Raw genomic sequence first — 57,671 nt, 5'->3', positions numbered from 1 at the left:
TTGATCCGTGCAAAAAAATACGGGAAAATAGAAAGTCTGGGAATTGATACCTGGGGGGTGGATTTCGGACTGGTGGATGAGCAGGGAAGGCTTCTGGAGAACCCTGTTCATTACCGGGATGTGCGTACCGCCGGCATGATCGAAAAGAGCTTCCGGAAGATAGATAAGGAACGCTTTTACCGGATCACCGGAAACCAGTTTATGGAATTAAATACGGCGTTTCAACTGCTGTCCCTGACAGAAGAGAGAAAAGAACTGCTGGAGAGGGCGGACCAGATGCTTTTAATGCCGGACCTGTTTAATTTCTTCCTGACGGGAGAAAAAAAAGCAGAGTATTCCATCGTATCCACCACGCAGCTGATGGATGCAAAGGAAGGATGCTGGTCGAAGGAAGTGATTGAAGCCTTAGGGATCCCGGAACATATTTTTCCGGAGATCATTCCCAGCGGCACCAGGGTAGGAGAGCTGTCCGACGCCGTCTGTCAGGAATTGGAGCTGGACAAGATGGATGTGATCGCGGTGGCGGGACACGATACCCAGAGCGCCATGATCTCTGTTCCGGCGAAGGAGAAGGATTTCATCTTCTTAAGCTGCGGAACATGGTCGCTTCTGGGAACGGAGCTGGATGCGCCCATTATCAGCGAAAAATCCAGAAACTACAACATCACCAATGAGGGAGGCTATGAAAAGAAAGTCTCTTTCCTGAAAAATATCATTGGCCTTTGGTGTATCCAGGAAAGCCGCAGACAGTGGATGCGGGAAGGCAAGGAATATGGTTTCGGAGAGCTGGAAGAACTGGCAAGAAAAGCCCAACCTCTGAAATGCTTTATCGATCCGGATGCACCGGAATTTACACCGGCAGGAAACATCCCCAGACGAATCCGGGAGTTCTGCCAGAGGACAGGACAGGAAATTCCTGAGACGGTAGGAGAGATCGTCAGATGTATCGACGAAAGTCTGGCTATGAAATATCGTTATGTCAAGGAAGAGATCCAGGAATGTACAGGAAAGACCTACGAAACCCTCTATATGGTAGGCGGCGGGACACAAAGCAGGTTGCTTTGTGAATGCACGGCAAATGCCTGCGGCTGCACCGTCAGCGCAGGTCCCATAGAAGCTACCGTACTGGGCAATATTGCCCTCCAGCTTCTGGCGCAGAAGGAAATCTCCACACTGGAAGAGGCGAGACAGATCATTGCACGCTCCCAGGAGATCAGGCAGTTTGAGCCGGAGAACGAAAGAGACTGGGATGAGGCTTACGAAAGATTTCAGAAGGTCATAGGAAAATAGGACCAGATACAGAAAAAAAGCTCAATCGGAAGGCTGCAGGCAGCAGGGATACCGGTTGGGCTTTTCATTGTCACAAAACAGAAATCATGATAAAATCTGCCTATGTGACCAGGGAAACAGAGGACGCCAGAGGCGGGCAGACTCTGTCGGGAAACGGGAAGAGAAAGTGGAGGCAAGGATGTACAAGGCAATATTAGTAGACGATGAGATTCTGATCCGGGAGGCCATCCGTGACAACATAGACTGGGAAAGTCTCGGATTTGTACTGAAAAGAACCTGTGAAAATGGAAAGCAAGCCATAGAAGCCATTGAGGAAGAGCAGCCGGATCTGGTGCTCACAGATATCTGTATGCCTTTTGCAGATGGACTGGAGGTGTCCCGGTATGTCTATGAGCACTGTCCCCACTGCAAGGTGGTCATTATCAGTGGGTATGATAACTTTGATTATGCACAGCAGGCCATCCGCTATCAGGTCATGAAATACGTGTTGAAGCCGGTGACGGCCCAGGAACTGAAGAAGCTTCTGACGGAGACGAAGGAGGAGCTGGATAAGGAAAAAGAGCAGGAAGAGCAGCTGGAGAAGATCCGGGCCGTATATGAACGAAATAAGCCATATTTCAGGGAGCGGCTCCTGAACCAGATGATACGGGGGAAAAAGCTGGGGAAGGCGGGAAAGCGACAGCAGAAGGAGTACGGCATAGCATTTTCCGGAGAATATTTCAGTGTGATTCAGATCTGCTTTGCCCATCCGGAAGACTGCGACGACCTGAAACTGTTTATTTTATTCAATATTACGGAGGAACTGGTGCAGCAGGAGACAGGCTGTATTTCCTTCCTAGATATGGGAAATACGGCGACCCTGATCCTGAGCGGGGAAAGCGAGTACCATCTGGAAAAAAGAGTCCAGGAGGTGGGAAATCATATTCTGTCGGTGTTGACCAGCCATATCCGGCAGCCGCTTCTGATGGTGGTGGGCAAAAGCGTGACGGATCCGGAAGATCTCTCGGTATCCTACGATAACGTGCAGAAGGCAAAGGAATACGGCTTTTTATTTGAAGACAATTCCATCGTGTTTGGCAAAGAGCTGACGGGTTTTTACAGGCAGAGGATCTCCGGAGAAAATGACTGGGCGGCGCAGCTGATCCCGATCATCAAACGAAATGAAAAGGCGGAGCTGCAAAAAGAGGTTCGATCCTGCTTTGACGATATCCGAACAGAAATGATGACCAGAACCAGGGCGGCCATCTACCTTCAGAGTATCCTGATGAAGCTTCTGTTTTTTGTGGAAGAAGCGGGAATACGCCCGGAAGTGAGAGGCGACTGGGAAAAGAAATGTCTGGAAGAAGCTTTTTACCGGGGAAATTTAGACGAGATGGAAGGCTTTCTCTATACCTTTTGTGAGGAGATCGCACAGGAGCTGTCTGCGGAAAGAGACGACCTGGGAAGGAACATGGCGGTCTGTGCAATGGAGTTTATCCAGAAAAATTATAAGGATTCCAGTCTGTCTTTGCAGCAGGTCTGTAAGTTTCTGGCGATCAGTACCAGCTATTTCAGTACCCTGTTCAAAAATCAAACGGGGAAAACCTTCGTGGAAGCTTTGACAGATTGCCGGATCGAGGCGGCGAAGGAGCTGCTTTCAACGACACAGATGAAAAGCTACGAAGTGGCGGAGGCTGTCGGATACAGTGATGCGCATTACTTCAGCAGTATTTTCAAGAAAAATGTGGGAATGACGCCGAAAGAATATGCGAGAAAACGGAGTAAAGTATGAAAAAGATTCTGGCAAGCTACAAACAGTTTTTGCAGAGACAGAAGATCCAGACGGCTCTGATGATGTACTTTGTGGTACTGCTTCTGGCGTCGTCCATGCTGTTTTTCTTTTTAACATTCCGGTATACCCAGAAAAGTATGGTGAACAATTCCAGGGAATATACGACACAGCTGATCCACCAGGTCAACAATGAGATAGACACCTATATGAACCACATGAAAGACATTTCTTCCATGGTGTTTGACAGTCAGGATATCCAGAACTTCCTGTTTCGGGAGCCAAAGTGGGAGGAAGGAGAAAAAGAACGGGTGCTGGCACAGTTTGGAACGATCATGGATACCAGGAAGGACATCCGCAATATTGCGGTGATCGGAGACGACGGAAGGATTGCCCTGAACAAAGGAACCTCCCTGCTGAATCCCTATGCCGCTTTGTCAGAACAGGGGTGGTATACCCAGGCAAAAGAAAGAGGTGGGGCAGTGGTGCTGTCCAGGCCGCATATTCAGAACATGGTGTTTGGCAGATATGATTGGGTGATCACCTTAAGCCGCGGCGTCGTCCATGACGATACCCAGCGGGTAGGAGGGGTCTTCCTGATCGACCTGAACTATCGGACCATTTCCAGTCTGTGCGGCAGCGTCAGCCTGGGAAGCAAGGGATATATCTATGTGGTAGATCAGAAGGGAAACATCATCTACCATCCCAAACAGCAGCTTTTTCACAGCGGACTGAAGCAGGAGGAACTGGGAGTAGCCGCTTTCCTCAGTGAAAAATCCGAAACCAGCGTGATCCGGGGGAAGGGAAAAGAGAGAAAGCTGTACACCATGTCTACCTCTCCCAATACCGGCTGGACCGTGATCGGAGTGGCGTACATGTCGGAATTCCAAAAGGAAAGTAGGCATCTGCAAAGGGCATATCTGATGATGGCAGTGCTGTTGCTTTTGCTGGGGATCAGTCTGTCCGTATTTTTATCCAAGAGCATCACCCGTCCTATCGTCCGGCTGGACCAGGCTATGAAAGAAGTGGAAAAAGGGCATTTTAAGGAGGCTGTGGTAGAGACGGAAGGACAGGCGGAAGTAAGGAGGCTGGGGGAATCCTTCAACCTGATGGCAGAAGAGATCCAGAACCTGATGGCAGAGAATGTAAAGGAGCAAAGGGAAAAAAGAAAGGCAGAGATGCGGGCGCTTCAGTCTCAGATCAATCCGCACTTTCTGTACAATACCCTGGATTCTATCATTTGGATGGCAGAAAGCGGAAAACATAACGGGGAAGTGGTAGAGATGACCTTCGCCCTGTCCCGGCTGTTCCGGCAAAGCATCGGAAACGAGGAGGAGATGGTAACGATCGGAAAGGAGATGGACTATGTCCACACTTATCTGACGATCCAGGGAATGCGGTACCGGGATAAGCTGACCTACACCATGGAAGTGGAAGAGGAGGTGGCGCAGGAGACCATCGTGAAGCTGACACTCCAGCCTTTGGTGGAAAATGCGATCTATCATGGGATCAAGTACATAGAAGGACCGGGCAGGATCTCCATCCGGGGCTATTATCAGCAGGAGGATATCGTTCTGGAGGTGTCGGACAACGGCATCGGAATGGAGGAGGAACGGCTTCGGACGCTGTTGTCGGAAGCTGCGTCATCCCTGCAAAAAACAGGGCTGGGCGTGGGCAATGTCCAAAACCGCCTGAAGCTGTATTACGGAAAGGATTACGGCTTATCCTACGTGTCTCAGCTGGGAAAAGGAACCACAGTCTATGTGCGGATCCCGGCAGGAAGAGGGAGCAGGGAGGTGACGGAATGAACAAAAAGAAGCGGAATGCACTGCTTTTGCTGACAGCGTTTCTGGGGCTGCTGCTCCTGGGCGTCCTGACGGAGCAGGGCAGACAGAAGATCCGGATTGTTTACATTTCTAAAAGCAATGAGCAAAGTATTGATTTCTGGCACTCTCTGACGGAGGGGGCGGCCATGGCGGCAGAAGAATACGAGATCGACTATACCTTTCTGGCACCTCTAAAGGAAACCGATTACCAGAAACAGAATGCACTGATCCGGGAGGCCATCCGGATGAAGCCGGATGTGATCGTCCTCTCACCGGCAGATAGTGAAAAAACGCTGAAAGCGGCGAAAGAGATCAAGAAAAAAGGGATTCCCCTGGTGTTGGTGGATTCAATCTTAAAGGAGGAGATCGCCGACTGCATCGTGGCAACAGACAATGTAAAAGCCGGGGAAGAGCTGGGAAATTATATGAACACCATCTGTAAGGGGGAAGAAAGCGTGGGACTGGTCAGCCATGTAAAGGACAGTTCTACCGCCATCGACAGAGAGACCGGGATCAAAAACGTTATAGAAGCGCCGGTGGTGGATCAGGTATACGGGGAGTCCGATTACGAGTATTCTTATGAAGTGACCAGACAGATGCTGCAGGCGCACCCGGAGATCACGGTGATCATCGCCACCAACGAATATGCCACGGTGGGAGCCGCTACCTACATCAAGGCGACGGAGCAGGGGGGAAAAGTAAAAATACTGGGATTTGATAATTCGGTGAAGGAACTGCAGATGCTGGAAGCAGGGATCATAGACGGGATCGTAGTGCAAAGGGCATTTGACATGGGATATCTGGGAATCCAGGCTGCCACCTCGATCGCCCAGGGAAAACAGGTGGAAAAACGGATCCACTCCGGCTTTCGACTGATCACAAAGGAAAGCATGTACACGGAGGAAAATCAAAAGCTTCTGTTCCCCATCTGGATGGATTAAAGTGAATATTTTACTAAAAAAGGTAATTATCTTTCGGATTGCGTAAGATATTTACCTTTTTTTGTAAGATTTCCCATTCCGGTGAAAGATGGGGGATTTTATAATAAACAAGAACCAAGAAAGAGGCAGAACAGACAAGATAGAATGGAAGGTGAGAGAGTGGGTGAAGTGATTTTAACAATGAAAGAGATCGACAAATCTTTCGTTGGAGTACACGCACTGAAACAGGCGCAGCTGGAACTGAAAAAGGGAGAAGTACACGCACTGATGGGTGAAAATGGTGCGGGAAAATCCACTTTGATGAAGATCCTGACCGGTATTTACAGCAAAGATCAGGGAACCATCGTTTACGAAGGGAAGGAAGTCGAGTTTAAGAACCCGAAAGAGGCGCAGAATGCAGGGATTGTGATCGTGCATCAGGAGCTGAACATGATGAACCATCTGACGGTAGCCCAGAATATCTTTGTGGGCAGGGAAAATATGAGCGGTAAATTCATCAACGACAGGAAAATGGTGGAGGAAGCGCAGAAGCTGTTTGACCTGCTGAATATCGACATCGACCCGAGGGAGACCATGGGAAGACTGACCGTTGGGAAGCAGCAGATGTGTGAGATCGCAAAGGCCATTTCCACAGATGCGAAGATCATCGTATTTGACGAGCCTACGGCAGCCCTTACAGAGACGGAGATCAACGAGCTGTTTAAGATCATAGACGACCTTCGGAAGAAGGAACTGGGACTGATCTATATTTCTCACCGGATGGATGAGATCAAGCGCATCACGGACCGGGTAACGGTCATGCGTGACGGAGAATATGTGGGAACCCTGGTTTCCAAAGACTGTACCAAGGACGATATCATAAACATGATGGTAGGCCGTGTGGTATACGAGGAACCGAAACAAAAGAGCAATGTGCCGGAAGATGCGGAAGTGGTGCTGAAGGTGGAAAAGCTGAATGCAGGAAAGCTGGTGAAAAATGTCAGCTTTGAGCTGCGAAAGGGCGAGATCCTGGGATTTTCCGGGCTGATGGGCGCGGGGCGGACGGAGACGGCGCGGGCCATCTTCGGGGCAGATAAGATAGACAGCGGAGAGATCTATATCCACGGAAAAAAGGTGGAGATCAAAAGTCCGCAGGATGCCGTCAGACACGGGATCGGATATCTTTCGGAAGATCGAAAGAGATACGGCGTCATCGTGGAGAAGACGGTAGCAGAGAACACCACCATGGCATCCCTGGAAAAGTTTACAAAGGGACTTTTTATAGACAAAAAGAAGGAAGAAGAGATTTCCGGGAAATATGTGGAGGCATTAAAGACCAAAACGCCTTCTGTGAGACAGGCGGTCAGAAACCTTTCAGGAGGAAATCAGCAGAAGGTTGTCATTGCAAAATGGCTGACAAGAGACAGCGATATCCTGATCTTTGACGAGCCTACCAGAGGAATCGACGTAGGAGCCAAAAGTGAGATCTATGCATTGATGAATGAACTGGTCAAACAGGGAAAATCCATCATTATGATTTCTTCAGAATTAACAGAAGTGCTGCGTATGAGTGACCGGATCGTGGTAATGTGCGAAGGCCGCAAGACGGGAGAGATCGACATTTCGGAGGCATCCCAGGAAAGAATCATGACGGCAGCAACACTGAGAGATTAGAAAGGAAGTACGGAAACATGAAAAAGACAATTAAAACACAAAAATTTGTGGCGGTACTGGCATTGATACTCCTGTATGCATTCTTCAGCTTTTTTGGAGCCAACTTTTTTCAATACAGTACCTTGATCAGTATTTTTGATTCAGCTTATTACATCGGTTTCATGGCGATCGGAGTAACCTTTGTCATCATCACCGGAGGAATCGATCTGTCCATCGGTACCGTCTGCATTTGCTGCTCCCTGATCGGAGGCGTCCTGCTGAAAAAAGGAGCGCCTATGGCAGTAGTCCTGCTGGTTATCCTGTTGCTGGGCGTTCTGCTGGGACTGGCAAACGGACTGATGGTATCCATCATGGGACTTCCGGCATTTATCGCAACGCTTGGCACCATGATGATCACCAGAGGCTTTGGATCCATCGTAACCGGAACAGCCAGCATCACATACCCGCAGGGAACGGATGCAGGGGCATGGTTCCATAATATCTTCAAATTTAAGGGAGAAGGACTTCCGGGAGCAGGGATCCCCACAGGATTCATTCTTCTGATCGTACTGGCAGTGGTAATGTCCATTATCCTGAATAAGACCAGACCGGGACGCTATATCCTGGCGCTGGGAAGCAACAAGGAAGCAGCCAGATTGTCTGGTGTAAACGTAGTAAAATGGGAAACACTGGCATACATTTTCAGCGGATTCTTTGCGGCGCTGGCAGGAATTTCCTACGCGGCAGTGTATTCCACCTTGATGCCGGGAACCGGAAACGGATTTGAGCTGGATGCCATTGCCGGTGTCGTGATCGGAGGAACATCTCTGTCAGGCGGTATGGGATCTATCTCAGGAACTTTGATCGGTGTATTTATCATGGCGGTATTAAAGACAGGACTTCCTTTCGTAGGTCTGCAGCCGCATTATCAGCTGTTCATTACCGGATTTGTATTGATCGGCGCAGTATTTGCAGACGTGCTGAACAGGAAAAAAGCAGCGTCTGTCTAAAGAGGCAGAAGAAGCCGATGCGGGAGAGGTTCCGGTCAGCGGCAGGAGATGGAGGCTTCTCAAAGAGAAGATCCTGCAAACAGATATTATGTCTGCTGTGGCAGATGTAAATATAGAAAACAAAAAAGAAAAAGGGAGGATTTCAAAATGAAGAGAAGAATTCTTAGCGTGTTGTTGTGTGCAGCAATGGTGTCCGCACTGGTAATGGGATGCGGATCCAAAAAGGAAGAGAAAGCTTCCGATGAGGACAGTGCAAAGGGCGGCACGGTAGAAATCGTAGCAAAGGGATTCCAGCACGATTTCTGGAAAGCGGTAAACAAGGGTGCAGAAGAGGCTGGAAAAGAGTTCGGCGTAGAAGTGAATTTCGTAGGACCGAAGGACGAGTCTGCAGTGGCAGAGCAGGTAGAGCAGCTGAACAACGCCATCAACAAGAAGCCAAGCGCAATCTGTCTGGCAGCTCTGGATCCGGACTCTGTAAAGAGTGCACTGGATACCGCACAGTCCAGCGAGATTCCTGTGATCGGATTTGACTCCGGTGTTCCGGGAAGCAAGGTGATCGCAGCTAACGCTTCCACAGACAACTATGCAGCAGGAGAGCTGGCAGCAGAGAAAATGTATGAACTGATCAAAGATAAGGTAACAGATCCGGCTGACACTGTACGTATCGGCGTTGTTGCACAGGATGCGGTATCTCAGTCTATCGGCGACAGAACGGCAGGTTTCATCGACAAGATGGTAAAACTGATTGGAGAAGATAAAGCTTCTGTAGAAGGACATGACAAATACAACAAAAAAGTAGACGGTGCAAAAGTAATCGTTGAGGTTGGAATTCCGGCAACCGTAGAAGATGCAGCCTGCGTAACGGTAGCAAACACACTGCTGAACAAAAATGATCTGGTAGCGATCTATGGTTCCAACGAGTTCTCTGCAAAGAACCTGGTAACGGCAAATGAAAGCTTGAACAAGCTGGGCGCAGACAAGGTGATCGGTGTTGGATTTGACGCTGGAAAGATTCAGCTGGATGCCATCAGAAGCGGAGTTTTGGCTGGTTCCATCACACAGAATCCGGTACAGATCGGCTACAAAGCAGTAGAGCTGGCTGTAAAGGCTTCCAAAGGTGAGAAAGTATCTGACGTAGATACCGGATGCCTGTGGTATACAGCAGACAACATGGAAGATAAGGAAATCGCTCCTTGCTTGTATGAATAAGAAAAAATCCTGTGAGGCCTACGAAACGGTTTTATTTCCCGGAATGTAATTTTCCATGAAATAAAACGAAGGCAGATCGGTTGTCAGGATACGGATACGGAGGGTGCCAAAAGCACCCTCCGTATCGTTGAAGGAACAACCCGGGAACAAAAAACGCGGGAATACATAAAAAATATCGGAAAAATATGGGGGGGAATAAGAAAAAACAGAACCCCCAGAATCAAAGACAGAAAGAAGAGGGAGAGAACCATGCTGAAAGGAATACCAAAAATCTTATCGCCGCAGCTTCTGAAGGTGCTGTGTGAAATGGGGCACAGTGACAGGATCGTGATCTCAGACGGGAATTTTCCGGCGGAATCCATGGGGAAAGATGCGATTGTGATCCGCTGTGACGGACACAATGTTCCGGAACTTTTAGAAGCGATCCTGGAGGTGTTTCCTCTGGATACCTATACCGAAAAACCGGTGACTTTGATGGAAAAAGTTCCGGGAGATACGGTGGAGACACCCATCTGGGATACCTACAGGGAAATTGTGGGAAACTATGATGCCAGAGGAGAGGCTGCGGTAGGAAATCTGGAAAGATTTGCTTTCTACGAGGCGGCAAAAACAGCATATGCCATTATTGCAACCGGGGAATCGGCCCTGTATGCCAATATCATGCTGCAAAAAGGTGTGATATAAAAGGGCAGGGTCATAAGAACCGAAAAATACAAAATACGAAAAACAAAAAGACACAAAAGACACAAAAGACACCTCATCGAATCTGATCTGTGTCCTTTCAGCCGGAATGAAATCTATCGTCATGCCTACTGAAAAGGGAGCAGATCAACCGAAAGGAGGTGTCTTTTATCATGGGTGTTACTCCAGACTGTTTTTAAAGACAGGCGCCGGCATTCCATTGACTTCCAGATAGTCCTCTACCGGGATCACCAGACAGTTTCGTCCGTCGATCTCCCGGACAGAGATCAGGTCGCTTCTGTCGGCAGGTACTTTCACAGATACTACCGAGGTTTCCACCTGAAAGTGCTTGGTGCCTGCGATATTGGAAGCCAGAAGAGTGCGGGACTCTCCTGCCATCTGATCAAATTCTTCTTCAAATGTGCGCAGAGATTCCTCCGACGCCCCTTCCTGCGCCAGCAGTTTTTTTACATCCGATCTGGAAAGCTCCAAAGGCTCCGGAGCGTCCTTGCTTTCCTCCAACATTTCCTGGATGGATTCATGGATGTTTCGGATGGCCTCATAGTGGCAGGCATCTCCCAGCGTATCGCTGACCAGCGCCTGGAAGGAGGTTTTTTGATCCATGGCACTCAAGGGGACGTTGCCGCCCAGCACATTCTGGATAAAAACCGGCTGGAGCTCTTCCAGTTTTTTTGTATAGTACAGGGCATGGTGCATATCACAGAGTCTGTCGGAGAAAGCAGGAAATAAAAAGCCTCCCACAGGAGCTTCCACAAACCAGTCCCGGATCCGTTCTTCGATCAGATCCGTCTCCGCATTATAGGTCAGTCCCGGTTTTGTCAGCTTTACAGGACAGATACTGCATAAAATGTGCTCGTACACATTGTCCGAAGCGTCAAACATCTGGGAGCCGTCGGAGGATTTTCCGGGAACATCATAGACGGCATGGATCAGGGTGATATAGTAATTTTCCGCAAACACATAATTTTCAATCACCTTATCAAAAAAGGAATGGACCAATTCCTCATCTTCCAGTCGGGAAGTACGAAGCTGGCAAAGAAGCTGATAGGCTTCGCCGGAGAGCTCAGATTCCAAGGGAAAATCTACGGACAACAGATGCTTTCCAAAAGTACCGGACAGGGTGTGCCTGAAAATATCAAAATATTTAAACGCTTCTTCCTCCGGGAGAGTCAGGAAGGTTTTGGACATCTGCGCCTTTTTTTCTTTTTCATAATCTACATAACAGCCGCAGATACGGGTAATGGAGCAGTTCTCCGGTGTAAACTGACGGCGGATTTCCAAGATTTCTTTTTTGTTCATACATGTAACCTCTCTTCTTTTAAGAATCAATATTGCCGAGAGGATCGCAGATCCTGCCGGCAGCGAGAATGCGTCTGCTTTCCGCATGGTGATGCCTTCTTAGTTTAGCATGGAATCTGTGAGGATAAAAGAGAATGTTTTCCATACAAAAATAACCAGAATTATGATAGTATGACTTTGTTAAACAGAAGAGATTAAAAACAAATACTTACTATGCTTAGAAAGTGAGAGATGGAAATGTCTGATTTTGATGATATAAAATTTTCTTTTTTATATATTGATTTATATAGTATGGGGAAAGAATGGTTTTATCCGGAATCAAAAGTCCCGTACAATATGCTGCGTTATATTGTACGGGGAGAAGCAGAGTTTTTTATAAACGGAGAAAAAATACATGTAAAACAAAATGATATTGTTTATATTCCATGGGGATGTAAAATGTCCTGCCGTGCGGTTTCCGGAAATTTTGAGTTTTACAGTGTCCGTTTTATTACTTCGGTATTCTGGGAAGATAAGGATGTTTTAAAAGAATATTATGGGCTTCAGAGAATTACCCAGGCGCAGGGAGAAGAAAAATATTTTGAAGAAATTTACAAATGGGTCAAAACAAAACATGTGGCGAAAAAGAGTTTTATTCGTGGATATCTGTATGTCTTGATCGCAAGTTTATCTGTCAGAGGAATTCCGGAGCATGTGGAAAGAAGAAGAGAGGATGCAAAAGAGTGTGATCTGGACAAGATTCTTTTGCGGGAATCAAAATGTAATAAGATGGATTCCAGAGTGAGAATTGTAACAGATTATATCATTCTGCACCCGGAAGAAAAATTTACACCTGAAAAGATGGCGAGGATGGTGGGGTTAAGCAAACAGCGTTTTAGCACACTTTTCAAAGATAATACCGGAAAATCTCCTATGGAATATGCGAAAGAGATTAAACTTACTACAGCCGCAAGAAAATTATTGGTCAGTACGGAAAGCATCAGCGAAATTGCCTATGATGTAGGATATGAAGATCCAAATTATTTCATTCGGGAGTTTAAAAAGGCGTTTGGTTATACGCCGAATCGTTATCGGGTAGGGGCAAAAGAATTTTAGATGAAAAAAATTACCGGACGTTATAATGTTCAAATTATATCGCCCGGTAATTTTTGTTTACGACCGATACCGCATAAGAGAAAAATCAAAAATGATGACTAAAATAAGCGTAAAATGCTATTTTTGCTACTTGAGTTAGTAGAAATGTATAAAAATAAAGAATATAATTGCAATATATTGCAAGATACGCACAAAAATGTGGGAGAGTGTTGAGAGAAAGGAGATTATTATGAAAAAGAAACTGGCAATGGTATTGACTGTAACAATGTTGGTGACTGCATTGTTTACAGGATGTGGGAAAGAAAAAGAAAAATCCGCATCTACGGAAGCATCGGGGGAATTGAGTGGAGATATTACGTTTTGGCATTCATTTACACAGGGGCCAAGACTTGAGACGATTCAAAAAGCGGCAGACGAATTTATGGAAGAGAATCCAAAGGTTAATATCAAAATAGAAACATTTTCATGGAATGATTTTTATACAAAGTGGACAACGGGACTTGCATCAGGAAATGTTCCGGATATGAGTACTGCATTGGTAGGTCAGGTGGCGGAAATGATCAATGCAGATGCGTTAATCCCGCTAAATGACCTGATTGACGATATAGGGAGAGATAAATTTGCAAAAAGCACATTAGCAGAATGTTCTGTTGATGGAAATAATTATGCGATACCTTTATACTCACACGCTATGGTAATGTGGATCCGGAAAGATCTTCTGGAAGCAAACAATTTAGAAGTTCCCAAGACTTGGGATGAACTTTATGAGGCAGCAAAAACGCTTACAAAGGACGGGGTTTATGGATTGTCCTTCCCGTGTGGGTCTAGTGACTTCCAAGCTACTAATTTTCTGAATTTCTATGTTCGTAGTGGAGGTGGAAGTCTTTTGACGGATGATTTAAAAGCTGACCTGACAAGCGATCTGGCGATTGAAGGAATAAATTACTGGTTAAAAGTGTACAATGAGTGTTCTCCGAAAGAGTCTGTTAATTATGATGTATTAGATCAGGCTACATTATATTATCAGGGGAAAACTGCATTTGATTTCAACAGTGGATTTCAAATTGGGGGTGTTGAAAAGAATTCTCCGGATCTCCTGCAGTATATTGACTGTTATCCGATTCCTACAATTGACGGATCAGAACAAAAGGGAATTACTACGTCAAATCAGCCAATGGTGATCTGGAAAAATTCCAAGCATCCGGAAATTTGTGCGGCATTTATGAGAAAACTGTATGAGGAAGACACATATGTTAAGTTTCTTCATGCACAGCCAGTAGGGATGCTTCCTGCAGTAAAAGGAATTGCAGATACAGAATCATACAAAGATAATGCAACCATACAGCAATTTTCTCACGCAGAAGAAGTAATTTCATCCCAAATTCCGGGAGGGACTGCAATTGGATTTGAACATGGTCCGAGTATACAGGCAGGAATTTTGACTAATCAGCATGTGATTGAAGAAATGTTCCAGGACATCATTACAAATGGCACAGACGTTAAAAAGGCAGCTAAAGCGGCGGAAGATAAATTGAATGCATTATTTGAAGCTGCACAGCAGTAAATGACAACAAGGGGGGGAAGCAATGCCTTCCTCCTCTTTCCAAAGGTGGTAGAAGAATGAAAAAAGACTATATAAGATGGCTGTTTGTGTTTCCTGCTGTGATTACAGTGATAGCACTGTTTGTTTATCCGATATGTTCAAGTATTTTCTATAGTTTTACTAATAAAAACCTGATTCGGTTAACATATGACTTTGTTGGAGTCAAAAACTATCAAGATATATTAGCAGATGCGAACTTTTGGAATTCTTTTTGGAATTCATTAAAATGGACGGTTCTTTCGTTATTGGGACAGTTACTTGTGGGGTTTACGGCAGCTTTGGCATTGAATCGAGTAAAACACTTAAAAGGGATGTATAAAACGCTGTTGATTATCCCGTGGGCTTTTCCGTCTATTGTAATCGCATTTTCCTGGAAATGGATTTTAAATGGTGTTTATGGTGTTTTGCCGAATATTCTAGTGGAGTGGGGAATGTGTGAAACACCTCCTCAGTTTTTGACAGAGAAGACAATGGCGTTTTTAATGCTTGTATTTATTAATATCTGGTTTGGTGCACCTATGATCATGGTGAATGTATTATCCGCTCTGCAGACTGTTCCGCAGGATCAGTATGAAGCAGCAGAAATTGATGGGGCACGCAGATGGCAGTCTTTTTTGTATATAACTCTACCTCACATTAAGATTGTAATGGGATTGCTGGTGGTCTTGAGAACAGTTTGGATATTTAATAATTTTGACTTTATTTACCTTATTACGGGAGGCGGTCCGGCCGGGGCGACGGAAACAGTTCCTGTATATGCATATAATATGGGATGGGGGACAAAGCTTTTAGGAAAATCATCTGCAGTCACGGTGATATTGTTCCTGTTCCTCATGACTGTATGTATTATGTATTTCAAAGTTATTGCATATTGGGAAAAGGAGGAGCGGAAATAATGAAAAAACGAGGTAAAAAAATTGGAGATATATTTTGCCATATTTACCTTTTGATGCTTACGGCAATTGCTATGTTTCCGCTTGTCTGGATTATCATATCATCCATTAAGGGAAAAGGTGAGTTGACAGGAAATCCAACAGGATTTTTGCCTAAAACAGTTACGTTTGACTATTTTAAGCATGTGATTTTTGACTTGAATTTTATCGACAATATAAAAAACAGTATACTCATAGCATTGACGACCACAGCAATAGCCATTGTTGTATCTGCTCTTGCAGCATATGGGATCGTGAGGTTTTTTCCGCGGTTGGGTGCAATTTTATCAAAAATTTTGGTGACAACCTATATTTTTCCTCCAATTCTTTTGGCAATTCCATATTCAATAGTGATGGCGAAACTGGGGTTGACAAATACGAGAATTGGACTGATCACCGTTTATCTATCATTTAGTATCCCTTATGCAGTATGGCTTCTTGTAGGGTTTTTTAAAACGGTACCTGTAGGAATTGAAGAAGCCGCTAAAATTGATGGAGCAAGTAAAATGATCGTCTTTAGGAAGGTTGTATTGCCACTTGTGATGCCAGGGATTGTCGCGACAGCAATTTACACATTCATCAACGCATGGAATGAGTTTTTGTATTCGCTGATTTTGATAAATGACACCAGTAAGATGACGGTTGCAGTGGCTTTGAGATCTCTGGACGGCTCTGAAATATTGGATTGGGGAGATATGATGGCAGCATCAGTTATTGTAGTGATACCGTCAATTATTTTCTTCTGTTTTATCCAAAACAAAATTGCGGGTGGATTATCAGAAGGATCAGTGAAATAAAAGGAAACGATAAGTAATGGAGGATAATAGAATGACGAATTATGGTGTGGTTGGAGTAGGATACTTTGGAGCAGAACTTGCCAGAATCATGAAAAAAAATGAAGGTGCGGCAGTAACGGTGGTTTACGACCCGGAAAATGGTGAAAAAATTGCAAAAGAATTAGGGTGTGCTGTTGCTTCAAGTTTAGATGAACTTGTATCAAGGGCTGATGTTGATTGTGTTATCGTTGCAACGCCGAATTATCTGCATAAAGAACCTGTTATGAAAGCGGCACAAAACGGAAAACATGTTTTTTGTGAAAAACCGATTGCATTAAATTACAAAGACTGTGATGAAATGGTCAGTGTATGCGAAGAAAATAATGTGATTTTTATGGCAGGGCATGTTATGAATTTTTTTAATGGTGTACGCCATGCAAAACAGCTGATTAAAGACGGAGCAATTGGAAAGGTGCTTTATTGCCACTCTGCCAGAAATGGATGGGAAGATGTTCAGTCGTCTGTTTCTTGGAAAAAAATCCGCGAAAAGTCAGGCGGGCATTTATATCACCACATTCACGAACTTGATTGTGTTCAATTTATTATGGGAGAAACGCCAGAAACAGTGTACATGAATGCGGATAATGTTGCACACAAGGGAGAAGCATTTGGAGATGAGGATGATATGCTTTTTATCAACATGAAATTTTCTGATCACAGATATGCAGTATTGGAATGGGGATCCGCATTTCATTGGCCAGAGCACTATCTGCTTATTCAAGGAACTGAGGGAGCTATTAAACTGAACATGTATGACGCAGGGGGAACACTAAAGGTGGACGGAAAAGAAACACACTTTCTTCTCCATGAAACACAGGAAGAAGATGATGATCGCACGCGTATTTATCATAGTACAGAGATGGATGGAGCAATTCAGTATGGAAATCCCGACAAGATTCCACCGTTATGGTTACAGGGAATTATGGTGAATGAGATGAAATACCTAAATGACATAATGCACGGAATGGAAGCAAGTGATGAATTTAAGCCACTGTTGACGGGAGAAGCGGCACGAGCTGCGATCGCGACGGCGGATGCTTGTACAAAATCGCGTTACGAAGGAAGAGTCGTAAAAGTAAGTGAAATTACAGGCTGATAAGTGTATGCGTGTAGAAGGACTTCGCTTGAAAACTATTTTGAAATAGAGATCATATTCTATGAAGGACTTACCGACAGAGAATCAGGAAAAAAGGTTTTTGATAAGTACAGAATAAAAAGGGGAAGCTTATGAAAGATTTGAGGAAATATAAAGGCATTATCCCGGCATTTTATGCCTGCTACGATGAAGAAGGAAATGTAAGCAGGGAACGAACTGAAAAATTTGCGGAGTATCTGATCAATAAAGGCATCAGGGGACTATATGTTTGTGGTTCGTCGGGAGAGTGTATTTACCAAAGTAAAGAAGAAAGAAAGAAAACCCTTGAAAGTGTAATGAAGGTTGCAAAAGGAAGAATTACAGTTATCGCACATGTGGGATGCAACAACACAGCAGACAGTGCCGAACTGGCTGCGCATGCGGAAAAAGTCGGTGTGGATGCAATCGCTTCGATTCCACCCATCTATTTTCACCTTCCGGATTATGCAATAGAAGATTATTGGAATGAAATCAGTGCCGCTGCACCGAATACAGATTTTATTATCTATAACATTCCGCAGCTGGCAGGTGTTGCATTAAGTACATCTTTGTACAAAAAAATGAGAGAAAATCCGAGAGTGATCGGTGTTAAAAATTCATCTATGCCAGTGCAGGATATCCAGATGTTTAAGGAAATCGGAGGAGAAAACAGTGTAATCTTTAATGGCCCTGACGAACAATTTGTGGGGGGGAGGGTTATGGGAGCCGATGCGGGTATCGGGGGTACTTATGCGGTTATGCCAGAGCTGTACCTTGCAGCAGAAGAAGAGGTTCAAAACGGAAACCTCCAAAGGGCACAGGAAATACAGTATAGAATCGACAGGATTATTTACGCAATGTGTGCATGTTACGGAAATCTCTATGCAGTCATGAAAGAAATTCTAAGAGCACAGGGGATGGATATTGGAGGCGTCAGAAAACCGCTTCCGGATATCATTGAGGATGATAGGCATCAGATAGAAGTATGCGTGAAAATGATAAAAGAGGCAATAGACAGTTTGAATAAATAACAAAAGGAGGTTCCAATACAACAGGGAGCCTCCCTTTAAGGTGTGACAAAATGAAAGAATATATTTGCATAGATATTGGGGGAACCACGATCAAGTATGGGATTATAAATGAAAAAGGAAAGTTTCTCAAAGCAGAAGAATGCAGTACGGAAGCACATCTTGGAGGACCTCATATCTTAAAAAAAGTGATTGCATTAGTGGAACAATTAAAAGCAGAGTGCAATGGTGAAGGAATATGCATTTCTACGGCAGGGGTTGTAGATTGCAAGCATGGAGTTATTACGCACGCTGCTCCGCTGATTCCAGATTATGCAGGAACAAAGATTAAAAAAGCCATTGAGCAGAGTTGTAGGCTTCCGTGTGAAGTGGAAAATGATGTGAACTGCGCAGGGTTGGCAGAATGCTATTCGGGGGCCTCTAAAGGCACTTATGTCAGTGTATGCCTTACGATAGGAACAGGAATTGGCGGAGCATTGATCATTGACAGGCGGGTGTTCCATGGGTTTTCAGGAAGTGCCTGTGAGGTAGGATATATGCATTTGCCGGGGGGAGCATTTCAGGATCAGGGAGCAAGTAGCGTATTGACAAAAAGAGTAGCCGCCATGAAACATATTCCTGTTTGTGGCGTGAATGGGAAATATGTGTTTGATCAGGCAAAAAGCGGAGATAGGGATTGCATAAAAGCCATCGAAGAAATGACGGATATATTAGGAATGGGAATTGCGAATATTTGTTATATGGTTAATCCTGAAATGGTAGTTCTTGGAGGCGGGATTATGGCACAAAAAGAATACTTAGAACCGTTGATATTAAAAAGTGTAAATAGTCACTTGATCAGATCCGTTGCCAGGCATACCAAAATTGCATTTGCCAAGAATGGAAATCGAGCAGGGATGTTGGGGGCATATTATCATTTTGTTTCCTGTCGGCAGTTGGTTTGACAAGAGAAAATAGATGCGTATCGGAAAAAATAAGGGGGCTTCTCGAATGTGAATGATAAATAAAGAGGAAAATAACAGAGAAGCTCTCCAAAGGAAAAGTATTGTAAAAACAAGAGGTGACAAGTATGATTTTTGATTCTATTTGCAACTATAAAAATTACATAGGGTATCCGGAGTTATACGAAGTACTTTGTTTTTTGGCAAAGCTGAAGGAGGGAGAATCCGTGGAGGCAAATACTGTACTGGCGCCGGATCGGATTTCCTGTAATCCTATTGTATTTATGTCGAAACCGGAGAACGAGTGTAGATACGAAGCTCATCAGAAATATATAGACATACACTATATCGTAAAAGGAACAGAAGGCATCGCGACAGCAGATGTAAATACTCTGGATGTAGATATTCCTTTTGACAGTGTGAAGGATATTGGATTTTATACTGGGAAAGAAAGCGGGAGATATTATCTGAAAAAGGGAGACTTTATGGTTTGCTATCCCAATGATGCGCATAAAGTGGGAATGATGTTGAAAGAGCCGCAGCAGATCGAAAAAATTGTTGTCAAAATCAAAGTGGATGTAGGGGCAAAAAAAAAGATGGACAAGCGGGACATTCTGGAGGCAATTCGGGGAAAATTGATAGTGTCATGTCAGGCATTGCCACATGAGCCATTACATTCTCCCTATATCATGGGAAGAATGGCGCAGGCTGCAAAGGAAGGAGGAGCCTGTGGCATTCGTGCCAATACAAAAGAAGATATTACGGAGATAAAAGCCCGTACTGGATTACCAATTATAGGGATTGTTAAGAGGGAATATGAAAACTGTAAAGTCTATATTACTCCAACGATAGATGAGATAGATGAACTTATGGAAGTACAGCCAGAGATTATAGCAGTTGATGCAACAGACACCATACGTCCGAATGGAAGGACACTGGAGGTGTTTTTCCATGAGGTAAAGAAGCGATATCCGGATCAGCTGTTTATGGCCGACTGTTCCACTGTAGAGGAAGCATTTTATGCGGATGCTCTTGGTTTTGACTTTGTCGGGACAACGTTGGTAGGATATACAGAACAGAGTGCAGGAGTAAAGATTGAGCATAATGATTTTGAATTTATCAGAAAGATTTTGAGCAAAGTAAAGCACCCGGTTATAGCGGAGGGCAATATCGACACTCCGGAAAAGGCCAAAAGAGTTATAGAGCTAGGATGTTACAGTGCGGTGGTAGGAAGTATCATCACCCGCCCACAGCTGATAACAAAAAAATTTACAGAAATACTTTGTTAAATAATGTTAGGTGTTTTGTCAAGAAGTTCTTCCGGTTGTGAAAGATAAAAGTTTGCCGGAGCATTCATGAATATGTTCCCTTCAATTTCAAATTTGGAGTTGAGGGGATTTTTTATACAGAATGACATATCTCACGAAATGTATTGTGATAAACAATATAGAAATGAACTGTGATGCCTTGTAGAGGAATGGTTTATCGACTTGCCTGTTTTTTTGTGATATGATAATCACTGTAATCAGAGCGTGTGGAAAGGAGCATTTTCATGGGGAATAATACATCCAAAAGTCATGAAAAAAGCGCGGAAAAAGAGCTGTCAAAACGTATTTGCGCAGGGATTTTAGCCCATGTGGATGCAGGAAAGACGACGCTGGCAGAGGCCCTGCTGTACCAGGCGGGAGCTTTGAGGAAGCTGGGGCGGGTAGATGAGAAAAATTCCTTTCTGGACACATTTGCGTTGGAGCGAAGGCGCGGGATCACGATTTTTTCAAAGGAAGCGCGGATCGAGGAAGGAGATACGCAGATCATCCTTCTGGACACACCGGGTCATGTGGACTTTGCGGCAGAAATGGAACGGGTGCTGCAGGTGATAGACTTCGGGATCCTGGTGATCAACGGAACGGATGGCGTACAGGCTCATACCAGAACCCTCTGGCGCCTTCTGGAACTTTATCAGGTGCCGGTGTTCATCTTTGTCAATAAAATGGATCTTCCGGGCGTTGACCGGGAACAGCTGCAAAGACAGCTAAACGGGGAATTGCAGGAAGGATGCATAGATTTCCAAAAGGAAGAAGATAAATTGTGGGAAGAGGCAGCCACCTGTGACGAGGAGGCGCTGGAAGAATACCTGGAAACGGGACGACTGGAAACGGAGACGATCAGGAGGCTGATCGGAAGCAGAAAACTCATTCCCTGTTACTTTGGTTCTGCCTTAAAACTCTGGCAGACAGAAGCGTTCCTGAAAGGAATCTTCACATATGGCCAGACAAAAGACTGGTCACAAACGAAGAAAGAGAAAAAAGAGAAGGTCGGGGAAAAGAAAGGAACAGGAGGATCCCGACAAAAAGAGACAGAGATTCCGCAGAAGGAAGGCTTTGGAGCAAAAATCTTTAAGATCACAAGAGATGACAGAGGCAGTCGGGTCACTCATGTACGGATCACAGGAGGCCGGATCGGACTTCGGGAATCGATCCCCTACAGGGATGAAGAAGGAACTCTTTACACAGAAAAAATCCATCAGATCCGTATTTATTCGGGAGACAGATATACCTGCCAGGAGGAAGCAATGGCCGGAGAAATTTGCGGGATCACGGGACTTAGCCATACCAGAGCCGGAGAAGGCCTGGGCTGGGAGGAAGGAAAAGGACGCCCTCTTTTGGAGCCGGTGCTGAAATACCGGGTGGAAGCGGAAGAAACGACAGACGTACACGAAGTGCTGCAGGCATTTCAAAAGCTGGAAGAAGAGGATCCGATGCTGAAGGTGGAGTGGTGCAGAAAGACGCAGGAGATGTATGTCCGCCTGATGGGGGAAGTGCAGGTGGAGATCCTGCAGGCATGGATACAGGAAAAGTACGGCTTGCGTGTACGATTTTCAAAAGGGAGCATCCTCTACAAGGAAACCATAGCAGATACGGTGGTGGGAAGAGGTCATTTTGAACCGCTGAAGCATTATGCAGAGGTACATCTGAAACTGGAACCGCTTCCCAGAGGAAGCGGAGTGGAGATAAAGAGAGACTGTGATACGAATGTGCTGGAGGAGCACTGGCAAAAGCTGGTGGTAGCAGCTCTCAAAGAAGAAGGGATCAAAGGAGTGCTGACGGGGGCGGAGGTAACGGATATCCGTATTACCCTGATAGCCGGCCGGGCACATATCCGGCATACAGAGGGCGGAGACTTCAGGGAGGCTGCAAGACGGGCCCTGCGCCAAGGACTTTTAAAAGCAAGATCGGTACTTCTGGAGCCCTATTACAGCGTGTGGATACAGGCGCCTTCCGAGAATGCAGGAAAGCTCCTGACCGATTTGGATCGAAGAGGCGCCAGACTTTTTCCGCTGGAGCAGGCAGGAGAAACGGTGCTGATCCGGGGAGAGGCGCCGGTGTCAGCTCTGGAGCAGTACGCTAGAGAAGTGGCGGCGTTTACCGGTGGGAGAGGAAGCTGTTCTCTGACGGTGGAAGGATACGGAACCTGTCAGGAGCCGCAGCAGGTCATAGAAATGGCAGGATATTCTCCGGAAGAGGACAAGGAATGGCCGGCAGGGTCGATTTTCTGTTGTCAGGGATCCGGGATTTCGGTATCATGGAAGGAAGCAGAAGAGCGGATGCACGTTCATACAGACGAAGGCAGACAAAAACCGGAGGAAGATACCGGTACGGGCGTAAGGACTGGAAGGAGTGTTTCCGGAAATCGGGAGATCACCCAGGAGGAAATGGAAGAGATTTTACTTCGCACCTATGGAAGAGTCGGTGGAAAAGAAAGGCGGAAGCAGACGGTTTCCGCAGGAAACCACGCTACTTCCCGGGAACCGGTGCAGGAATACCTTCTGGTGGATGGATACAACGTGATCTTTGCCTGGAAAGAATTGAAGGAACTGGCGCAGGAAGATATCAGTGCGGCAAGATGGAGGCTTTTGGATGTACTAAGTGATTACCAGGGATACCGGGGGATTCCGGTCATCGCCGTATTTGATGCCTACAAGGTGGAGGGAAACCCGACAAAAGTAGAAAAATACCACAATGTTTTTGTAGTTTATACCAAAGAGGCAGAGACGGCGGATCAGTATATTGAAAAAACGGTGCATCGGATGGGAAGGAAGCATCATGTGACTGTGGTGACGTCCGATTGGGTAGAACAGGTGATCATCCAGGGGCAGGGAGGAACGCTTCTTTCTTCCCGGGAATTCCTGGAAGAGATTCTTCGTATCAAAAAAGAGGGCCTGGCATATCAAAAGAGCAGACCGGAAGGAAAAACCTATCTGTTTGATGGGGTGGAAGAATCTCTGGCAGGTCAGGTAGAGGAAGTGCGCTTGGGGAAAAAAGAGCGGATCGATTAGAAAAAGAGGGGAGGAAACGCTGTGGAGGGCAGGAAAAGGACCGGGGGCAAAGCGGGGATCAAAAGAAAATATCAGGTTCTGACCGTGTTTGTACTTCTGGGGATCCTGGCGCTTTTGGGGATGGGGATCAGGCTTCTGCTCCCACAGAAAGAGGATGTGTCGGAGGGGAGAAAGCTCCTTCAAAAGCTGGAAAAAAGAGATCTTTTAAAAACGGAAGACGCTGTCCGGAAGGTGCGGCAGGAGCAGCTGCAGGAGGAAGGTGCGGCAGCGCAGCGAGATTACCGGGAGGCCTTTTCGGGGTGTGTCATTATGGGAGATTCGGTAGCGTCCGGATTTTCTACCTACAACGTTCTGGACAGTACGAATGTGGTGGCAGAAGTAGGAACCGGACTGACCTCTTACGACAAGCAGCTGGAAACCGTCACAGAGCTGAAGCCCAGGTGTGTATTTCTTTATTATGGGTTTAATGATGTGGGGCATGTGCACGGAGACGTGGAACTGTTCAGACAGGAATACGCAGATTTTATCATACAACTAAGGCAGGCGCTTCCGGAATCGGAGATTTTTGTGAACGGACTGTTTCCGGTACTGTCTCTGGATGTGGTGGAAAATGAAGCCTATAAGGATCTACAGCCCTACAATGAAGCGATCCGAAGCATGTGCAAAGAACAGGGAGTCTCCTTTTTGGATAACGAGGGACTGGCACAGGAAACAGATTATGCAGAAGACGGGTACCACTTTGAAATAGAATTTTATCCCAAATGGCTGCAGCAGATGGTGGAAGGGGCAGGACTATAAAGATGGAACAATATTCAGTGAAGCACATGCTGCAGCAGCAGGGAAACCGAAAAGAGAGAGTCCTTGTAAAAGGCTTAAAATACGCAGTGATACTGGGGATCGCCGTGTATGTAGGTTTCCTGCTGCACTATGTGGGAGGGAGCGACCAGAAATTTTCCAAAGTAAGGGAAGAAATGGAACAGGTAGTGGACACGCGGAGGTTGAAAAACGCAGGAGAGCAGGGCTTAAAGCGGTATTATGGTTTAAACGGCACAGATTATGAAGGCGTTCTTTGCTATGTGGCAACCACCAGTATGTCCGCACAGGAGCTTCTGGTTATCAAGGTGAAAGAGGAGTCCCAGGTGCAGGAGGTAGAGACGGCCATTGAGAGACGACTGGCAGATCGGAAAAATGATTTCGCAGGGTATGCCCCTAAACAGGTGGAATTGCTGGAGCATGCAGAGATCAGCATCCGGGGAACCTATATTTTTCTGGCTGTGTCGCCGAAAGCTTCTGGTTATCGGGATACTTTTTCAAAAAGTCTTTAAGGAGGAAGGGCATGTTATTTAGCAGTGTGACATTCTTGTTCGTATTTTTTCCGATAACGTTGCTGGCTTATGCCATTGCTCCCAAGCGTCTGAAAAATGTGGTGCTGTTGCTGGCCAGCCTGGTTTTTTATGCATGGGGAGAACCTGTCTATATCGGGCTGATGCTGTTGTCCATCTTGTTGAATTACATCTGTGGAAGGGATATCTATCTGGCCAAAGAGGCGGGAGGATCCGGAAAGCGGGAGCTGGGCTTTGCACTGGCTGCAAATCTGGCGCTGCTGGGATTTTTCAAGTATTCCGGCTTTTTTGCAGGGATATGGAACCAGATTTCTCCGGTTCCTCTTCCTTACAGGAAACTCGCGCTTCCCATAGGGATTTCCTTTTACACCTTTCAGGCGATCTCCTATCTCATTGACATTTACCGGGGAGAAGTAAAGCCGCAGAAGCATGTGATGAATTTTGCCCTGTACATTTCCATGTTTCCCCAGTTGATCGCAGGGCCTATCGTCCGTTACATCGACATAGACAAGCAGCTTGCCCAGAGAAAGGAATCTCTGGAAAAGTTTGGGGCAGGAGCCAGGTATTTCATTATTGGGCTGGGGAAGAAAGTGATTCTTGCAAATGGGATCGGCGCAGTCTTCGACATGATCCATGGCAGCTTCTTGCAGGAGGGAACCGCCTATGTGCTGACGGCATGGATAGGGGCGGTGGCCTATGCACTTCAGATTTATTTTGATTTCAGCGGATACTCGGACATGGCCATAGGGCTTGGAAAAATGTTTGGCTTTGACTTTCGGAGAAATTTTCATTATCCCTATACGTCCAGAAGCATTACCGAGTTCTGGCGAAGATGGCATATTTCTTTGGGAACCTGGTTCCGGGAATATGTGTACATTCCTCTGGGAGGCAACAAAAAAGGCGGAAAACGGCAGATCATCAATCTTCTGATCGTGTGGACGTTGACAGGGTTCTGGCACGGGGCGGCCTGGAACTTTCTATTCTGGGGACTGTATTACGGAGTGTTTTTGATCCTGGAAAAATTTGTGTGGGGCAACGCGCTGGAAAGAGGCCCCGGATGGATGCAAAGGATCTATACGCTGGCAGTGGTACTGATAGGCTGGGTGTTCTTTTTCAGTGACAGCCTGCAGGGAGCTATCCGCTATATCGGGATCCTGTTTGGAGTGGGAAGTAAAGGCGCACTGGATAGTATGAGTGTCTATTATCTGGCATCCAATTGGCTGCTTTTTCTGTGCTGTATCATCGGAAGCACACCGGCGGCAGTCTGGCTGCTGAACAGTGACAAGTATGAGGGAAATCCCCGATGGATGGCGCTGTCTTTGTATGCCGGGATATTTTTGGTGGCATTGTCCTGCCTGGTATCCAGTACATTTAATCCATTTTTGTATTTTAGATTTTAACTGTTTGTGCAAGGAAAAGGGATCAAAGCAATGAAAAGGGGAAATAAACGAGTAGGCATCATTTTTTTGACAGTAATACTGGCGCTGGCAGTGCTGGGGCCTGTGATCCGGGATAAAAAGATCTCGGAGGAAGAAAACCGGACGCTGGCACAAAGACCGGAGCTGACCTTCCACGGCGTGTTGTCGGGAAATTTTATGAAAAAGTACGAAGCATATGTATCCGATCAGTTTGTGGGGCGAAGTGTCTGGAGAATTTTTCACGCCTCCTTAAAGCGAATCGGCGGAAACCGGGAAGAAAACGGGGTCTATCTGGGAAAAAACGGACAGTTGCTGGAAAAAATAGAACCGCCGAAAAAAGAGTATGTAGAGAATACCGTCCGGGGAATGAATGATTTTCAGGGCAGATATCCGGAGGTGACGATGCGCATGATGCTGGTGCCGGATGCGGGAGAGATCCTGCAGGAGAAGCTGCCGCCTCTGGTGCGTCAGGCCAGCCAGACAGATATGATCGAAGGCGTCCGGGAAGAACTGTCTCCGGGGATCCGCTGGGTGGAGGCACAGCGGGTGATGGAGGATCACAAGGAGGAGAACATCTATTATAAAACGGACCATCACTGGACCGGTACGGGCGTTTTTTATGCTTTTTTGGAATATGGGAAAGAGGCGGAGCTGCCTTTGGATGAAAGTGCCTACAAGAAATATCCGGTAACGACGCAGTTTAATGGAGCTCTTTCCAAGACCAGCGGGTTCAGAAGGGGAGAAAAGGAAAAGATAGAGCTGTATCTTCCCAAGGAAGACCATACAAAGTATGTTGTCAGTTATGTGGAAAATCAGAAAAAACGGACCTCTCTCTATGACGAAAAGCAGTTGGATACCCAGAACGGATATCAGGTTTTCCAGGGAGGGAATTATTCCTTGCTGGACATTAGAACCGATGTGAAAAATACCAGGAGACTGCTTTTGGTAAAGGATTCGTTTGCCAACAGCTTTGTCCCGTTTCTGACGCCTTTTTACCAGGAGATTGTCATGGTGGACCCCAGATACTATGCGGGAAATGCGGATGAACTGATGGACACCTACGGAATCAATGAGGTGCTGTTTTTGTACAGCGGCAATACTTTTTTTCAGGACAACAACATCGGCGGATTCTTAAAACCTGTGGAATCCGGGAGTTCTTAGGAAAAAGAAGAGGGAACGCAAGGAATTCTTAAGAGGCACTTAAGGAATTTTCGATTTCTTTTAGAAAAGGAACATACTTTAGACATATTTCTTTTCTATAATGAACTCAGATAGTTGAAGAACACATCAACTATCATCCCCCTCACAAAAGTGAACACCGGAAGTGAAACACGGTGTAGCACTTTACTCTCATTCCTTTAGATAACGATAATAACAACGAAGCCCGCGAGCCGTATGGCAAGCGGGTTTTCGCTGTGCAAAAAAGGAAATTTTGAAACCTAAAAAGGCCGAACCTTTTTTACATCAAAGATTCGGTCCTCTATAAAGAGCTGCATTGCAATAAAATAAGCGGGTGATGGGAATCGAACCCACGTATCTAGCTTGGAAGGCTAGTGTTCTACCATTGAACTACACCCGCATGAAATATTATTTTCAACAAAAGGTATAGTATCATTCCAGGAAGAAAAAAGCAAGCAAAATTTGAAAAAAGTAAAAAAATCAAAAGGGAAGCCTCTCAAACAGGGAAGATACGATTGAAGGAGAAGACCTGTATCCGGCGAAAGGTGTTTTGAAGGTTCCGTAACCGGAGAGGAAAGTCAGACAGAAAACGGGAAAAGAAATGAGATTTGGCGGTCCCATTCGTTGACAAGCCACGTGGCTGGTTTATAATAGAAGGCAGGGAGGACGTGTGAAGTGGTGAGAGAGAGAGGAAAGAAAAAGAGTATTGAACACACAGTGAGACGACAGCAGCGGTTTCCGGCGATCCTTATGGGAGAAGGGATACTGGTGGGGATCGCAGCGGGAGTCGTAGTATTGCTTTATCGATTGTGTCTGGAACAGGCGGGAGAGTGGCTTTTCAGGATCGTTTCCTTCATAAAAGGAAAGCCTCTCTATGTTATCGCATGGTTTCTGGCACTTTTTTTTCTGGCAGTACTTGCGGGAAAGCTGGTGGCTCTGGAGCCGATGGCTTCCGGAAGCGGGATCCCGCAGGTCGAAGGAGAGATGCAAGGATCCATCAATCAGACCTGGTATCGGGTCCTTTGGACCAAATTTCTCGGGGGAAGCCTTTGCATGCTGGGCGGACTGGCGCTGGGACGAGAAGGACCGTCCATCCAGCTGGGAGCTATGGCAGGGAAGGGTGTGGCAAAAGGACTGGATGTGGGAAAGACGGAAGAAAAATTCCTTCTGACCTGCGGGGCAAGCGCCGGGCTCTCGGCGGCCTTCCATGCTCCCCTGGCAGGCGTGATGTTTTCTCTGGAAGAAATCCATAAGAATTTTTCTGTTTCTGTGCTGCTGTCGGTCATGACGGCATCGCTGACGGCAGATTTTTTGTGTTCTTCCATCCTGGGAGTCCATTCTGTTTTCCGGTTTCAGGTGACACGAGCCATTCCTCTGGAAAATTACTGGCTGCTCCTGCTCCTGGGGATCGTGCTGGGCGCGGGAGGAGTCCTGTATAACCACGGAACGCTGAAGGTACAGGAGTGGTATGGGAGAACCCTGAAGACGCCGGTAAAAAAAATGCTGCTTCCGTTTTTGCTGTCCGGACTTCTGGCGCTTTGGGTACCGGAACTATTAGGAAGCGGGCAAAAATTGATCGACAGCCTGGCCGGAGGAGGATTGACGGTGGGAGTCATGCTGCTGTTTTTGGTGGGCAGGTTCCTTTTTTCTACCTTCAGCTTTGGATCCGGCGCTCCGGGAGGAATCTTTTTTCCGCTGCTGGTGCTGGGGGCTTTGTTGGGAGGCGCGTTTGGAACCATCTGTCATCAGCTTCTGGGGCTGGATGGCAGCTACATCAGCAATTTCATTATCCTTGCCATGGCAGGCTATTTCACAGCCATTGTAAGAGCCCCTTTGACAGGGATCATTTTGATTTTTGAAATGACAGGCTCTATGAGCCAGCTACTGTCTCTGGCGGTAGTTTCTGTGGCAGCTTATGTGACGGCGGAACTTTTAGGATCCAAGCCGATCTACGAAAGCCTTCTGGAACGGATAGTGAAGGGCCGGACGAAAGCGCCGGCGGAGGAAGGAGAAAAGCTGCTGACCCAGTTTGTGGTGGAGCAGGGAGGCGCAATGGAAGGAAAACAGGTGGCAGAGGTTCCCTGGCCGGATAACTGCCTGCTGATTTCCATAAAGAGAGGAACAGAGGAGATCATCCCCAAGGGCAAGACCAGACTGGTAACAGGCGATCTGATCGTTACCATGTGCGACGAAAGGGATGCTCCCTGGATCCGGACGCAGATGGAAGCACTGAACCGGGTGAACTTCCATTAGACACCGCTTTGGTGTTTGTGATAAAATCGGGAAAGAAACAACAGAATAAGACGAGGAAAAGGAGAACAAAATGGGCGGTTTTTTTGGAGTAGCTTCAAAAAAGGATTGTGTGTTGGAATTGTTTTACGGAGTAGACTATCATTCTCACCTGGGAACCAGAAGAGGCGGGATGGCAACGTTTGGGAAACAGGGATTTGAAAGAGCGATCCACAACATAGAGAATTCCCCCTTTCGGACAAAGTTTGACAAAGATGTAGGGGAAATGCAGGGAAATCTGGGGATCGGCTGTATTTCGGATTTTGAGCCGCAGCCTCTGCTGATCCGTTCCCACCTGGGAAGCTTTGCCATCACGACGGTAGGAAAGATCAACAACACGGAAGAACTGCTGGATATGACCTACAGCCAGGGGCACACCCATTTTCAGGAAATGAGTACAGGGCAGGTAAATGCCACAGAACTGGTAGCTTCTCTTATCTGCAAGCAGGCCAGTATTGCGGAGGGGATCCGCTATGCGCAGGATGTGATAGACGGATCCATGACGATGCTGGTCATGACGGAAAAAGGACTCTATGCGGCGAGGGATAAAAAAGGAAGAACGCCTTTGGTGATCGGCTGTAAGGAAGACGCCTACTGTGTTTCTTTTGAAAGCTTCGCCTACATCAATCTGGGATACCGGGACTACAAAGAGCTGAAGCCGGCGGAGATCGCCTTTATCACGCCGGAGGGCGTGGAAACGGTGGGAGAGCCTTCGGAAGAAATGAAGATCTGCTCCTTCCTCTGGGTGTATTATGGGTATCCCACCTCTTCCTATGAAGGGATCAATGTAGAAGAAATGCGTTACAAATGTGGAAGCATGCTGGCAAAGCGGGACGGGAATCAGGTGGAGCCTGATGTGATCGCGGGCGTGCCGGATTCGGGAGTGGCACATGCGATCGGATATTCCAATGAAGCGGGCATTCCCTACGCAAGGCCCTTCATCAAATACACCCCTACCTGGCCGCGCTCTTTCATGCCGACTACTCAAAACCAGAGAAATCTCATCGCCCGTATGAAACTGATCCCGGTACAGGCACTGATCGAGCACAAAAAGCTGCTGCTGATCGACGATTCCATTGTAAGGGGAACTCAGCTTCGGGAAACGACAGAGTTTCTTTACAGAAGCGGAGCAAAGGAGGTACACGTAAGACCGGCCTGTCCTCCGCTGCTGTACGGCTGCAAATATCTGAATTTTTCCAGATCCAAATCAGAGATGGATCTTATCACCAGGAGGGTGATCCTGGAAAAAGAAGGAGGAGAATGCTCGCCGGAGGTGTTGGAAGAGTACGCAAAGCCGGGCAGCTGCCGCTATGAGCAGATGATCGAGGAAATACGAAAGCAGCAGAATTTTACCACATTAAGATACCACAGGCTGGATGATCTGGTAGAATCCATCGGTCTTCCTGCCTGCAAGCTGTGTACCTACTGTTTTAACGGAAAAGAGTAGAGGGAAGAGAATGAACGGATTTGTAGAACTGAAGCAGGTAAAAAAGATATACCACATGGGAGAGATCGAGATCGCCGCTGCCGACGGGATCGATTTTCAGATCGATCAGGGAGAGTTTGCCGTGATCGTGGGACCCAGCGGAGCGGGAAAGACGACGGTGCTGAATATTTTGGGCGGCATGGATACTGCGACTTCCGGAAGCGTGCTGGTGGATGGAAGGGATATTGCTCTTTGCACGCCAAAAGAGCTGATCTTTTACCGCAGGGAAGAAATCGGCTTTGTCTTTCAGTTCTACAATCTGATCCCAAATCTGACGGCCAAAGAAAATGTGGAACTGGCGCTGCAGATTTGTAAGGATCCGATGGATGCGGACCTTGTGTTGGAGGAAGTGGGACTGAAGGATCGGAAGGACAATTTTCCGGCACAGCTTTCCGGGGGAGAGCAGCAGAGGGTATCCATCGCCAGGGCGCTGGCCAAAAATCCCAAGCTGCTCCTGTGTGATGAACCTACGGGAGCACTGGACTATCACACAGGAAAGGCCATTTTGAAGCTGCTGCAGGACACCTGCAGGCAAAAAAATATGACGGTAGTGCTAATTACCCACAATCTTGCTATCGCACCTATGGCAGACAGGGTGATTCAGGTAAAAAACGGAAAGGTGGCTTCCGTTCAGAAAAACTCCGCTCCTATTTCGGTGGAGGACATTGAGTGGTAGGGGAAGGATATGAAACGTCTGGCAACAAGAAAAGATTTTTTCAGAGAACTGTATAAAAGCAGAGGGCGGTTTTTGTCTATTTTGTTTATCGTGGCGCTGGGAGTGGCCTTCTTTTCCGGACTGCGTTCGGCGAAGCCTTCCATGCAGATCACCGGCGACGCTTATTTTGATGCCCGGAATCTGATGGATCTGGAGATCGTTCATCCGGAAGGGATTTCCGGGGATCTGATAGGAGAAATAGAAAAGATTCAGGGAGTGAAGCAGGCAAAAGGCGGCTACAGCGCTGATTTTCTCAGCAAAAAAGGAAAAGAGCAGCTGACCGTGCGGGTAACGGCGCTAAATGACGCGTTCAACAAGCCGGAGGTAACAACGGGACGTCTTCCCGAAAACCGGTGGGAATGTCTGGCAGATGCGAAGCTGGGATACCGGATCGGAGATAAGATCCAACTGGAATCCGGCAGTCAGCTCCCTTTGGAGACGATGCTGAAAGAAACGGAAGTGACGGTAACGGGAATCGGAAGCAGCCCCTGCTATATTTCCGCAGAAAGGGGCAGCACGGGGATCGGCTCCGGCAGTCTGGACGGTTTTCTCCTGGTTCCGGAAGAAACCTTTGCATTGTCGTCCTACACGCAGGCGTATGTGGAAGTAGACCGGGCCAGAGAAGAAGTGGCGTATACAAAAGGCTATCAGAAGCTGGTGGCGGCAGTGAAAACGAAGATCAAGGAGCAGATGGAGCCAAAGGAGGGAACGTGGTATGTACAGGATCGCACCTCCCTTCCGGAGTATGACGGATTTGGGGACAACGCCCGGAGGATGGGAGCTATCGGTCAGGTGTTCCCCGCGATTTTCTTTCTGGTGGCGGCACTGATCAGTCTGACGGGGATGACCCGTATGGTGGAGGAACAGAGGATCTCTATCGGAACCATGAAGGCGCTTGGATACGGGGAATTTCAGATTTCCGCCAAGTACTGGGGGTATGCCCTGTGCGCCACAGTGACCGGAAGCGTACTGGGCGTTCTGGCAGGCGAAAAATTTTTCCCATATATCATCATCTATTCTTACAGGATTCTTTACCCGCAGATGGGGAAGATCCTGGTACCGTACCATTGGGGATACGGGATCCATGCAGCGGGAACGGCGCTTGTCTGTACGTTGGGGGCAACGGCCCTGGCTTGTCACAAGGAGCTGCGGGAGCAGCCGGCACAGCTCATGCGGCCGGAAGCACCGAAAAATGGAACCAGGATCTTTCTGGAACGGATCCGGATCCTGTGGTCGCATATGAATTTTACATGGAAGTCTACGGTCCGAAATCTGTTTCGGTATAAAAAACGGTTTTTTATGACGGTGGCAGGGATCGGAGGCTGTATGGGGCTGATGCTGGTGGGATTTGGGCTGCGGGATTCTATTGTAGAGGTAGCAGACGTGCAGTACGAAGAACTGCAGACCTACGACGGAAGTCTGTATTTTGCGGAAAATACCTCAGCAGAAGACAGAGAGGCATTTCTGGAAAAAATGAAACAGGAAAAGGAAGTGAAGTCCTGTTTTGAGGCTTCTGTCCGCAAGGTGACTCTGAAGCTGTCCGGAAAGCAGGTGGAAACCTATCTGATGGTGCTGCCAAAGGAGCAGTACCGGGATGCCTTTTCCCTGCGAAACAGGAAAACGAAACAATCCTACGATCTCAGGAAAGGGGCGGTTCTGACGGAGAAGGCGTCGGCGCTGCTGAAGTGGGAAAAGGATAAAACACTGCTGCTTAAAGATCAGAAGCATGCGGATAAGCGGCTGAAGATCGAGAGGATTGCGGAAAATTACATGGGGCATTTTCTTTATATGGATGAAGCGACCTATCAAGAACTGTACAAAGAGGCGCCGGTTTACAACAGCATCCTGTTTACCGTCAAGGATTCTGTCTCGGAAAGTCAGATCACAAAGCTGGGGGAAACCTGGCTGAAAAATCGGCAGGTGCAGGGGATCTCCTATATGAATGCGGTGGAAGAAAGACTCCAGGATATGATCGGCAGTCTGAATCTGGTGATGGGCGTGCTGATCATGGCGGCAGGAGCCTTAAGCTTTGTCGTCCTGTACAACCTGAATACCATTAATATTACAGAAAGACAGAGAGAGCTGGCAACCTTAAAGGTTCTGGGCTTTTATGACCGGGAGGTGTCCGCTTATGTCTATCGGGAGAATGTGATCCTGACACTGTTTGGAACGGTATTCGGAGCAGGCGTGGGAACGGTTCTGCATCAGTTTATGATCCGGACCGTGGAAACAGATGACGCCATGTTTGGCAGACTGATCCAACCCAGCAGCTATTTGTACAGCTTTTTGCTGACTATCTTATTTTCGCTGCTGGTGAACCTGGTCATGTACTGGAAGCTGAAACAGATCAACATGGTGGAATCTCTGAAAAGTGTGGAATAGAGGAACAGAAGCTCCAAAGAGAAAACAAAAAGAAGAGAAGGGAAGCCGCGCAGGATCTGAAAAAGAAAAATCAGCACTCTAATGAGGTGAGTGCTGATTTTTGGTTGACTTTTAAAAATGAGTGTATTATCATACTGGTGAGACTAAAAAAGAGGAGTGATTTTATGACAATAAAAAAAGGAAACCTGTCCATCAGCAGTGAGAATATTTTCCCTATCATTAAGAAATGGGTATATTCTGACCATGATATTTTTGTAAGAGAACTGATCTCCAACGGCTGCGACGCCATCACCAAGCTGAAGAAGCTGGATATGATGGGAGAGTACCGGCTGGCGGACGATTATCGTCCGAAGATCAAAGTCCTGGTAAGCCCGGAGAATAAGACGCTGAAATTTCTGGATAACGGACTTGGCATGACGGCGGAAGAGGTGGAGGAATACATTACCCAGATCGCTTTTTCCGGCGCAACAGAGTTTCTGGAAAAATACAAGGACAAGACGACAGAGGATGACATGATCGGCCACTTTGGACTGGGATTTTATTCGGCATTTATGGTGGCGGATGAGGTGGAGATCCATACCCGTTCCTACCGGGAGAATGCAGCGCCGGTTCTTTGGAAAAGCACCGGCGGTACCGAGTATGAAATGGGAGAAGGTACCAGAGAAGAAACGGGGACGCAGATCACGCTGTACCTGAATGAGGACAGCCTGGAATTTGCCAACGAATACCGTATGCGGGAAGTGATCGAAAAATACTGTTCCTTCATGCCGGTAGAGATCTTCCTGGAAAAAGAAGGGGCGGATCCGGAATACGAAGTGATCGATGCGGAGGAAGAAAAAGAAACAGATACTGTCATCGAACGGATACAGGAGGAAGCCAAGACAGAGGAGCAGGAGGACGAGAACGGAGAAAAGAAGCTGGTGGAAGTGTCGCCGGCAAAAAATCAGGTAAAGATCGTAAAAAGACCGGTCTCCCTGAGTGATACGGCTCCCTTGTGGGGAAAACACCCCAATGAATGCAGCGAAGAAGACTATCTGAATTTCTACAGGAAGGTCTTTTTGGACTACAAAGAGCCGCTGTTCCATATCCATCTGAATATGGATTATCCCTTTAACCTGAAAGGGATCCTCTATTTCCCAAGGATCAACACAGAGTATGATTCCATCGAAGGGATGATCAAGCTGTACAACAACCAGGTGTTTATCGCGGACAATATCAAAGAAGTGATCCCGGAATTTTTAAGAGTCCTGAAGGGAGTCATCGACTGTCCGGATCTGCCTTTGAACGTATCCAGAAGCGCTCTGCAAAACGATGGGTTTGTAAATAAGATCGCGGACTACATTACCAAAAAGGTGGCGGATAAGCTGACGGGGATGTGTAAGACCAAACGGGAAGACTATGAGAAGTACTGGGATAATATCAGTCCCTTCATTAAGTTTGGCTGTCTGAAGGATGAAAAATTCAGTGACAAGATGAAAGATGCCATCCTGTTTAAAAATCTGGAAGGAAACTATCTGACACTGAAGGAGCTGGTGGAAGCCCTGGGAGGCGATCCGCAGAAACTGGAAAAAGAAGTAGAAGAGCCCAAGGAAGGGGAGGAGACAGAAAAATTCTCCATTTCCTATGTGACAGATGAGATCCAGCAGAGCCAGTATATCCAGATGTTTAAGAGCCAGGGAAAGGATGCCGTCCTCTTTGGCCACAACATAGATACGCCTTTTGTAACACAGCTGGAACAGAGAGTTCCGTGGCTGTCTTTCCAGAGGATCGATGCGGAAGTGGCAGGCGATTTCAAGGAAACCATAGAAGAAGACGAAAAAGAAAGCTTTGCAAAGCTGTCTGAAAAGCTGAAAGAGATCTTCCGGAAAGAGCTGGGAAAAGAACAGCTGGACGTACAGGTGGAACGGCTGAAGGATGAAAAGACAGCGTCTGTTATGGTGCTGTCCGAACAAAGCCGCCGTATGCAGGAAATGATGAAGATGTACGGGATGGCAGATCTGGGGATGGGCCAGGAGGGCTCGTTGATCCTGAACGCCAACCATCCGCTGGTGCAGTATGTGTCCAAAGAAGAGGGAGAGCACACGACGCTGATCTGCAGGCAGCTGTATGACCTGGCGGCCATGGCGCATAAGCCGTTGTCTCCGGAAGAAATGACTGCTTTCGTGCAGAGGAGCAACGAGATCCTGCTGCTTTTGACACAGTAAAAAAAGGCGAGCCTCCGGGATATCGGCAGCAAACCATCCAGGAAATCACGAAACGATAAAAAAATAAAATCCCCCTCTTCTTTTCCGGAAAGGTCTTTAAAAGACCAGACAGGAGAAGAAGAGGGGGATTTTTGCAGGTGCGGGATGCAGGAGCATCTGGAATTTACCCCCGGAGGGAATCATGAGATAACCGGCTGGGAAACGTTTGATCCTTCGCCGATTCAGTTTTTTTCCAACTCCAGTGGGATGCTCTTTAAAAAGGTCTCGGCATAGGAATCCCAGGCTCTTTCCAGGGATCTGTCCAAAGAAAAGGTGCGGGTGGACACTCCGGTGGTACAGGTGAGGACATGCTCCTTAAAATGAAAATTCAGGTACAGTCCCTGTAGGTTTTCCTGTTCCCGGGAAGAAAGGGAGCAGGCAGAAAAGAAGTGTTCCAGATCCGCCGGAGAAAGGGCCAGCACCAGGCGGAATTCCACCGGAGGACGGCTGCCGCGGATCAGTTTCAGACAGAAGCTTTTTACCTCCTTCCAGAGGGAATGAGAGCGTTCCTGTGGTTCGTCAAAAAAATCCGGGCAGAGGAAACCATCGATGGAAAAGCGGTTAAAGGTAACGATTTCCCCCTCCAAAAAGGAAAAGGAATCAAAGGTGTCCCGCAGCAAAAGATGGGACATGCACAGTTTGGAAGACAGCGTAAAAATGTTCATAAAATTCTCCTTTTTTCATGGGCAGAAAAAGAAAGATTCCGGCCTGAAATAAATCCTTTTTCCAGTATAACACAAGTTTGACTTTTAGGGGGAAAGGGTATAAGATTACATGGAATAAACAGGAATATTTAGGCGGCGCGCAGGCTGCAGAAAAGTGCGGGCGAAGCGGCGCAGGTCGATGATAATGATAAGATTGAACAAATACTTAAATGAAAAAGGCGTTTGCTCCAGAAGAGAGGCGGACAGATGGATCGCAGAGAAAAAGGTTACAGTCGATGGAAGTGTAGCCTTTTTAGGTATGCAGATAGAAGAGGGGCAAACGGTGTGCATCGACGGAAAAGAAGTGGGAGAAAGCCCAGGGAAACTGGTGCTTGCCGTTTACAAGCCTGTGGGGATCGTGTGTACGGAGGAGAAAAGAGAAAAAAATAACATCATACGGTTTGTGAATTACCCGCAGAGAGTCACTTATGCAGGACGGCTGGACAAGGAGTCGGAGGGACTGCTTTTGATGACCAACGACGGGGAACTGATCCAGAGCATGATGCGCAGCCGGAATGGCCATGAAAAGGAGTACGAGGTCTGGATCGACCGGCCGGTGACAAAAGCATTTTTGAAACAGATGGCGGCAGGCGTCCGGCTGGTGGATCGGGAAAAGGGGCTGGATGCGCTTACAAGACCGTGCAGGGTCAGACAACTGGGAGAGAAGCGATTTTCCATCATCCTGACCCAGGGATTGAACCGGCAGATCCGCAGGATGTGCCAGGCTTTGGGATGCCGGGTGGAGCGGCTGATCCGGACACGGGTGGTCAATATTACCCTGGATGCGATGCAGTGCGGGCAAATACGGGAATTATCAGAGCAGGAGAAAACACAATTATATGAGCAGGTCAAAAAAAGCCAGAATGGAAGAATTGATAGAAATACTAAATAAAGCTTCTTACGCCTATTACCAGCAGGCAGAGGAACGGATGAGCAATCTGGAGTATGATGCGTTGTACGAGGAGCTGGTTGCACTGGAAAAAGAAACAGGGATCACCCGGGCTGACAGCCCTACCGTAAACGTAGGCTATGAAGTGGTCAGTCAGTTGCCCAAAGAGAAACATGAGCGTCCTATGCTGTCCCTGGACAAAACGAAAAGTGCGGAGGAACTGACAGAGTTTCTGGGAGCACAAAAGGGAGTGCTGTCCTGGAAGATGGACGGGCTGACCATTGTGCTGACTTACCGGGAGGGGCGTCTTTATAAAGCGGTAACCAGAGGAAACGGAGAAACAGGAGAGATCGTGACGCCCAATGCGAAGACGTTTCGGAATCTCCCGCTGAAGATCAAGTATTCCAATGAGCTGATCCTTCGGGGAGAGGCCGTGATCGGGTACAGGGATTTTGAAGAGATCAACCGCAAGCTGCCGGAGGTGGAGGCCAAATACAAGAACCCCAGAAATCTTTGCAGCGGATCCGTCAGACAACTGAACAGCCAGATCACAAAAAGCAGACGGGTGAGCTTCTATGGGTTTTCGGTAGTAAAGGCAGAGGGAGTCGATTTTGGGAATTCCAGAAAACGACAGCTGGACTGGCTGGAAGAGCAGGGGTTTGAAGTGGTGGAGCACTGCCTGGTAACGCAGGATACGCTGAGACAAGCGGTGGAGGGATTTTCTTCCCGCATCGGAGAAAATGATTTTCCTTCGGACGGGTTGGTGCTGAATTATGACGACATCGCTTATGGAGAGTCTCTGGGACAGACCTCCAAATTTCCAAGGGATTCCATGGCGTTTAAGTGGGAAGATGAGAAGCGGGAGACCACCCTGCTTTCTATAGAATGGAGTCCTTCCAGAACGGGACTGATCAATCCGGTGGCCATCTTTGAACCGGTAGAGCTGGAGGGAACGACAGTCAGCCGGGCCAGCGTCCACAATATCAGCATACTGGAGGAGCTGGAGCTGGGGATCGGAGACCGGCTTCTGGTGTATAAGGCCAATATGATCATTCCCCAGATCGCAGAAAATCTGACCAAAAGCGGGAACCTGGAGATTCCGTCAACCTGCCCCGTCTGTCAGGGGAAAACCTCTATCCGGCAGACAGGAAGCGCCAGAGCCCTGTATTGTGACAACCCGGACTGCCAGGCAAAGCAGATCAAGGCGTTCACCCTGTTTGTAAGCAGGGATGCCATGAACATAGAAGGGTTGTCGGAGGCAAGCCTGGAAAAATTTGTGGGAAAAGGCTTTATTCAAACGTCGGGAGACATCTTTCGGCTGTCCCGGTACCGGGAAGAGATCTGCCAAATGGAAGGCTTCGGAGAAAAGTCCTTCCGGAATCTGGCAGACAGCATAGAAAAGGCAAGAGATACCAGTCTTCCCAGACTGATCTACAGCCTGGGGATCGCCAATATCGGACTGGCAAATGCCAAGCTGATCTGCGGGCATTTTGACCAGGATCCGGAAAAGGTCATGGAAGCAACGGCAGAGGAATTGGGGAAGATCGACGGGATAGGCCCTGTGATCGCAGCTGCGTTTGAGGCTTATTTTTCTCAGGAAAAGAACCGGAGCAGGTATCTGGATATCTTAGAAGAGATCCGGCTGGAAGAAAACAGACAGGAAGCGTCTTACCTTTTCCGGGAAAAGGTATTTGTGGTGACAGGAAGTGTTGCCAGATTTTCCAATCGCAGTCAACTGAAGGAATGGATCGAAGCAAGGGGAGGAAAGGTGACGGGCAGCGTTACCTCGAAAACCAGTTTTCTGATCAATAATGACACAGGATCGACCTCCTCCAAAAATAAAAAGGCAAGGGAATTGAATATCCCCATTTTGTCGGAGGAAGAGCTGCTGGCAATGGCAGGGCAGCCGGAGACAGATCCGGTGCAGCCGGTTTGACAGACGTCTCAACAGAACACAAGTCGTCGCAGAACACCAGGAAAGGAACAGACAGGATGAGTGAGAAAGACAATCAGTTTGACATAGAAACAGAAGAAAAAGAAAGCAGCCTGAAGCAGCAGGAGGAACCGAAAGAAGAGCAGAAGAAAACGCCGGAGAAGTTCTGCTCCCTTTGCAGAAGGCCGGAAAAGGTCACAGGAAAAATGATCGAGCTTCCCAATGGGATGTCTATCTGCAAGGACTGTATCCAAAGAAGTTTTGATGCAATGAGCAGCGGACAGATCGACTACAGCCGCCTGATGAACCTGCCGGAAATGCAGTTTTTCCAACAGAAGAACACCGGTGAGACCCTGCCGAAAAAAGAGGAAAAGAAAGAAAAGGAGAAACGGGAAGAGCCGGTTCTGGATATTAAAAATATCCCGCCTCCCCATAAGATCAAGGCGCAGTTGGACGAGTATGTGATCGGGCAGGAGCATGCCAAAAAAGTCATGTCGGTGGCAGTGTATAACCATTACAAGCGGGTGGCAACAGGCACCATGGATGAGATCGCGATTGAAAAATCCAATATGCTGATGGTAGGCCCCACCGGTTCCGGAAAGACCTACATGGTCAGGACGCTGGCGAAGCTTCTGGATGTGCCGCTGGCCATTACGGACGCCACCTCCTTGACAGAGGCGGGATACATAGGAGACGATATTGAAAGTGTGGTATCCAAGCTGCTGGCAGCGGCAGACAATGATGTGGAGAAGGCGGAGAGAGGCATCATCTTTATTGATGAGATCGATAAGATCGCCAAGAAACAAAATACCAACCAGCGGGACGTCAGCGGAGAATCGGTACAGCAGGGGATGCTGAAGCTTCTGGAGGGAAGCGAGGTGGAAGTACCGGTGGGAGCCAACAGTAAAAATGCCATGGTGCCGCTGACCACGGTCAACACGAAAAATATCCTGTTTATCTGCGGAGGCGCCTTTCCGGACCTGGAAAAGATCATCCGGGAGAGACTGACCAAGCAGTCTTCCATCGGGTTTGGCGCGGATCTGAAGGACAAGTACGACAAGGACAGGAGCCTTCTGGAAAAGGTGACGGTAGAGGATCTGCGCAGCTTTGGGATGATCCCGGAATTTCTAGGGCGTATGCCGATCATTTTCTCCCTGCGGGCCATGGATGAAGAGATGCTGGTCCAGATTTTGCAGGAGCCGAAAAATGCCATTATCAAACAGTACCAGAAGCTTTTGGCGCTGGATGAGGTAAATCTGAAATTTGAGCCGGAGGCGTTGCTGGCTATTGCGGAAAAAGCCATGAAAAAGGATACGGGAGCCAGGGCTTTGCGCGCGATCATCGAAGAGTTTATGCTGGACATCATGTACGAGATCCCCAAGGATGACAGCATCGGAGAAGTGACGATCACCAGAGCCTATATAGAGGGGACGGGGGGACCTGTCATCTCCCTGAGAGGCCAGACTGCGCTTCCGGAGAAAACAGAGACTCTGGAAGATGCGGGTAAGGGCGGAGAAAATCGATAAGAGGATCTGAAGGATAAACGACAAGAAGGTCTGACAGAAACCCGGGGAGAGCGAGTCAGACGGGATGGGAGTAAGACGATGAGAGACTATGGATATTTGCTGGATCTGGCAGTGATCCTGCTGTGTACAAAAGTACTGGGACTGGCAACCAGAAGAGTAAATATGCCGCAGGTGGTAGGAGCGCTTCTGGCCGGACTGCTTCTGGGGCCGGCGGTGGCGGGCGTCCTGTCTTCCACCAATTTTATCAATTCTGTGGCGGAGCTGGGCGTGATCGTGCTGATGTTCTCAGCGGGGCTGGAAACAGATATCAAAGAACTGAAGCAGAGTGGGAAGGCCTCTCTGGTGATCGCCGTCTGCGGGGTGGCGGTGCCGCTTCTGGGAGGATTTGGCCTGGCATACCTGTTTAACCGGCCGGGGATGATCCCGTCGGACGCATCCGGTACTATATTTCTGCAAAATATCTTTATTGGCATTGTCCTGACGGCCACATCTGTAAGCATCACGGTAGAAACGCTGAAAGAGCTGGGGAAATTAAAGACCAGATCGGGGAATGCTATTTTAGGGGCGGCTATCATTGATGATGTTCTGGGAATCATTGCCCTGACGATTGTGACCAGCCTGGCGGATTCAAAGGTACATCTGGTAGAAGTGATCCTTCGGATCGTGGGATTTTTTGCCTTTGCCTTTGTGGCAGGATTCCTGTTCTACAAACTATACAAATTCTGGATCGATTCTGCGCCGAAGTTTCTTCACCGGCATGCGATCATGGCGTTTGTGTTCTGTCTGCTGATGGCCTATATCGCGGAGGAGTGGTTTGGCGTGGCAGATATTACCGGCGCTTTCATCGCCGGACTGATCATTTCCAACACGGCAAATGTGGAAAAGGTAGAAACAAAGTTTGATACGGTTTCTTTTATGCTGCTGTCACCGGTGTTTTTTGCCAGTATCGGCATTCAGGTAGTGATTCCCAAAATGACAGTCAAGGTGGTTCTGTTTTCCCTCCTGCTGATCGTAGTGGCGATCGTGACAAAGATCATCGGGTGCGGGCTGGGAGCAAAGGCCTGCGGCTATAAGCCTTATCAGTGCAAGCGGATCGGAGTAGGGATGATCTCCAGAGGAGAGGTAGCCCTGATCGTGGCAGGAAAAGGAGCGCAGATGGGGCTGCTTGGCAGTTCGTTTTTAGGACCGGTGGTAATTATGGTGGTGGCGACTACCATCATCACGCCGATCTTATTGAAGGTCGTGTTCCGAAAAACAGACGCTCCCATCCGACAGGAAGGAAGCGGCGCCGGAATCTGACAGAAGGTCGGCCGGAAAAAGGCTTTGGCTGTGGAAGAGCTTTGCAGAGAAAGCCATGTTTGGAAAAATGTGCTTTGAAGGGCGATCCGTGGAAGAGGAAACAAGGATTCGGATCAGATGCAGACGGTTCTTGGCACCGGGTGATGAGAGGATCTGTAAGAATAGTCTTGGCAGAAGAAAAGAAAAGCTTTAAAATAAAGAAAAGAGACAGGTTCCGGATCTCCGGAACACAACAGGAGGTTACAGGGCGGCAGGAAGCAGATCTGCCGTGCAGTCAACAAAGCAGAAGAAAGGAGCAGGGAACATGAGTGATTTTTTGGAAGGATTAGGGCAGCAGGTGAGCGATGTGGTTTCGGATCTGCGGGAAAAGGCGGAAAATGCAGTAGAGATCCAGCGGAAGAAAAGTCAGATCGGTCTGCTGAACCGGGCCAATGACAGAGATATCAGAGATATCGGCAGGATGATCTACGAAAAGTTTAAAAACGGAGAGCTGATGGATACGGAATATATTGCCTTGTGTGAAGCGATTGAAAAACGGGAAGAAGAGATTGCCCATCAGAAGGAAGCCATCGCAAGGATCAAAGAAGGAAACTAAAAGCATGTGGATCAGTTTGTTTTTATTCCTGACCGGTACGGATCTGGCCGTGAAGCAGTACGTCGAAACGCAAATGGAAGAGACAGAGGAGATTCCGCTCTCCCGGCGGCTGTTTTTCAGGAAAGTGCATAACAGGGGATTCCTTCTTGGAAAACTGGAGGAATTCCCCGGACTGATAAAAGGCGTATCTATGCTGGCAGCAGGCATGGCAGGCCTTTTTGCGCTACAAGGGATCCGAAAGGAGAAAAGCAGGAAAGCAAAGGCGGGGCTGGTACTTACTCTGGCAGGAGCAGCCAGCAATCTGTACGACCGCCTGGTACGGGGATATGTGGTGGACTACATCGGAATCGAGGAAGTCAAAGGACTTCCCAAAGGCTTCACCGCAAATCTGGCAGATCTCTATCTTTTGGCAGGGGCCGTCCTGTCTGTGCTTGGAGGGAAGGGAGGCCGGAAGCAGCGGCGGTAACGGCGCTTGCAGAAGGCCCGGCGGATAAGGATAGAGAAGCCTGCAGAAGGTCTGACAGATGGGATGGGGAAGCCTACAGAAGGCCTGGGAGATGAGGATAGGGGAACTTGTAAGAGGCCCGGCAGATAAGGAGAGAGAAGCCTGTAGAAGGCTCGGCAGATAAGGATAGGGGAAACTTGCAGAAGGCCCGACGGATGAAAATAGAGGGAAGTTCGGGAGACAGGAGAGGAAGTATGTACGATTATATTGTTGTAGGAGCGGGTCTGTTTGGATCCGTTTTTGCAAGAGAGGCGAAAAAAAAGAAGAAGAAAGTGCTGGTACTGGATAAGAGGCCGCATATTGGCGGGAACATCTACACTAAAAAGGTGGAAGGAATTCAGGTGCATCAGTACGGGGCGCACATTTTTCACACCAACAATCAGCGGGTCTGGGATTACATTACACAATTTGGGGAATTTAATCGCTTTACCAATACGCCGATCGCCAATTATAAGGGAGAGATCTATTCCATGCCCTTTAATATGTACACCTTCAACCAAATGTGGGGAGTGGCAACACCACAGGAGGCGGAGGAAAAGATTCGTCGGCAAAGACAGGAGATCACAGGGACTCCCAGAAACCTGGAGGAACAGGCGGTATCCCTGGTAGGACGGGATATTTTTGAAAAAATGATCCGGGGCTATACAGAAAAGCAGTGGGGAAGAGACTGCAAGGAGCTTCCGGCATTTATCATCAAGCGTTTGCCGGTCAGGTTTACCTACGACAACAATTATTTTAATGCGAAGCACCAGGGGATCCCTGTGGGCGGCTATACCAAACTGGCAGAGAATCTGCTGGAGGGGATCGAGGTGCGTCTGGAAACAGATTACCTGGAACAGAAGGAAAAGTGGGACCGGCAGGCAGAGCATATTGTTTATACCGGAGCGATCGACGCTTATTTTGACTATCGGCTTGGCTGCCTGGAGTACCGTTCTGTTCAGTTTGATACAGAAGTACTGGATATTCCGAATTTTCAGGGAAATGCAGCGGTGAATTATACAGACAGGGAGACGCCATGGACCCGGATCATAGAGCACAAGTGGTTTACATTTGGAAAAGATGAAGAAGGAAATGACCTGAAGAAAACAGTGATCAGCCGGGAGTACAGCAGGGAATGGAAGATGGGAGATGAGCCGTATTATCCGGTCAATGACGAAAAAAACAGTCAGAGGTATGTGGCGTACAAGAAGCTGGCAGACCAGGAAAAACAGGTGATTTTTGGAGGCAGGCTGGGAGAATACAAGTATTATGATATGGATCAGGTCATCGAATCTGCGCTGACCTGTGCAGAAACCCATCTGTAGACATAAGGAGAAAGAAGACGGAGGATTTCCAAAAAAGGAAAGGCTTTCAAAGGGAAGGCGAAAATCCCCAAAAGAAAAGGGGGAAGCCTTCTAAAAAAGGAAGATGCACAAAAGAGAAAGGCTACGCAAAATTTCCAGAAACGACAGGGGAAATTGCCGGACGGAGAATTTTTGAAGCAAAGGTATGTGGCAGGAAAAGGAATGAAAAACCAAGAAGAGCAAACAGGAAAAACAGCATATTTGTTCAGTAACAGAGATCTGGCTTTTTTGATCCTGCCGTTGCTGGTAGAACAGTTTCTGGTGATTCTGGTGGGGATGGCCGATACTATTATGATCGCCAGCGTAGGAGAACCGGCGGTATCCGGCGTGTCTTTGGTGGATCAGGTAATGATCCTCTGGATTTCTTTGTTTTCGGCGCTGGCAACAGGAGGAGCCGTCGTTGTAGGGCAGTATCTGGGACAGAAGAAGGTAGAAAAAGCGAGGGAGGCTTCCTGGCAGATGGTCTGGTTCGGTACGTTCTGCGCCATTGGGATCATGCTGCTTCTCTATATGGGAAAAACGTTTGTTTTGCAGGTGGTTTTCGGAAAAATACAGGCAGATGTGCGAAACCACGCAGATATTTATTTTATGATCGTAACAGCCTCTATTCCGTTTGTGGCTATCTACAACCTGACTGCGGCCATTTTTCGGACCATGGGCGATTCCAGGACACCGATGCAGGTGTCCGTTTTGATGAATCTGATCAATGTGGCGGGAAATGCAGCTTTGATCTACGGAGTACATCTGGGAACCCCGGGGGTGGCGATTCCCACACTGACATCCCGGGTGATCGCAGCTTTGATCCTGCTTCTTTTGCTGTTTAATAAAAAGCGGGAGCTGTATCTGAAAGCCACGTGGAGATACCGGCCGGACTGGAGCATGATCGGTCGGATTTTGAGCATTGGAATCCCCAATGGCCTGGAAAACAGTATGTTCCAGCTGGGAAAAATACTGGTGCTAAGTCTCATCTCCACCTTTGGAACCTATGCCATTGCTGCAAATGCAGTCAGCAATGCAGTGGCACTTTTTCAGATCCTTCCGGGAATGGCAATGACACTGGCAGTCACACCGGTTATCGCCAGGTGTGTAGGAGCGGGAGATTACAGGCAGGTGACATATTACAATAAAAAATTTCTTATCCTTACACACATCAGCATGGCTGTTGTGGTAGGAGGACTGTTTCTGATCCGGCCTCAGATACTGGAGGCATATCATCTGTCTGCAAGGACGGCGGAGGTGACGGGCCGGATATTGACATTTCACGGAATCTGCGCCGTTTTGATCTGGCCGGCATCCTTTACATTGCCCTGTACCTTCCGGGCGACGGGGGACGCCAAGGTGTGTATGTACATTTCCATTTTTTCCATGTGGATTTTCCGCATTGCTTTCAGCTATATTCTGGGAAGTTATTTCCACATGGGAGTATTTGGCGTGTGGGTGGCCATGGTGATCGACTGGATGTTTCGAACCAGTTGCTTTCTGCTTCGATATCGCAGTGGAAAGTGGAAAAAAGAGGCGCTGGTGTAGGGAAGCCTTCTGAATATGGGAAAACAGAGAAAAAAACACATTAAAATAACTACCGAACGAAAGGGAGAATTTATATCGGGCAGGAAGAGAGAATCCATATCGGACAGGAAGAGAGAATTTATATCGGGCAGGAAGAGAGAATTCATACCGGACAAGAAGAGAGAAGAAATGTCAGAGGGAAAGAGAGAATGCTTGTAAAAGAAGAAGGTCTCCCGTATAATAAAAACACTTGAAAAAGGAAAGACTCATGTGGAAGCGCGCCTGGGAAAGCGGCTTTGCCTGGTGAATATCAAGGGGAAACAAAAGATTTTTGAAAAAATACAGGAACGAACCGGGAGAAAGAACGGGACTTTGTAAAGCACTATGAAGCGCATGAGATGGGCGGGTGAAGGCTTGCCGGAATAGAAGGTAAGGAAAAGACGGAAATACCGGGATGAGTGAAGGAGGAAAACAGCGTGAGCAGAGAATTGGTGGTTGTGATTGATTTTGGAGGACAGTATAATCAGCTGGTAGCCAGACGGGTGAGAGAATGCAATGTATACTGTGAAATTTATTCTTACAAAACAGAATTAGAAAAGATCAAAGCCCTACACCCGAAGGGTATTATTTTGACAGGAGGCCCCAATAGCTGTTACGAGGAAGGGGCTCCCACCTATACAAGAGAGCTTTTTGAGTCAGGAATTCCTGTGCTGGGGCTTTGCTACGGAGCACAGCTGATGATGCATGTGCTGGGAGGAAAGGTAGAAAAAGCACCGGTGCGGGAATATGGAAAAACGGAAGTGCGGATCGACCGGGAAGATTCTCCCATCTTTTCTGAGGTGGAGGCATCCACTATTTGCTGGATGAGCCATTTTGACTATATTTCCAAGGTGGCGCCGGGCTTTGAAATCACAGCCCATACAAAAGATTGTCCGGTGGCAGCGGCGGAAGATGCCGACAGAAATCTCTATGCGATTCAGTTTCATCCGGAGGTGCTGCATACGGAAAAGGGGACACAAATGCTGTGGAACTTTGTGAGAAAGGTGTGTGACTGCAGCGGCGATTGGAAGATGGACTCCTTTGTGAGGGATTCTGTTGAGCAGATCAGAAAAAAAGTAGGAAACGGCAGAGTGCTCTGTGCCCTATCCGGAGGCGTGGACTCTTCTGTGGCGGCCGTTCTTTTGTCCAAGGCAGTGGGAGAACAGCTGACCTGCGTGTTCGTGGACCATGGCCTTCTTCGCAAGGATGAAGGGGATGAAGTGGAAGCGGTGTTCGGAGAAAAGGGACAATATGATCTGAACTTTATCCGGGTCAACGCCCAGGAGCGATTCTACCAGAAGCTGGCGGGGGTTTCAGAGCCGGAACAGAAGCGAAAGATCATTGGAGAAGAGTTTATCCGCGTCTTTGAAGAAGAGGCGAAAAAGATAGGAGCGGTGGATTTTCTGGTACAGGGAACCATCTACCCGGATGTGGTGGAAAGCGGGGTAGGCGGAGAATCTGTTGTGATTAAATCGCACCACAACGTGGGAGGACTGCCGGATTATGTGGATTTTAAAGAGATCATCGAGCCGCTTCGAGATCTGTTTAAAGACGAGGTGAGAAAGGCCGGACTGGAGCTTGGGATACCGGAGCATCTGGTGTTCCGCCAGCCATTCCCGGGACCGGGTCTCGGGATCCGTATCATTGGCGAAGTAACGGCAGAGAAGGTGCGCATCGTACAGGAGGCAGATGCTATCTACCGGGAAGAAATTGCGAAAGCAGGTATTGCAAGAGAAATCGGACAATACTTTGCAGCGCTGACCAATATGAGGAGCGTAGGGGCTATGGGCGATGAACGGACCTATGACTACGCTGTGGCGCTCAGGGCCGTAAATACCATTGATTTTATGACGGCAGAAGCCGCAGAGCTTCCCTGGGAGGTTCTGCAGAAAGTCACCAGCAGGATCATCAATGAGGTAAGCCATGTGAACCGGGTACTGTACGATGTGACCAGTAAGCCGCCGGGGACGATAGAGTTTGAATAAATCGAGTTGCTTAAAAAAGCCAGTGTTTATGCGGGTTTCAGCGATTTCGATTAGTCTTTTGATAACAAATTGATAACAGTCATAGCAAGTGCCATTATTCTTGTTATCCAGTGGTTTATGGGTAACGGAACAATTAACAGGTGGCTTGCAGACTAAAGTTCGGAGCTTGGCTCTGAACAAATTCCATATTATAAACTAAGCCCTTAGCTGTGGTTAATAACCATAGTTAAGGGCTTTTTTGTCGTTGCCAAAGCATCTGTAGGGAGCTGCCAGTGGCAGGTCCTGTAGGTGCTTATTTATCTTTCAAGTGGTCTTTGAATGCTTCCACGAGAGCGTCACTTAATTCCTGTGATGGAACTTTTGCCCAACGCTGTGTGGTGTCGAACTCTGGATAATGGTAACGCCAGTTATCGTATTCTTCTCTGTTGATTTCTTCGGAAGATAGCTTGTCTGCCTGTTCTTTCCAAGCATACAGCATTTTGAGGAGTTCATATGCTTCTCTGCCTTTGTCCTTGTTGACCTTTAAGCATACCTCTCCGTCTGCTTCACTGACAGTAAGACCGTAAATATCTTCAAGGGTAAACAGAGTGTGCATAAGACCGATATAGCTGTCTATGTCAGGAACATCAAGAGCCTGTGGAGAAACATCAAGCACCTGTGCCAATGCATTTGTAAGGTCTGCTTTCGGTTTGCGTGTACCAGTTTCGTACTGTGCCAAACGCACATCAGCACTCTTTTCTGGAAAACCGATTGCTGTACCGAGATACTTTTGTGTCATACCACGCATTAGTCTGAAAAAATGTATTCTTTCGCTGATAGCCATAATGATACGCTCCTTTTATATTTAGTGAAATAAGTATAGCAGAAATGTTTAGTGGAAGTCAAGAAAAACCGAAACAAAAATGTTTAATATTTTCTTTGCAACCACTTGACAATAGCAAATATGTTTAGTAAAATAAATTACGAATTAAACAAATATGCTTAATGCGACAACTGAATGACCGTCCGAAAAGCCAAACCGCCAAGACCTCGTCGGAGCAAGTTCCGTATCGTTCGCTTGTGTGCAAGCACAAAAGCTCATTCGCTGCACTGCTCCTCCTCTTCCCCAAAAGTCTCCGACTTTTCGGGAACCCCTATACGAGCGAGCGCCTGATGTACTGCGGTGCATTGGGACAGCACAGCGCCTGCCGACAAGCAGGAGTGCCTGTTGGAACTTTAACACGGAGAAAGCGGCAAGCAAAAAATTATTTTAAGAAAGGAAGAAAAAGGATATGGAAAACAGATTTATCCGAGCCGAAGATGTGGCTCAGGAACTAAACGTATCAAAACCTTATGCATATAAACTCATCAGACAATTAAATGAGGAATTGAAAGCAAAGGGCTTTATTACGATTGCAGGGCGTGTAAATCGCCAGTATTTTTACGAAAGGCTCTACGGAGCAGGAAAGGGGGAAATGTAAATGCCGGTATTTAAGAATGAAGATAACGGTACTTGGTATGTGATGGCAAGGTATGTGAACTGGAAAGGGGAACGCAAGCAGAAATGCAAGCGTGGCTTTGCTACCAAACGAGAAGCACAGGAATGGGAAAGAATGTTCAAATTGCAGACTTCTTCAGACCTTGATATGAGTTTTGAAGCCTTTACGGAGCTTTATATCAATGATGTGAAGAACCGTTTGAAGGAAAACACGTGGCTTACCAAAGAGCATATCATACGCACAAAGATACTTCCGTATTTCGGGAAACTGAAAATCAGCGAGATTTCCACAAAGGAGATTATTACTTGGCAGAATGAAATGCTTGCCTATCGTGATGAGAAGAAAAAGCCTTATTCACAGACGTATCTGAAAACGCTGCACAATCAGTTGTCCGCCATTTTCAATCACGCTGTCCGCTACTATGAACTGCGTTCCAATCCTGCGGCAAAGGTGGGAAATATGGGACGTGAGGAACACAAGGAAATGCTGTTCTGGACAAAGGAAGAATACAAGAAATTCTCTTTTGAGATGATGGACAAGCCTGTTTCCTTTTATGCGTTTGAAATGCTTTACTGGTGCGGTATCCGAGAGGGCGAGCTGTTAGCTTTGACTCCGGCAGATTTCAACTTTGATAAGGAAACAGTCACAATCAATAAATCCTATCAGCGTTTGAAAGGGCAGGATGTGATTACTTCTCCGAAAACGAAAAAGAGCAACCGCACGATTAAAATGCCGAAGTTTCTGTGTGAGGAAATGAAAGAATATCTCGGTATGCTTTACGGATTGAAGAAGAAAGACCGTATCTTTACGGTGACGAAAAGCTATCTTCATCACGAGATGGACAGAGGGGCAAAGGCGGCAGGCGTGAAGCGTATCCGCATTCACGATCTCCGTCACAGCCACATTTCACTCTTGATTGATATGGGCTTTTCTGCGGTGGCGATTGCTGACCGAGTTGGTCACGAAAGTATTGATATTACTTATCAGTACGCACACCTCTTTCCGTCAAAGCAGATTGAGATGGCAGAAAAATTAGATGATTTAGGGAAAGGAGATTTTGAAAATGTCAGCTAAGAACAGAGATAACAAAAATCGTTGGAGGAATATCACAGTAGGGTTTCGAGTATCGCCCGAAGAAAACGAACTCATTAACAGAGCTGTAGCTCTATCAGGATTGCCAAAACAGGAGTATTGTTACCGCCGTTGCTTAAATCAGGATGTGGTGGTACAGGGCAATCCGAGAGTGTATAAGGCGTTGAAAACGGAATTTGCCACAGTCCTTGCGGAACTGAAAAGGATTGAAGCAGGAAAAGGTGTGGATGATGAACTGCTGAGTGTAATAGAACTGATTTCCATTATTCTCGGCGGTTTGAAAGGAGAGGATGCGAATGGAGAATAAAAAAGAAATGACTATTCCAAATGTATCTGCGGCAACAGATGCGGAACAGTCACTTTCCAAATGTACTGACAATAGTATAGTCAATCAGGATACGGATTTCAAGGGGTACGAGCAATCTTTTGAAGAAATGCAAAGGGAAATACTCAGACAGTTAGACCCTTCCTATCTGAAAACAGTATCAATGACAACGCTGTATGATACGGTGTTTGAGGTTCAGACACCACTTATCGACGGTCTGCTCCAAAGGGGAACTTACCTTTTCGTAGGTTCCCCGAAAGTGGGAAAGAGCTTTATGATGGCACAGCTTGCCTATCATATCAGCACAGGCACACCGCTTTGGGAGTATAAGGTGCGTAAGGCAACGGTGCTTTATTTTGCCCTTGAAGATGATTACCCACGTTTGCAGAAGCGATTGTTTCAGATGTTCGGTGCAAAGGAGACAGGCAATCTGTATTTCGCAACGGAATGTAAAACGGTCAATGGCGGACTGGAAGAACAGATAAGAGGGTTTATGAGGGAACACCCAGACACAGGCTTGATTATCATAGACACCTTAAAGCGTGTGCGTGAAGCAGGCGGAGCAGATTACAGCTACGCAAGTGATTATGATGTTGTGGCAAGGCTGAAAGCGTTGGCAGACAGTTACAAGGTTTCAATGCTTATTGTTCATCATACACGCAAACAAAAATCGGAAGATATATTCGATATGATTTCAGGCACGAATGGTCTGATGGGTGCGGCAGACGGTGCATTTGTTCTCAGTAAGGACAAGCGTACTTCCAACAATGCCACACTTGATGTTGCTGGCAGAGACCAGCAGGATATGAAAATCCATCTTGTAAGGGACAGCGAGCGATTGGTGTGGAACTTTGCAAAATCGGAAACGGAGATGTGGAAAGAACCGCCCGAACCTCTGCTTGAGAAGATAGCGGATACGCTCTTTTCGGAAAGTGACAGATGGGAAGGAACTGCTTCGGAACTTTGCGAAAGGCTTGCGGTGGATATAAAGCCGAATGTACTTTCTTTAAGGCTCAGTATCAACGCAAGCAGGCTGTTTCGTGATTACGGTATCCGTTATCAGAACAGCCGCACACACGACGGAAGAAAGGTTTCACTTTGGAAAGAAACCGAGCAGACGGCGTGACAAACGGTGTCAAAGGTGTCAATGTTTTTGAGAGCAGCACGCTGTGAAAAACATTGTCACCATCGTCACACTTTGACACCGGATAAAGTTTAGGGGAGTGTGCAGAGAGTGCCTTTTCAAAGGCGGCTCTTTGGTCTCGCCTGCTGGCTCGGTCGGTTCGCAGGCGTGTGTGCCACCGGCACACGCTCACCCCTCGGAGAGCCTTCGGAGAACGCAAAACCTGTTTACAGGTCGCATTTTTGATGGGTGTACCCGTCAAAAGTGCTTTTGCGTTACTTTTGACAAAAGTAACAAAACCTGAGAATGTTGAAATTTACAGATGGGAGATGAAAAAATGCAGAGAACGATAAGTGCAATGGTCGGTAAAGGCTCGGTCAATCACAATAGCCGAAAGTTCCGAGCAGAAAATGTAGACGGAACTCGTACTCATCTCAATATCGACTACTGCAATGAAAATATAAAGACAGTTTATCACGAATTGTTTGATGAAGCATTGGAAAGATACAATGCCAAGCAGATAAGGTCAGACCGAAAGATAAAAGATTATTATGAAAAAATCCGAAGTTCCAAGCAGGAAAAACCGTTCCACGAAATCATTTTACAGGTGGGCGGTAAGGGAAATATGAACGCCGATACGGAAAACGGAGAACTGGCAAAGCAGATTTTAGATGAATACTATCAGGGTTTTCAGGAGCGAAATCCACAGCTTCGGGTGTTCTCGGCTCATCTGCATATGGATGAAGCTACACCACATCTGCACATAGATTTTGTACCTTTTACCACAGGCAGCAAGCGTGGACTTGATACAAGAGTGTCACTAAAGCAGGCTCTTGCAACGCAAGGTTTTAAGGGCGGCAGTCGTGGCGATACGGAGTGGTCGCAATGGATACAGTCCGAAAAAGAACAGCTTGCGGCGGTGATGGAACGTTATGGGATTGAGTGGGAACATTTAGGCACACACGAAAAACATCTTTCTGTTTTGGATTATAAAAAGCAGGAAAGAGAAAAAGAAGTGGCGGCATTAGGTGCGAAAATCGAGCAGAAACAGATTGAATTTGATGTGTTGTCGGAACGAGTATTGAACTATGATAAGGCAAAAGACGAGCTGTCAAATCTTGAAATAGAGCTTGATACTGCACCGAAATATCAGTTGCCAGAACCAGAGAAATTTATGACTGCAAAGGCATATAAAACCAAAATGGCAGAGCCGGTTGTAAGGAAATTGAAGCAACTTGTCAAAACGGTGCTTGCCCGCTGCTTTGAGGGGTGGGACAACTATCATAGGCTGAATACAGCGAATGCACAGTTATACCGCACCAATCAGCGTTTGGAGAAAGTCAATGAAAGATTGACCGAAGAAAACAAAATCCTAAAAGCAGAAAATAAAGATTACAGCCTGCTCCGTAAGGTTTTTGGTCGCAAACAGATAGATGATTTGTTGGAGCAGGCAAGAACAGTTAAAGGTCGCAAGCGTGATAATACACGATCACGATAGACAAAAATCACAGGAGGAAAAGGAAAATGACAAAGACAATTTTTGAAGAAATGGGCGGAACTTATAGACAGGTGGGTGATTATTTATTGCCGAACATCACAGTACCAGCCGAAGAAGAAATAGAGCCGATTGGTTTATGGGGGAAACGACATGCAAGGCATTTAAAGGAACACTATAAAGTGTTATATATGAACCTGCTGACAAGCGGAAAGCTGCATAGTTATCTTGCAGAAGTCGATAAGCAAGCAGAGGATATGTTTCTTCGACTGGTAAAGGAATATGCCGACAGACAAGATGTGACGGAACAATTAAAGAAAGATAATCCCTACGAATGGATTGGAAGAATGAATAATATTCAGGCTTGTGTGAGGGAAGTTGTAGGAACGGAGTTGATTTACACATAAGCGTTTTACGGTATGGTGCTCCTGCGTTTGCTGGAGTGCTGTGGTTGTGGTTGTAAAGAGGTTGTGAAAGATTGAATTTCGTAATGGTTGGATGTATAATTAGGAAGTGAAAATTTTAATTTGCACTTCCATAAGGTGAAATGTATTGACACAAAAAATACAGTATGATAGTATTGCCATTAGAAGAAAGAAAGGCACATTTTGTGTAAGGTGAGGAAATGATTAATAGATAATTTGATTTAAGTAAGACACATATAGTTATTGAGCCTGTAGAGAATAGGTTTGTTTTGTGTACGCTTAAGTTGGATTATCGCAAGAGGCATTTCCTTTGTTTTCCTTTTGGAAAAGAAATAAGGGTCTATTTAGCGAGTCTATTTTTGCGTATGCAAAAAAGACTCGTTTTTGTGTGTTCAAAATAATAATTGGCTCAGACTTCGAAAAGGAGAAACTTTAATGTTGCAGATAAAAAAATTAAATTTAACACATAAAAAAGACCTGAGAATAATTCTTAATGATTTCAACCTTGTGCTAAATGATGGAGATAAGGCAGTTATTATTGGAGAAGAGGGAAATGGGAAATCGACATTAATGAAGTGGATATACAATCCGTCGCTTGTAGAAAACTATATAGAAGCAGATGGGGAAAGGATAATGGGACACGAACGTCTTGGTTATCTTCCGCAGGAGATGCTCGATGAAGATAAGGAAAAAACAATATACGAATATTTTTCTGAAGAGGAAATATTCTGGGAGAAAACGCCTAAAGAATTGTCTGTTATTGCGGGAAAATTTGGAATGAAAAATGATTTTTTCTACAGTAACCAGACAATGGGTAGTCTTTCAGGAGGCGAAAAAGTCAAGACACAACTTATGAGGCTTTTCATTCGCGATGTTTCTGTGCTGTTGTTGGACGAACCTTCCAATGACATCGACATTGCGACGCTTACATTACTGGAAAAAATCATAAATGACTGGAAGCACATTGTGCTTTTTATTTCACACGATGAAACGCTGATAGAGCGTACTGCCAACATGGTGATACATATCGAGCAGATTATACGAAAAACAAAGGCGAGATATACCGTGGCAAAGCTTCCCTATAGACGCTATGTGGAAGAACGGCTTCATAAATTTGAAATCCAAAAACAGCGGGCACTGAGTGACCGTAGGGAGAAAAAGATTCGCGATGAAAAATATCAAAGAGTTATGCAGAGTGTACAAGGTGCATTAAGAAGTTGTACCAGACAAGCACCGTCTGTTGCCAAAAACTTAAAGGACAAAATGCATACGGTTAAGGCAATGGAACGAAGATTTGAAAAAGAAGATGAAAATATGACTCAGATGCCGGAACAGGAAGAAGCAATCTTTGTCAAATTAGGGGATGAAAACTCACACATTCCCGCAGGAAAAACGGTCATAGAATATGAACTTTCAAAGCTTGTGACTCCGGATGGCAAAAGAATTTTAGCAGAAGGAATTCATTTAAAAATAAAAGGTTCAGAAAAAATCTGTATGATAGGAGCCAACGGGGCAGGAAAAACGACTCTTCTAAAAAAGATAGCGGAAGAACTCCTAAATCGGAATGACATTAAAGCAGAATATATGCCTCAAACTTATGAAGACCTGCTGGATTTGGATGTTACACCGGTTGATTACCTTGATAAAACAGGAGATAAAGAAGAGCGTACAAGAATTAGAACATACCTTGGTTCACTTAAATACACACCAGATGAAATGGAGCATCCGATTCGGGAGTTATCAGGCGGACAAAAGGCGAAAGTGCTTCTCTTGAGGATGAGCTTAAGTGGTGCAAATGTTCTTATTCTGGATGAACCGACAAGAAATTTTTCACCATTGTCCGGTCCGGTAATAAGAAAAATGCTCCGAGAATTTCCGGGGGCTGTCATTAGCATTTCTCACGATAGAAAGTATATTGAAGAGGTGTGCGATAAAATATATCAGCTAAATCCTAATGGATTACAGCTAATTGGTGATTGATAACAAAAAGGATGAAAGACTGACAAATTTCAGGCTTTTAGTGAGTTGGAAAGCATACAAAGATTTGAATTTGGAGGATAGATTATGGTACGTACAGAAGATGCATGTGAAATTATAAAATATGCTTTGCAAAACGAAATTAAAGTATATTTAGATGGCGGATGGGGTGTTGATGCACTTCTTAAAAGAGAATCAAGAATACACAATGATATTGATTTGTTTGTTGAACTGAAACATTATCATGATTATATTTATGTGATTAAGCAGCATGGATTTGAGGAAGTAAATACTGATTATACAACGGATGGTCATACTGTCTGGAAAGATGATAAACAAAGAATCATTGATTTACATTGTTTTGAATTTACAGATGACGGAATTGTTTATGAGGGAGATATATTTCCATCAAAAACTTTTTCCGGTATTGGAAAAGTTGGAGATATAACTGTTTCTTGTATTGAACCATTGAGTCAGGTAATGCTTCATTTGGGATATGAACACGATAAAAATGATGTGCATGATGTGATGCTGTTGTGTGAAACATTTCAAATAGCAATACCAGATGAATATAAGGAAAAGTAAAATTTCAGTTTTGTGTTGAATCTCTAAGCAAAATAGCTTATAATTTGACATGCTACATATAGTTATTATCCACAGTTATCGAGTAGGTGTTATCAATGCCGATAACAAAATGATAACATTAGCTCGTATAGGCAGGATAATATGGATATATCAAATAATCAAAAGAACGAGAAACATTACAGAGAATAATTCCTAAACAAAAAGCGTTAGTCTTTGTAGAGTTTGAATAG

General features: G+C 46.6%; 47 protein-coding genes, 1 tRNA gene and 1 pseudogene (1 of these 49 running past the window's edge). 45 read left to right on the top strand and 4 right to left on the bottom strand.

The window, feature by feature from the left end; genetic code table 11:
- The 8 genes from SOW26_RS08600 to SOW26_RS08565 all read left to right on the top strand — a co-directional run.
- Positions 1–1,290 carry the 3' portion of a rhamnulokinase gene (locus tag SOW26_RS08600; RefSeq protein ID WP_320652246.1) on the top strand. It extends 180 nt beyond the left edge of the window, so only the last 1,290 of its 1,470 coding nucleotides appear in the window; its start codon lies beyond the left edge, outside the window; the stop codon is at positions 1,288–1,290.
- Between the two features lie 178 nt (positions 1,291–1,468).
- Complete coding sequence (locus SOW26_RS08595; protein ID WP_320652245.1) at positions 1,469–3,061, top strand: response regulator transcription factor; 1,593 nt, start codon at positions 1,469–1,471, stop codon at positions 3,059–3,061.
- The gene (locus SOW26_RS08590) at positions 3,058–4,866 is read left to right on the top strand and encodes a cache domain-containing sensor histidine kinase (protein WP_276959115.1); all 1,809 of its coding nucleotides are present in this window, start codon (positions 3,058–3,060) and stop codon (positions 4,864–4,866) included. The genes SOW26_RS08595 and SOW26_RS08590 overlap by 4 nt, the downstream gene beginning before the upstream one ends.
- Positions 4,863–5,825 (top strand): substrate-binding domain-containing protein, encoded by a 963-nt coding sequence (locus tag SOW26_RS08585; RefSeq protein WP_276959113.1) that lies wholly within the window; start codon positions 4,863–4,865, stop codon positions 5,823–5,825. Before SOW26_RS08590 ends, SOW26_RS08585 begins: the two co-directional genes overlap by 4 nt.
- 159 nt (positions 5,826–5,984) lie before the next feature.
- Entirely contained in the window at positions 5,985–7,478 is a 1,494-nt protein-coding gene (locus SOW26_RS08580) for a sugar ABC transporter ATP-binding protein (RefSeq protein WP_276959111.1), read from the top strand.
- Between the two features lie 17 nt (positions 7,479–7,495).
- The gene (locus tag SOW26_RS08575) at positions 7,496–8,467 is read left to right on the top strand and encodes an ABC transporter permease (RefSeq protein ID WP_154476512.1); all 972 of its coding nucleotides are present in this window, start codon (positions 7,496–7,498) and stop codon (positions 8,465–8,467) included.
- A gap of 147 nt (positions 8,468–8,614) precedes the next feature.
- Positions 8,615–9,676, top strand: a complete 1,062-nt coding sequence (locus SOW26_RS08570; RefSeq protein ID WP_154476510.1) for an ABC transporter substrate-binding protein — start codon at positions 8,615–8,617, stop codon at positions 9,674–9,676.
- Between the two features lie 249 nt (positions 9,677–9,925).
- On the top strand, positions 9,926–10,360 hold the full coding sequence (locus tag SOW26_RS08565; protein WP_276959109.1) for an RbsD/FucU family protein: 435 nt from the start codon (positions 9,926–9,928) through the stop codon (positions 10,358–10,360).
- 177 nt (positions 10,361–10,537) lie between these two features.
- Here the strand turns inward: SOW26_RS08565 and SOW26_RS08560 are convergent, their stop codons facing one another.
- Positions 10,538–11,677 (bottom strand): DUF4317 domain-containing protein, encoded by a 1,140-nt coding sequence (locus SOW26_RS08560; protein WP_320652244.1) that lies wholly within the window; start codon positions 11,675–11,677, stop codon positions 10,538–10,540.
- Positions 11,678–11,914: 237 nt separating this feature from the next.
- Here SOW26_RS08560 and SOW26_RS08555 point away from each other — a divergent pair, with 237 nt between their 5' ends.
- The 14 genes and pseudogenes from SOW26_RS08555 (at position 11,915) to SOW26_RS08495 (ending at position 27,484) form a co-directional block, all read left to right on the top strand.
- Complete coding sequence (locus tag SOW26_RS08555; RefSeq protein WP_276959105.1) at positions 11,915–12,772, top strand: AraC family transcriptional regulator; 858 nt, start codon at positions 11,915–11,917, stop codon at positions 12,770–12,772.
- A gap of 229 nt (positions 12,773–13,001) precedes the next feature.
- Positions 13,002–14,336 carry an ABC transporter substrate-binding protein gene (locus SOW26_RS08550; RefSeq protein WP_276959103.1) on the top strand — a complete coding sequence of 445 codons (1,335 nt, stop codon included), beginning with the start codon at positions 13,002–13,004 and terminating at the stop codon, positions 14,334–14,336.
- A gap of 56 nt (positions 14,337–14,392) precedes the next feature.
- A complete protein-coding gene (locus tag SOW26_RS08545) occupies positions 14,393–15,271 on the top strand; it encodes a carbohydrate ABC transporter permease (RefSeq protein WP_276959101.1) in 879 nt (292 codons plus the stop codon).
- Positions 15,271–16,104 (top strand): carbohydrate ABC transporter permease, encoded by an 834-nt coding sequence (locus tag SOW26_RS08540; protein WP_320652243.1) that lies wholly within the window; start codon positions 15,271–15,273, stop codon positions 16,102–16,104. Before SOW26_RS08545 ends, SOW26_RS08540 begins: the two co-directional genes overlap by 1 nt.
- A gap of 31 nt (positions 16,105–16,135) precedes the next feature.
- Positions 16,136–17,239: a Gfo/Idh/MocA family protein gene (locus tag SOW26_RS08535; protein ID WP_320652242.1), complete on the top strand. Its 1,104-nt coding sequence runs from the start codon at positions 16,136–16,138 to the stop codon at positions 17,237–17,239.
- Between the two features lie 131 nt (positions 17,240–17,370).
- A complete protein-coding gene (locus tag SOW26_RS08530) occupies positions 17,371–18,288 on the top strand; it encodes a dihydrodipicolinate synthase family protein (RefSeq protein WP_320652241.1) in 918 nt (305 codons plus the stop codon).
- Between the two features lie 50 nt (positions 18,289–18,338).
- Entirely contained in the window at positions 18,339–19,229 is an 891-nt protein-coding gene (locus tag SOW26_RS08525) for an ROK family protein (RefSeq protein ID WP_320652240.1), read from the top strand.
- Positions 19,230–19,354: 125 nt separating this feature from the next.
- A pseudogene (locus SOW26_RS09745) lies at positions 19,355–19,792 on the top strand (NanQ anomerase/TabA/YiaL family protein); the annotation flags it as partial.
- Positions 19,793–19,822: 30 nt separating this feature from the next.
- Positions 19,823–20,515, top strand: a complete 693-nt coding sequence (locus tag SOW26_RS09740; RefSeq protein WP_418896399.1) for an N-acetylmannosamine-6-phosphate 2-epimerase — start codon at positions 19,823–19,825, stop codon at positions 20,513–20,515.
- Between the two features lie 263 nt (positions 20,516–20,778).
- Positions 20,779–23,562, top strand: a complete 2,784-nt coding sequence (locus SOW26_RS08515) for a translation factor GTPase family protein (RefSeq protein ID WP_320652238.1) — start codon at positions 20,779–20,781, stop codon at positions 23,560–23,562.
- Between the two features lie 21 nt (positions 23,563–23,583).
- The gene (locus tag SOW26_RS08510; protein WP_320652237.1) at positions 23,584–24,360 is read left to right on the top strand and encodes a GDSL-type esterase/lipase family protein; all 777 of its coding nucleotides are present in this window, start codon (positions 23,584–23,586) and stop codon (positions 24,358–24,360) included.
- 2 nt (positions 24,361–24,362) lie between these two features.
- Positions 24,363–24,887 (top strand): DUF4358 domain-containing protein, encoded by a 525-nt coding sequence (locus SOW26_RS08505; protein WP_320652236.1) that lies wholly within the window; start codon positions 24,363–24,365, stop codon positions 24,885–24,887.
- 11 nt (positions 24,888–24,898) lie between these two features.
- Entirely contained in the window at positions 24,899–26,305 is a 1,407-nt protein-coding gene (locus SOW26_RS08500) for an MBOAT family O-acyltransferase (protein ID WP_320652235.1), read from the top strand.
- A gap of 30 nt (positions 26,306–26,335) precedes the next feature.
- Positions 26,336–27,484 carry a DHHW family protein gene (locus tag SOW26_RS08495; RefSeq protein WP_154476484.1) on the top strand — a complete coding sequence of 383 codons (1,149 nt, stop codon included), beginning with the start codon at positions 26,336–26,338 and terminating at the stop codon, positions 27,482–27,484.
- A 347-nt stretch (positions 27,485–27,831) separates the two neighbouring features.
- On the opposite strand, the gene SOW26_RS08490 is transcribed toward SOW26_RS08495, so the two are convergent.
- Positions 27,832–27,902: transfer RNA gene (locus tag SOW26_RS08490), tRNA-Gly, on the bottom strand.
- A 350-nt stretch (positions 27,903–28,252) separates the two neighbouring features.
- On the opposite strand from SOW26_RS08490, the gene SOW26_RS08485 reads away from it, so the two are divergent.
- From SOW26_RS08485 to htpG, 5 genes are all read left to right on the top strand, one after another.
- Positions 28,253–29,755 carry a ClC family H(+)/Cl(-) exchange transporter gene (locus SOW26_RS08485; protein WP_154478819.1) on the top strand — a complete coding sequence of 501 codons (1,503 nt, stop codon included), beginning with the start codon at positions 28,253–28,255 and terminating at the stop codon, positions 29,753–29,755.
- A gap of 70 nt (positions 29,756–29,825) precedes the next feature.
- On the top strand, positions 29,826–31,238 hold the full coding sequence (locus SOW26_RS08480; protein WP_154476482.1) for an amidophosphoribosyltransferase: 1,413 nt from the start codon (positions 29,826–29,828) through the stop codon (positions 31,236–31,238).
- A 10-nt stretch (positions 31,239–31,248) separates the two neighbouring features.
- The gene (locus SOW26_RS08475) at positions 31,249–31,953 is read left to right on the top strand and encodes an ABC transporter ATP-binding protein (RefSeq protein WP_154476480.1); all 705 of its coding nucleotides are present in this window, start codon (positions 31,249–31,251) and stop codon (positions 31,951–31,953) included.
- A gap of 9 nt (positions 31,954–31,962) precedes the next feature.
- Positions 31,963–34,374 (top strand): ABC transporter permease, encoded by a 2,412-nt coding sequence (locus tag SOW26_RS08470; protein WP_320652234.1) that lies wholly within the window; start codon positions 31,963–31,965, stop codon positions 34,372–34,374.
- 164 nt (positions 34,375–34,538) lie between these two features.
- Positions 34,539–36,578 (top strand): molecular chaperone HtpG, encoded by a 2,040-nt coding sequence (gene htpG / locus SOW26_RS08465; RefSeq protein WP_320652233.1) that lies wholly within the window; start codon positions 34,539–34,541, stop codon positions 36,576–36,578.
- 221 nt (positions 36,579–36,799) lie between these two features.
- On the opposite strand, the gene SOW26_RS08460 is transcribed toward htpG, so the two are convergent.
- On the bottom strand, positions 36,800–37,282 hold the full coding sequence (locus tag SOW26_RS08460; protein WP_320652232.1) for a DUF5721 family protein: 483 nt from the start codon (positions 37,280–37,282) through the stop codon (positions 36,800–36,802).
- Positions 37,283–37,466: 184 nt separating this feature from the next.
- On the opposite strand from SOW26_RS08460, the gene SOW26_RS08455 reads away from it, so the two are divergent.
- The 10 genes from SOW26_RS08455 (at position 37,467) to guaA (ending at position 48,941) form a co-directional block, all read left to right on the top strand.
- Positions 37,467–38,213: a pseudouridine synthase gene (locus SOW26_RS08455; RefSeq protein ID WP_320652265.1), complete on the top strand. Its 747-nt coding sequence runs from the start codon at positions 37,467–37,469 to the stop codon at positions 38,211–38,213.
- Entirely contained in the window at positions 38,161–40,146 is a 1,986-nt protein-coding gene (gene ligA, locus SOW26_RS08450; protein ID WP_320652231.1) for an NAD-dependent DNA ligase LigA, read from the top strand. Before SOW26_RS08455 ends, ligA begins: the two co-directional genes overlap by 53 nt.
- Before the next feature lie 56 nt (positions 40,147–40,202).
- On the top strand, positions 40,203–41,669 hold the full coding sequence (gene clpX / locus SOW26_RS08445; protein ID WP_320652230.1) for an ATP-dependent Clp protease ATP-binding subunit ClpX: 1,467 nt from the start codon (positions 40,203–40,205) through the stop codon (positions 41,667–41,669).
- Between the two features lie 78 nt (positions 41,670–41,747).
- The gene (locus SOW26_RS08440) at positions 41,748–42,968 is read left to right on the top strand and encodes a cation:proton antiporter (RefSeq protein WP_276959099.1); all 1,221 of its coding nucleotides are present in this window, start codon (positions 41,748–41,750) and stop codon (positions 42,966–42,968) included.
- A 304-nt stretch (positions 42,969–43,272) separates the two neighbouring features.
- Complete coding sequence (locus tag SOW26_RS08435) at positions 43,273–43,563, top strand: hypothetical protein (protein ID WP_154476468.1); 291 nt, start codon at positions 43,273–43,275, stop codon at positions 43,561–43,563.
- A 4-nt stretch (positions 43,564–43,567) separates the two neighbouring features.
- On the top strand, positions 43,568–44,029 hold the full coding sequence (locus SOW26_RS08430) for a signal peptidase II (RefSeq protein ID WP_320652229.1): 462 nt from the start codon (positions 43,568–43,570) through the stop codon (positions 44,027–44,029).
- A 233-nt stretch (positions 44,030–44,262) separates the two neighbouring features.
- Positions 44,263–45,372 carry a UDP-galactopyranose mutase gene (gene glf / locus SOW26_RS08425; protein ID WP_320652228.1) on the top strand — a complete coding sequence of 370 codons (1,110 nt, stop codon included), beginning with the start codon at positions 44,263–44,265 and terminating at the stop codon, positions 45,370–45,372.
- Positions 45,373–45,573: 201 nt separating this feature from the next.
- Positions 45,574–46,938, top strand: coding sequence for an MATE family efflux transporter (locus tag SOW26_RS08420; RefSeq protein ID WP_320652227.1), 1,365 nt, complete (start codon positions 45,574–45,576; stop codon positions 46,936–46,938).
- 15 nt (positions 46,939–46,953) lie between these two features.
- On the top strand, positions 46,954–47,136 hold the full coding sequence (locus SOW26_RS08415) for a hypothetical protein (RefSeq protein WP_320652226.1): 183 nt from the start codon (positions 46,954–46,956) through the stop codon (positions 47,134–47,136).
- A 257-nt stretch (positions 47,137–47,393) separates the two neighbouring features.
- Positions 47,394–48,941, top strand: a complete 1,548-nt coding sequence (gene guaA / locus SOW26_RS08410; protein WP_320652225.1) for a glutamine-hydrolyzing GMP synthase — start codon at positions 47,394–47,396, stop codon at positions 48,939–48,941.
- 292 nt (positions 48,942–49,233) lie between these two features.
- On the opposite strand, the gene SOW26_RS08405 is transcribed toward guaA, so the two are convergent.
- Positions 49,234–49,764: a helix-turn-helix domain-containing protein gene (locus SOW26_RS08405; protein ID WP_009247529.1), complete on the bottom strand. Its 531-nt coding sequence runs from the start codon at positions 49,762–49,764 to the stop codon at positions 49,234–49,236.
- A 448-nt stretch (positions 49,765–50,212) separates the two neighbouring features.
- On the opposite strand from SOW26_RS08405, the gene SOW26_RS08400 reads away from it, so the two are divergent.
- The 8 genes from SOW26_RS08400 (at position 50,213) to SOW26_RS08365 (ending at position 57,441) form a co-directional block, all read left to right on the top strand.
- Positions 50,213–50,401 (top strand): helix-turn-helix domain-containing protein, encoded by a 189-nt coding sequence (locus SOW26_RS08400; RefSeq protein WP_009247528.1) that lies wholly within the window; start codon positions 50,213–50,215, stop codon positions 50,399–50,401.
- Positions 50,402–51,493: a site-specific integrase gene (locus SOW26_RS08395; RefSeq protein WP_009247527.1), complete on the top strand. Its 1,092-nt coding sequence runs from the start codon at positions 50,402–50,404 to the stop codon at positions 51,491–51,493.
- The gene (locus SOW26_RS08390) at positions 51,483–51,818 is read left to right on the top strand and encodes a plasmid mobilization protein (protein ID WP_009247526.1); all 336 of its coding nucleotides are present in this window, start codon (positions 51,483–51,485) and stop codon (positions 51,816–51,818) included. Before SOW26_RS08395 ends, SOW26_RS08390 begins: the two co-directional genes overlap by 11 nt.
- Positions 51,808–52,962 (top strand): AAA family ATPase, encoded by a 1,155-nt coding sequence (locus SOW26_RS08385; protein WP_009247525.1) that lies wholly within the window; start codon positions 51,808–51,810, stop codon positions 52,960–52,962. Before SOW26_RS08390 ends, SOW26_RS08385 begins: the two co-directional genes overlap by 11 nt.
- A gap of 355 nt (positions 52,963–53,317) precedes the next feature.
- Positions 53,318–54,457: a plasmid recombination protein gene (locus SOW26_RS08380; RefSeq protein ID WP_019190307.1), complete on the top strand. Its 1,140-nt coding sequence runs from the start codon at positions 53,318–53,320 to the stop codon at positions 54,455–54,457.
- Positions 54,458–54,483: 26 nt separating this feature from the next.
- On the top strand, positions 54,484–54,861 hold the full coding sequence (locus SOW26_RS08375; protein WP_009247523.1) for a TnpV protein: 378 nt from the start codon (positions 54,484–54,486) through the stop codon (positions 54,859–54,861).
- 453 nt (positions 54,862–55,314) lie between these two features.
- Positions 55,315–56,859, top strand: coding sequence for an ATP-binding cassette domain-containing protein (locus SOW26_RS08370; protein ID WP_009247522.1), 1,545 nt, complete (start codon positions 55,315–55,317; stop codon positions 56,857–56,859).
- Between the two features lie 84 nt (positions 56,860–56,943).
- Positions 56,944–57,441: a nucleotidyltransferase domain-containing protein gene (locus tag SOW26_RS08365; protein WP_009247521.1), complete on the top strand. Its 498-nt coding sequence runs from the start codon at positions 56,944–56,946 to the stop codon at positions 57,439–57,441.
- Positions 57,442–57,671: the final 230 nt, after the last annotated feature.

The organism is Suipraeoptans intestinalis (genome assembly GCF_034091795.1).
Lineage (GTDB): Bacteria > Bacillota > Clostridia > Lachnospirales > Lachnospiraceae > Suipraeoptans > Suipraeoptans intestinalis.
This window is presented reverse-complemented; position numbering and strand designations above follow the sequence as displayed.

What these genes read in the sequence shown, in the direction of transcription:
- SOW26_RS08440 (WP_276959099.1), top strand. Translation starts at nt 41,748, where the DNA reads ATGAGAGACTATGGATATTTGCTGGATCTGGCAGTGATCCTGCTGTGT.
- SOW26_RS09740 (WP_418896399.1), top strand. Translation starts at nt 19,823, where the DNA reads ATGGACAAGCGGGACATTCTGGAGGCAATTCGGGGAAAATTGATAGTG.
- ligA (WP_320652231.1), top strand. Translation starts at nt 38,161, where the DNA reads ATGAGCAGGTCAAAAAAAGCCAGAATGGAAGAATTGATAGAAATACTA.
- SOW26_RS08525 (WP_320652240.1), top strand. Translation starts at nt 18,339, where the DNA reads ATGAAAGAATATATTTGCATAGATATTGGGGGAACCACGATCAAGTAT.
- SOW26_RS08485 (WP_154478819.1), top strand. Translation starts at nt 28,253, where the DNA reads ATGGGAGAAGGGATACTGGTGGGGATCGCAGCGGGAGTCGTAGTATTG.
- clpX (WP_320652230.1), top strand. Translation starts at nt 40,203, where the DNA reads ATGAGTGAGAAAGACAATCAGTTTGACATAGAAACAGAAGAAAAAGAA.
- SOW26_RS08435 (WP_154476468.1), top strand. Translation starts at nt 43,273, where the DNA reads ATGAGTGATTTTTTGGAAGGATTAGGGCAGCAGGTGAGCGATGTGGTT.
- SOW26_RS08460 (WP_320652232.1), bottom strand. Translation starts at nt 37,282, where the DNA reads ATGAACATTTTTACGCTGTCTTCCAAACTGTGCATGTCCCATCTTTTG.
- SOW26_RS08495 (WP_154476484.1), top strand. Translation starts at nt 26,336, where the DNA reads ATGAAAAGGGGAAATAAACGAGTAGGCATCATTTTTTTGACAGTAATA.
- SOW26_RS08405 (WP_009247529.1), bottom strand. Translation starts at nt 49,764, where the DNA reads ATGGCTATCAGCGAAAGAATACATTTTTTCAGACTAATGCGTGGTATG.
- SOW26_RS08545 (WP_276959101.1), top strand. Translation starts at nt 14,393, where the DNA reads ATGAAAAAAGACTATATAAGATGGCTGTTTGTGTTTCCTGCTGTGATT.
- SOW26_RS08395 (WP_009247527.1), top strand. Translation starts at nt 50,402, where the DNA reads ATGCCGGTATTTAAGAATGAAGATAACGGTACTTGGTATGTGATGGCA.
- SOW26_RS08365 (WP_009247521.1), top strand. Translation starts at nt 56,944, where the DNA reads ATGGTACGTACAGAAGATGCATGTGAAATTATAAAATATGCTTTGCAA.
- SOW26_RS08385 (WP_009247525.1), top strand. Translation starts at nt 51,808, where the DNA reads ATGGAGAATAAAAAAGAAATGACTATTCCAAATGTATCTGCGGCAACA.
- SOW26_RS08420 (WP_320652227.1), top strand. Translation starts at nt 45,574, where the DNA reads ATGAAAAACCAAGAAGAGCAAACAGGAAAAACAGCATATTTGTTCAGT.
- SOW26_RS08480 (WP_154476482.1), top strand. Translation starts at nt 29,826, where the DNA reads ATGGGCGGTTTTTTTGGAGTAGCTTCAAAAAAGGATTGTGTGTTGGAA.
- SOW26_RS08400 (WP_009247528.1), top strand. Translation starts at nt 50,213, where the DNA reads ATGGAAAACAGATTTATCCGAGCCGAAGATGTGGCTCAGGAACTAAAC.
- SOW26_RS08530 (WP_320652241.1), top strand. Translation starts at nt 17,371, where the DNA reads ATGAAAGATTTGAGGAAATATAAAGGCATTATCCCGGCATTTTATGCC.
- SOW26_RS08575 (WP_154476512.1), top strand. Translation starts at nt 7,496, where the DNA reads ATGAAAAAGACAATTAAAACACAAAAATTTGTGGCGGTACTGGCATTG.
- SOW26_RS08585 (WP_276959113.1), top strand. Translation starts at nt 4,863, where the DNA reads ATGAACAAAAAGAAGCGGAATGCACTGCTTTTGCTGACAGCGTTTCTG.
- SOW26_RS08535 (WP_320652242.1), top strand. Translation starts at nt 16,136, where the DNA reads ATGACGAATTATGGTGTGGTTGGAGTAGGATACTTTGGAGCAGAACTT.
- SOW26_RS08430 (WP_320652229.1), top strand. Translation starts at nt 43,568, where the DNA reads ATGTGGATCAGTTTGTTTTTATTCCTGACCGGTACGGATCTGGCCGTG.
- SOW26_RS08595 (WP_320652245.1), top strand. Translation starts at nt 1,469, where the DNA reads ATGTACAAGGCAATATTAGTAGACGATGAGATTCTGATCCGGGAGGCC.
- SOW26_RS08515 (WP_320652238.1), top strand. Translation starts at nt 20,779, where the DNA reads ATGGGGAATAATACATCCAAAAGTCATGAAAAAAGCGCGGAAAAAGAG.
- htpG (WP_320652233.1), top strand. Translation starts at nt 34,539, where the DNA reads ATGACAATAAAAAAAGGAAACCTGTCCATCAGCAGTGAGAATATTTTC.
- SOW26_RS08415 (WP_320652226.1), top strand. Translation starts at nt 46,954, where the DNA reads ATGGGAAAACAGAGAAAAAAACACATTAAAATAACTACCGAACGAAAG.
- SOW26_RS08540 (WP_320652243.1), top strand. Translation starts at nt 15,271, where the DNA reads ATGAAAAAACGAGGTAAAAAAATTGGAGATATATTTTGCCATATTTAC.
- SOW26_RS08570 (WP_154476510.1), top strand. Translation starts at nt 8,615, where the DNA reads ATGAAGAGAAGAATTCTTAGCGTGTTGTTGTGTGCAGCAATGGTGTCC.
- SOW26_RS08500 (WP_320652235.1), top strand. Translation starts at nt 24,899, where the DNA reads ATGTTATTTAGCAGTGTGACATTCTTGTTCGTATTTTTTCCGATAACG.
- SOW26_RS08370 (WP_009247522.1), top strand. Translation starts at nt 55,315, where the DNA reads ATGTTGCAGATAAAAAAATTAAATTTAACACATAAAAAAGACCTGAGA.
- SOW26_RS08590 (WP_276959115.1), top strand. Translation starts at nt 3,058, where the DNA reads ATGAAAAAGATTCTGGCAAGCTACAAACAGTTTTTGCAGAGACAGAAG.
- SOW26_RS08380 (WP_019190307.1), top strand. Translation starts at nt 53,318, where the DNA reads ATGGTCGGTAAAGGCTCGGTCAATCACAATAGCCGAAAGTTCCGAGCA.
- SOW26_RS08560 (WP_320652244.1), bottom strand. Translation starts at nt 11,677, where the DNA reads ATGAACAAAAAAGAAATCTTGGAAATCCGCCGTCAGTTTACACCGGAG.
- glf (WP_320652228.1), top strand. Translation starts at nt 44,263, where the DNA reads ATGTACGATTATATTGTTGTAGGAGCGGGTCTGTTTGGATCCGTTTTT.
- SOW26_RS08565 (WP_276959109.1), top strand. Translation starts at nt 9,926, where the DNA reads ATGCTGAAAGGAATACCAAAAATCTTATCGCCGCAGCTTCTGAAGGTG.
- SOW26_RS08475 (WP_154476480.1), top strand. Translation starts at nt 31,249, where the DNA reads ATGAACGGATTTGTAGAACTGAAGCAGGTAAAAAAGATATACCACATG.
- SOW26_RS08390 (WP_009247526.1), top strand. Translation starts at nt 51,483, where the DNA reads ATGTCAGCTAAGAACAGAGATAACAAAAATCGTTGGAGGAATATCACA.
- SOW26_RS08550 (WP_276959103.1), top strand. Translation starts at nt 13,002, where the DNA reads ATGAAAAAGAAACTGGCAATGGTATTGACTGTAACAATGTTGGTGACT.
- SOW26_RS08455 (WP_320652265.1), top strand. Translation starts at nt 37,467, where the DNA reads ATGATAAGATTGAACAAATACTTAAATGAAAAAGGCGTTTGCTCCAGA.
- SOW26_RS08505 (WP_320652236.1), top strand. Translation starts at nt 24,363, where the DNA reads ATGGAACAATATTCAGTGAAGCACATGCTGCAGCAGCAGGGAAACCGA.
- SOW26_RS08555 (WP_276959105.1), top strand. Translation starts at nt 11,915, where the DNA reads ATGTCTGATTTTGATGATATAAAATTTTCTTTTTTATATATTGATTTA.
- SOW26_RS08375 (WP_009247523.1), top strand. Translation starts at nt 54,484, where the DNA reads ATGACAAAGACAATTTTTGAAGAAATGGGCGGAACTTATAGACAGGTG.
- SOW26_RS08470 (WP_320652234.1), top strand. Translation starts at nt 31,963, where the DNA reads ATGAAACGTCTGGCAACAAGAAAAGATTTTTTCAGAGAACTGTATAAA.